The organism is Pseudomonas sp. NPDC087804, from assembly GCF_044742965.1.
Lineage (GTDB): Bacteria > Pseudomonadota > Gammaproteobacteria > Pseudomonadales > Pseudomonadaceae > Aquipseudomonas > Aquipseudomonas rustica.
The window spans coordinates 1-55,555 of record NZ_JBIUVN010000032.1 but is presented as its reverse complement, the minus strand read 5'-3'; the positions used below and the strand labels follow the sequence as shown (position 1 = coordinate 55,555).

Here is a 55,555-nt window from a genome sequence, read left to right as displayed (position 1 = left end):
GGTCTTCCGGATTGATCTGGTGCGCCTGCTCGATCAGCGTTTTCGCTTCAGCGTAGCGGGTCGTGCGGTCGGAGAGGGTGTAACCCAGCGCATTCAGCGCCATGGCGTTGTCCGGATCACGCTTGATGATCAGGCGCAGGTCTTTTTCCATCTGCCCGAGGTCATTGCGTTTTTCCGCGAGCATGGCGCGGGTGTAGAGCAAATTCAGGTCGTCCGGGTATTGCAGCAACGCTTGCTGCAAGACTTTCCAGGCCTTGTCGTCCTGTTTATTGGCCGACAGGGTTTCCGCTTCGATCAGATACAACTGGATCGCGTAATCCGGCTCTTCGTCACGCTGCGCCGCCAGTTTGCTTTGCGCTTCAGCGGTTTTGCCGTTGTTCATCAGAATATCGGCCTGACGCAACTGCGCCGGCAGATAGTCGTTGCCCGGGCCGACCTGGGCGTACTCGATGAGCGCGCCTTGCGGATCGTTACGCTCTTCGGCGATGCGGCCGAGGTTCAGGTGGGCCGAATCGACGTGGCTTTCACGGGCGATCAAGTCTTCCAGATAGCCCTTGGCCTCGTCCCAGGCCTTGGCTTCGAGGCACACCAGCGCCAGCGAGTAACGCAGTTCGTCGTCTTCCGGGTATTGCTGAACGAGGCTGGAGAATTCGACTTTGGCGTCGTCCATCCGGTCTTGCTCAACCAGCATGCGCGCGTAAGTCAGGCGCAGGCGTTTGTCGTCCGGGTATTTCTTGATGTTTTTTCGCAGCAGCGGCAGCGCTTCGTCGCCACGGTTCATCACTTGCAGGAGGCGTGCGCGCAGCAGAATCGGGGCGATCTCGCCTTCTTCCGGCGGATGGTCTTCGAGCAGGGTCAGGGCCGCTTTATTGTCGCCGTCCTGTTGCAACAGCAGGGCTTTGCCGAAAATCAGCTGACTGTTGTTCGGGTGGCGTTGCAATAAACGGTCAAAACTTTTCATCAGACCGTTGCGGGTTTCTTGATCAGTGTCAGCCGCCGACAGGGCGAGGAAGTCGAAATGGGTGTCGCCCTTGCCCTGCAGGACTTTCTCCATATAGACCATAGAGTCGTCGTAACGCCCGGCGCGCGCCAGTTGCACGGCGGCGGCGCGTTGCGCTTCGAGGTCTTCCGGAGCGTTTTTCGCCCAGATCAGCGCGGTATCGAGGGCCGGTTGATCGGCGCCCAGATATTCGGCGATGCGGAACGCACGCTCGGAAACACCCGGATCTTGCGTATTGATCGCCTGAGTCACGTAGTTATCCAGCGCAATATCGAAGCGATTGCGCTGGCCGGCGAGTTCGGCGCTCAACAGGCTGAAGACGGTTTCCTCGCTGAACGAGCTGTAAACCTTGGGCTTTTCAGGCGCGGGCGTGGTGTCTTCGACCGGCGGCGTACCGTCCGGCGACACGGGTGCCAAGGCCTGGCAGCCGCTGAGGAAGACAAAAGCGAGGAGCAACGCGGAAGATCTATTCATATAGGAAGAGGACGACTAACCTGCGGTCGGATCATCATGACACAAGCCTTCGGCCAAACATAACCGCTCAGGCAATTTACGGCTTATCGCCCTGTAGGAGCTGCCGCAGGCTGTGATCTTTTGACGTTGTTTGAGACGCGGAGCGTCCCGGGCTGCATTCCCACGCCGAGCGTGGGAACGATCAATCAAAAGATCGCAGCCTGCGGCAGCTCCTGCAAGGAGCCAAATTGTGCCCATTATAGGGACTGACCATTGGGACAATAGTCAGCGGTAGTTGTTCTGAATCTGACGAAGTAGGACAATTGCCGGCTTCACGTCACCACCAGCGACTTTGAATGGCCTTCCTTGCACTCGGTATCAACCACAAGACTGCTTCAGTAGACGTCCGCGAGCGCGTGGCTTTTACGCCTGAGCAACTGGTGGAGGCCTTGCAGCAGCTTTGCCGACTGACCGACAGCCGCGAAGCCGCGATCCTCTCCACCTGCAATCGCAGTGAGCTTTATATAGAACAGGATCAGCTTTCTGCCGATGTCGTCTTGCGCTGGCTGGCTGATTACCATCATTTAAGCCTCGATGAGCTGCGCGCGAGTGCTTATGTGCATGAAGATGATGCGGCAGTTCGTCACATGATGCGCGTCGCCTCCGGGCTCGACTCGCTGGTGTTGGGCGAACCGCAGATTCTCGGCCAAATGAAATCGGCCTACGCCGTGGCCCGTGAGGCTGGCACCATCGGCCCGTTGCTGGGGCGATTGTTTCAGGCGACGTTCAATGCCGCCAAGCAGGTGCGTACCGACACGGCGATTGGCGAAAACCCGGTATCGGTGGCGTTTGCTGCCGTCAGTCTGGCCAAACAGATTTTCAGTGATTTGCAACGCAGCCAGGCCTTGCTGATCGGCGCCGGCGAGACCATCACGCTGGTCGCCCGCCATTTGCACGAGCTGGGCGTCAAGCGCATCGTCGTCGCCAATCGCACGCTCGAACGTGCCAGTCTGCTCGCCGAACAATTCGGCGCCCATGCAGTGCTGCTCTCGGACATCCCGGCAGAACTGGTGCGCAGCGACATCGTCATCAGTTCGACCGCCAGTCAGTTGCCGATTCTCGGCAAAGGCGCGGTGGAAAGCGCTCTGAAGCTGCGCAAGCACAAACCGATCTTCATGGTCGACATCGCGGTTCCCCGGGATATCGAACCGGAAGTCGGCGAACTGGACGATGTTTACCTGTATAGCGTCGACGATCTCCACGAAGTGGTCGCCGAAAACCTCAAGAGCCGTCAGGGTGCAGCGCAAGCGGCTGAAGAGATGGTTTCGGTCGGCGCCGACGATTTCATGGTGCGCCTGCGCGAACTCGCGGCGGTTGATGTGCTCAAGGCCTATCGTCAACAGAGCGAACGCCTGCGTGACGAAGAGCTGCAAAAAGCCCTGCGTCTGCTGGCCAATGGCGGCAACGCCGAAGACGTGCTCGGGCAACTGGCCCGTGGTCTGACCAATAAACTGTTGCATGCGCCCAGCGTGCAACTGAAAAAGCTTTCTGCCGAAGGCCGCCTCGATGCGCTGGCCATGGCCCAGGAACTCTTTGCCCTCGAGGGCTCACCGGATAGCTTTTCGGATAAAAAACCGCAATGAAAGCGTCACTGCACAATAAGCTGGACATCCTCCAGGATCGTTTCGAGGAACTGACCGCGCTGCTCGGCGACGGCGAAGTCATTGCCGATCAGAGCAAATTCCGCGCCTATTCCAAGGAATACGCCGAAATCGAGCCGGTCGTACAAGGCTATAAAAAGCTCCTCAGCGTACAAAGCGATCTTGAAAGCGCGCAGGCGCTGCTCAAGGACAACGACCCGGACATGCGTGAAATGGCCGTGGAAGAAGTCCGCGAAGCCAAGGAATCGCTGATCACCCTGGAAGCCGATCTGCAACGCATGTTGCTGCCGAAGGATCCGAATGACGGCCGCAACGTCTTCCTCGAAATTCGCGCCGGCACCGGTGGCGACGAGGCGGCGATCTTCTCCGGCGATCTGTTCCGCATGTACTCGCGTTATGCCGAACGCCGTGGCTGGCGCGTAGAAATCCTCTCGGAAAACGAAGGCGAACACGGCGGCTATAAAGAAGTCATCGCGCGCATCGAAGGCGACAACGTTTACGGCAAACTGAAATTCGAATCCGGCGCGCACCGCGTACAGCGTGTACCCGCCACCGAATCCCAGGGCCGTATCCACACCTCCGCGTGCACCGTGGCGGTATTGCCCGAGCCGGACGAGCGCGAAGCGATCGAGATCAACCCGGCGGATTTACGCGTCGACACGTTCCGCTCCTCCGGGGCCGGCGGTCAGCACGTCAACACCACCGACTCGGCGATCCGCATCACGCACATTCCGACCGGCACCGTCGTCGAGTGTCAGGAAGAGCGTTCCCAGCACAAGAACCGTGCGCGGGCGATGGCCTGGCTGTCGGCGAAACTCAACGATCAGCAAACCGCAGCGGCGGCGAATGCCATCGCCAGCGAGCGCAAATTGCTGGTCGGTTCCGGCGATCGCTCTGAACGCATTCGCACCTACAACTTTGCTCAGGGCCGGGTTACCGACCATCGCGTCAACCTGACCTTGTATTCCCTTGATGAAATTCTCGCCGGTGGCGTTGATGCGGTGATCGAGCCGTTGCTGGCCGAATACCAGGCTGATCAACTCGCAGCGATAGGTGAATAAATGACCATCATTGCCAGCCTGTTGCGCGCCGCCGAACTGCCGGACTCGCCCACTGCGCGTCTGGACGCCGAATTGCTTCTGGCCGCTGCACTGGGCAAGTCGCGCAGTTTTCTGCACACCTGGCCCGAGCGCATCGTGCCGAGTGACGCGGCGCTGACCTTTGCCGAGTATCTGCAACGTCGCCGTGGCGGTGAGCCGGTGGCCTACATTCTTGGTCAGCAGGGTTTCTGGAAACTCGATCTGGAAGTCGCGCCGCACACGCTGATCCCGCGTCCGGACACTGAATTGCTGGTGGAAGCGGCGCTGGAATTGCTGCCCGCGACGCCGGCTAAAGTGCTCGACCTCGGCACTGGCAGCGGCGCGATTGCCTTGGCCTTGGCCAGCGAGCGTGCGGCGTGGAAAGTCACGGCGGTGGATCGCGTGCTCGAAGCCGTGGCACTGGCCGAACGCAATCGTCAGCGCCTGCATTTGAACAACGCCACGGTGCTGAGCAGCCATTGGTTCAGCTCGCTGGCCGGTCAGCGTTTTCAGTTGATCATCAGCAACCCGCCGTATATTGCGGCGGCCGATCCGCATCTGGTCGAAGGCGATGTGCGCTTCGAACCGGCCAGCGCCTTGGTCGCCGGTGAAGACGGCCTCGATGATCTGCGCTTGATCGTCGAACAGGCCCCGGAGTATCTGGAGGCCGGTGGCTGGCTGATGCTCGAACATGGCTATGATCAAGCCGAAGCCGTGCGCGATTTGTTGCTGACGCGCGGTTTTGAAGAAGTCCACAGCCGCACCGATCTGGGCGGTCATCAACGCATCAGTCTGGGACGCCTGCCGTGCTGAATGATCAGGAATTGCTGCGCTACAGCCGGCAGATTCTGCTGCAACACATCGACATCGATGGCCAGTTGAAGCTCAAGGACAGTCGCGTGCTGATCGTCGGCCTCGGTGGTCTCGGCGCGCCGGTCGCCTTGTATCTGGCGGCGGCGGGTGTCGGTGAGTTGCATCTGGCGGATTTCGACACGGTCGATCTGACCAACCTGCAACGCCAGATCATTCATGACACCGACAGCGTCGGCATGAGCAAGGTCGATTCGGCGCTCAAGCGTCTGAGTGCGATCAATCCGGAGATCCAGTTGATCGCCCATCGGCAGGCGCTGGACGAGGATTCTCTCGCGGCGGCCGTCTCGGCAGTGGATCTGGTGCTCGATTGTTCCGATAACTTTTCTACGCGCGAGGCGGTCAACGCCGCGTGTGTGGCGGCGCGCAAACCGCTGGTCAGCGGCGCGGCGATTCGCCTTGAAGGGCAGTTGTCGGTGTTCGACCCGCGCCGCGATGAGAGCCCTTGCTACCACTGCTTGTACGGCCACGGCAGCGAAGCCGAACTGACCTGCAGCGAAGCGGGTGTTGTCGGGCCGTTGGTGGGGCTGGTAGGCAGTCTGCAAGCGCTTGAAGCGTTGAAAGTGCTGGTTGGTTTCGGCGAGCCGCTGGTGGGCCGTTTGTTGCTGATCGATGCGCTGGGCTCGCGTTTCCGTGAGCTGCGGGTCAAGCGTGATCCGGGTTGCAGTGTCTGTGGCTCGCGCCATGCGTGAAGCGCCGATCGGCGTGTTCGATTCCGGTGTCGGCGGTCTGTCGGTACTGGCAGAAATCCAGCAGTTGTTGCCCAACGAATCGCTGCTCTATGTCGCCGATTGCGGGCACATTCCCTACGGCGAGAAAACCCCGGAATTTATCCGCCAGCGTTGCAGCGTGATGGCCGGGTTTTTCCGCGAGCAGGGCGCCAAGGCGTTGGTGTTGGCTTGCAACACGGCGACCGTCGCCGGGGTTGCCGATTTGCGTCGTGATTACCCGGACTGGCCGATTGTCGGCATGGAACCCGCGGTGAAACCGGCGGCGGCTGCGACCCGTAGCGGTGTGGTCGGCGTGCTCGCCACTACGGGCACTTTGCAGAGTGCCAAGTTCGCGGCATTACTTGATCGCTTCGCCACCGATGTACGGGTGATTACCCAGCCTTGTCCCGGGCTGGTCGAGCTGATTGAAAGCGGTGACCTGCACAGCGACACATTGCGCGCGTTGTTGAAAAGTTATGTCGATCCGTTGCTGGCCAACGGTTGCGACACGATCATTCTTGGTTGCACGCACTATCCCTTCCTCAAGCCGATGCTCAAATCGATGATCCCGGCGGACATCAGTTTGATCGACACCGGCGCCGCTGTGGCGCGGCAACTTCAACGGCTGCTGGCCGAGCGCGATTTGCTGGCTGAGGGGCCGAACCGATCGGTCAGATTCTGGACCAGCGCGGATCTGCAGTCCTTCAAAAATGTCTTGCCGTTGCTGGGGCAAACCGCGAGTGATGTGCAAAACTTCGGTTTGTGAAAAAAACGTGAAATAAGCTGAAATTCGTCTGAACTTCTATTCAGGCGCAGACTTCTATAGCGTTGTGTTAACCAGAAAACCAAACGATCGTTCCGGAAAAGGAAGTTTCAAAGTGAAGCGACTATTCTGCTTGGCCGCGATTGCGGCCGCACTAATGGGGCAAAGCATTACTGCACAAGCGGCAGGTGTTGAATTTGCGGTGGGGGCCACCAGCGATTCGACCATGACCTACCGCCTGGGGATGAATTTTGATTGGGATCAGAGCTGGCTGCAGAGCGACGTTGGTCGCCTGACCGGTTACTGGAGCGGCGCCTACACCTATTGGGAAGGTGATAAAACCTCCAGCAACAACAGTCTGTCGTTCTCGCCGGTATTTGTTTACGAGTTTGCCGGCCAGTCGGTCAAACCGTATGTAGAGGCGGGCATCGGCGTTGCCGCGTTCTCCAACACCAAGTACGAATCCAACAACATTGGCGGCTCGCTCCAGTTCGAAGACCGTATCGGTTTTGGTCTGCGTTTCAATGGCGGGCATGAAGTCGGGATCCGTGCGACGCACTACTCCAACGCCGGCCTGGCCAGCAGTAACGACGGCGTAGAAAGCTACGCGCTGCACTACACAATGCCGTTGTAAGCAAGATCAAAAGATCGCAGCCTTCGGCAGCTCCTACAGGTGAAAAACAATCCCATGTAGGAGCTGCCGAAGGCTGCGATCTTTTGTTTTTTGGATCAGCGGTACGCCGTGGTGATGCCTTGGCGTTCTTCGAGGCACTCGGGGGCGCCCATTTCGAATTCGCGGCAGATCAGCGGGCGTTTTTCGTAGATCGTGCACATCATCGTGTCGCGATCCAGCGCCGCGCACCAGCCGTCGTCCAGGCGCAGCATCACTTCACCGCCCCACTCATCGGTATCGATAAAGCGATCAGGCACGCCGGTATCGGTGATCAGCATCACTTCGAGCTGGCAGCAGCACGCCGCGCAGGTCGAGCAGGTGACTGCAGGCTCGGTGATTTGCTGGTGGGGAATGGTTTTCATGGCGGCAGTGTAAGGCAGTCGCTGCGGTGCGTGTGAATGGTCTGACAGACGCTCAACCCGCCAACCGCCGCGCCATGGTGTGCAAAAGCGGAAACAACAGTGCCCAGAGCAGGCCGATGCCAATCAGCGTCGGTAATTCGCCGTAGGGAAATTGCACCCCGGCGAGTCGTCCACCGCCGTAATACGACAACGCGCCACCCACCGCGCCCAATCCACTCGCCAGCCACCAGGGCCGTGCACTCCATTGCAGACAGTGCCGCAACGTGGTCGCAAGCAACGCCCACAGCAGCATCAGCCACAGCGGAATCAGCGGCGATTGATCCTGAAATTCAAACACGCCGGCGCCGCGCAAAACGCTGTCCACCGCTGTACCGACAATCACCACACTCAAAATCAAACGCCCTTCAGCCGCCCAACTGCTGATCCAGCGCAGATGAATCACCAGCACTGCCAGCGCTAGCAACAACCACAAACTGTTGCCGCCGATTACACAGGTCAGCCAGCCAATCTGGAACAACACGGCATTGGCGACACGCTCAAGCATCGAAGCGGCCAAGCAATGGCGCAGTCATCGCCGCGGGTTTGGCCAGCAGCAATTGCGCGGTGCCGATGGTGCGTTCGAGGAAACCACCTTCGCAGTAGCACAGGTAAAACTCCCACAGCCGCAGGAAATAATCGTCATAACCCAGCTCGGTCAAACGGCCATGGGCGCGGCGGAAGTTCTCGTGCCACAGGCGCAGGGTCTTGGCGTAATGCAGGCCGAAATCCTCCATGTGCAGCAGGTTCATGTCGGTGTCGCGGCTGACCACTTCGAGCATCTTCTGCACACAGGGCAGGGCGCCGCCGGGGAAGATGTAGCGCTGAATGAAGTCGACGCCGCGTTTGGCCTGCTCGTAGCGTTGCTCACGAATGGTGATCGCTTGGATCAGCATCAAACCGTTGCTCTTGAGCAAGTGCGCGCACTGTTTGAAATAGGTCGGCAGGAAGCGATGGCCGACCGCTTCAATCATCTCGATCGACACCAGTTTGTCGTACTCGCCAGTGAGGTCGCGGTAGTCCTCCAGCAGCAACGTCACTTGATCCTGCAAACCAAGTTGTTCGATGCGCTGGGCGGTGAAGGCGTACTGCTCTTTCGACAGCGTCGTGGTGGTCACGCGGCAACCGTAATTCTGTGCGGCGTAAAGCGCCATGCTGCCCCAACCAGTGCCAATCTCGAGCAAATGGTCGCTGGGCTTGAGCGCGAGCTTCTGGCAGATGCGCTCCAGTTTGTTCAGTTGCGCCTGCTCCAGCGTGTCTTCCGGGGTAAGAAACTGCGCCGCCGAATACATCATGGTCGGGTCGAGAAACTGTTCGAACAGATCGTTGCCGAGGTCGTAATGCGCCGCGATGTTCTTCTGCGAACCCTTGCGTGTATTGCGATTGAGCCAGTGCAGACCCTGCACCAACGGCCGACTGATGCGGGCCAGTCCGCCCTCCATCGCATCGAGCACTTCAAGGTTGCTGACGAACACACGCACCACCGCCGTCAGATCCGGCGAACTCCAGTAACCGTGGATAAACGCCTCGCCCGCGCCGATCGAACCGTTGCTGGCAACCATGCCCCACAGGGCCGAATCCAGCACATGGATTTCCCCAAGCAAGGCACTGCCCGGCGTGCCAAACATCAAGCGTTCGCCATCCTCGACCACCAGCAGTTGCCCGTGTTTGAGCTGACCCAATTGACGCAATACGCCACGGCGCAGCAACGAACCGGTCAAACCGTTGGTGCTGAGCCGACTGACCGACAGGCTAGAGGATTTCATGGCGGTGCTCCTTGGGAGGCACAGTGGCGGTTTGAAAGCTGCCGTCAGCAGCCTGATGAGCAAAGATCGGTACGCGTTTAAGCAACAGCCGCAGCGCTTGCCAGTAAATGGCCAACGCGGTTTTCGCGGTCATCCACGGGAAGCGTTTCAGGTAGCGATGCAGGCTGTGACGGTCGAGGGCTTCGCGTTGCAGATTGAGCGTCGCGTCGAACAGTTTTTCCTCGCCCTGCCAGTCGGCCATGTGTACGCCGAGGTTTTTCGCGGCGGGGCTGAAGCTCATGCGGTATTCGAGATCACGCGGCAGAAACGGCGAAACGTGAAAGGCCTTGGCCACGGCAAAATGCTGGTGGAAATCCTGCAGATTGCTCGGCGCACGGGCCGGCAACACATAGTGATAACGCTCGCGCCACGGCGTGTTGGTGACTTCGCAGACAATCGCAGCCAGTTGCCCGTCGGCTTCGTGGCAATAAAAGAAACTCACCGGATTGAACGACAAACCCCAGCTGCGCGCCTGGGTCAGCAGACAGATCGCGCCTTGCGGTTCGTGACCGATGGCGGCGCCGACCTGTTGGCGCACCGCATCAATCAAACGCACACCGCGACTGGTGAAGGATTTGAGGTAGTCAGTCTCGCGAAAGGAGAACGGCGCAAAACGGCTGCGACCTGCCAGCGGCGACAGCGCGAGCACGGCGTCCTGCTCGCTGAGATCGAGATAGAGCAAGCCGATCTTGTAGCGAAATTGATGCTTGCGCGGCGAGAAGCGCCGATGGCCGATCCATCCGCTGTAAAGGGCGCTGTTCATAAGGTTTCCCCGAACGCCGAGGCCACGCGCAACGCACTGACCACACCGTCTTCATGGAAACCGTTGGCCCAGTAAGCGCCGCAATAATGCGTATGTTGCGCACCGTCCAATTCCGCCCAGCGATTCTGCGCCGTTACCGCCGCTAGGCTGTATTGCGGATGAGCGTAGGTGTATCTGGCGAGCACTTTGAACGGACTGATGCCGGCACTCTGGTTGAGGCTGACGCAGAACGTGGTGTCGCTCTGAATGCCTTGCAGAATGTTCATGTCGTAAGTGACGGCGGCGTGAGTGTGGCCGGCGCCGCTGAGCCGATAATTCCAGCTGGCCCAGGCCAGTTTGCGAGTCGGCAGCAAACGCGTGTCGGTGTGCAGCACCACTTCATTGTCGGCGTAGGGCAGGGCGCCGAGGATCTCGCGTTCGGCATCGCTCGGCTCGGCGAGCAATTGCAGGGCCTGATCGCTGTGACAGGCGAACACCACTTTGTCGAACTGCTCGCTGCCCGCCGCGCTGTGGATAACTACGCCGTGCTCGTCACGATCAACCCGCGTTACCGGGCAATTGAGGCGGATCTTGTCTTTGAACGCGGCGGTCAGCGGCGCAATGTAAGCGCTGGAACCGCCCTCGATCACCCGCCATTGCGGACGATTGCTCACCGACAACAGCCCGTGATTCTTGAAGAAGCGCACAAAGAATTGCAGCGGAAAATTGAGCATCTCGGCCATCGGCATCGACCAGATCGCCGCGCCCATCGGCACGATGTAATGCAGGATAAAACGCTCGCCGTAGTTGCCTGCTTTCAGGTAATCGTTGAGGGTCATGTCGCTGGAAATGCGCAGCTCGGCGAGGTCGCGCTGGGCTTCTTTATTGAAGCGCAGAATGTCGCGCAACATGCCCCAGAACCCCGGCGACAACAGATTGCTACGCTGGGCGAACAGGCTGTTGAGATTGTTGCCGTTGTACTCCAGACCGGTGTCCGGGTCGCTCACCGAAAAACTCATTTCGGTGGCTTTGAACGGCACGCCGAGCTGGCCGAGCAAGCGGATGAAATTCGGGTACGTCCAGTCGTTGAACACGATAAACCCGGTGTCCACCGCGTACTGCTGGCCGTCGACCGTCACTTCGACCGTATGCGTGTGGCCACCGACCCAGTCGCTGGCCTCGAACACGTGCACGTCATGTCGGCGATTGAGCAGGTGGGCGCAGGTGAGCCCGGCGATCCCGCTGCCGACGATGGCGATTTTCATGCTGGATCTCGCAGCGGCGGCGATTTACGCACCATGCGCTTGCCGATCGCCAGTTGCAGGCTGGCGGGCAATTTCGACAGCGGCCACAGCGCCGCCATGAACAGCGCCGGAAAGGCGATTTCCAGTGGCCGATCCTTGAGCTTGGCGAAGATGTGCCGCGCGGCTTTATCCACAGGCCAACTGAGCGGCATCGGGAAATCGTTCTTCGCGGTCAGCGGCGTTTCGACGAAACCGGGGCTGACGATGGTGACTTCGATGCCTTCATCCGCCAGATCGATGCGCAGCGATTCGAACAGATAACGCAGTCCGGCCTTCGACGCGCCATAGGCTTCGGCCCGAGGCAGCGGCAGGTACGTCACCGAACTGGCGACGCCGATCAGATGCGGCGCGGTGCCTTTGCGCAACAGCGGCAGGGCGGCTTCGATGCAGTAGCTGCTGGCGAGCAGATTGGTGCGCACCACGTGCTCGATGATCGACGCATCGAACTGCTTGGCGTCGACATATTCACAGGTGCCGGCGTTGAGAATCACCGAATCCAGCGAACCCCAGACTTCAGCGATCTGCTCACCGATTTCGCGCACGGTCTGACTGTTGGTCAAATCCCCCGGCACCACTAAAACCTGGCCCGAATAGCGTTGCGACAAGACTTTCAGTGCCGCGACCGAGCGCGAGCTGACCGCCAGGTGCGCGCCGCTTTTCAGAATTTCTTCAGCGAGCGCCGCGCCGATGCCACTGCTGGCCCCGGTCAACCAATAGCGCCGTGGAGGTGTACGACTCATCCCATTCTCCTTTTTAGCCAGGCGATGACCCGGCCCAATACGGGTAAATGTTCATACAACAGCGCCCCGGCATCGAAGTAATCCCGGTGGCGATAAACCTTGTCGCGCCAGAGCAGATGCGAGCAGCCGCTGACGCGAATCACCTGACCACTCGCCAGGCGCGGATGGCGGTAACTCATGACCCAGCGCAGATAGCCTTCGCCGTCGCTGATCTGATCGAAGCCATGAAAATCAAACCGCAGCTCGCTGACGTTGGCGTACAGCTCGCTGAAATAATCGTGCAGTTGCTTGAGCCCCTGCACTTCGTGCAACGGGTCGGTGAAATGAATGTCATCGCTGTACAGCTCGCCCAGCCGGTGCAGGTTGTCTTTGTTCAACTCGCAAAATTGTTGGGCGAAGCGGCGCAGGAATTCACTCATCACTGCCCTCCATTGCCGTGCGCGATGGCAGGCGCTTGAACGCGGCCAGTGCGCGCTCACGGGAGGCGCTGAGATTGACGATTGGCGACGGATAATCGGCGACGCCAAACAGTCCGCCAAGGTTGGCCGGGTTGTGGATTTCCTTTTTGTTCAGCCCGGCGAGTTCCGGCAGCCAGTGCTTGATGAACAGGCCTTCGCTGTCGAATTTTTCCGACTGGCTCAACGGATTGAAAATGCGGAAGTACGGCGCGGAGTCGGTGCCGGTCGAGGAGCTCCATTGCCAGCCACCGTTGTTCGCCGCCAGATCGCCGTCGATCAGATGACGCATGAAAAAGCGCTCGCCTTCACGCCAATCGATCAACAGGTTCTTGGTCAGGAACATCGCCACGACCATGCGCAGACGGTTGTGCATCCAGCCGGTTTCGAGCAATTGGCGCATCGCCGCGTCGATGATCGGCAGGCCGGTGCGCGCCTCTTGCCAGGCCTTGAGTTCCTCCGGTGCATCACGCCAGGCCAATGCCTCGGTTTCCGGGCGGAAAGCACGGTGACGCGAGACCCGTGGATAGCCAACCAGAATGTGTTTATAGAACTCGCGCCAGAGCAGTTCGTTGATCCAGGTGACAGCGCCGACGTTGCCGCTTTCGAATTCGCCCTGATTGCTTTGCAGCGCGGCGTGCAGGCATTGGCGCGGTGAGATCACGCCAGCGGCGAGGTACGCCGAGAGCTGACTGGTGCCGGGTTTGGCCGGGAAGTCGCGTTCGCTTTTGTAGTATTCGATCTGCGCGTCGGTGAAGGTGTCCAAGCGGCGGCGCGCTTCTTCTTCGCCGGCCGGCCACAAGGCTTGCAAGGATTCGCTCGGGGTGGCGAAGCCTTTGACCGAGTCAGGAATCGGGTCGCTGTCGACCTTGAGTGTTGCCTGTTTGCCGGGCGCCTTGACCAGCGCCGGCATGGAGCGGTGCAGGCGTTCGTAGCAGACCTTTCTGAACTGGCTGAACACCTTGAAATAGGTGTCGGTTTTGGTCAGCACGGTGCCGGGTTTGAACAGCAGTTGATCGAGGTAGCTGTGAAACTCGATGCCTTCGGCCTGCAGGCTTTCCGCCACGGCGGCATCGCGACGACTTTCGTGGACGCCGTATTCTTCGTTGACGTGAACCGCTTCGACCTTCAGTTCGCGGCACAGCTTGAGCAGCTCCGCTGGAGCCTGATCCCAATGATTGGCAGTGCGGATCAACAAGGGGATGTTCAGCTCGCCGAGGCTGTTGCTCAGTTCTTTGAGATTGCGTAACCAGAAGTCGACCTTGCACGCGGCATCGTCGTGTTCCAGCCACTGCTGCGGGCTCAACAGGTACACGGCCACGGTCGGGCCGCGGGCTGCGGCGGCCGCGAGGGCAGTGTTGTCGTGTTGGCGCAAGTCGCTGCGCAGCCAGATCAATTGCATGACATTAAACCCATCATTAAATCAGTCCACGCTGAACGAGTACCTGGTGCGCTGACAGCGCATCTTCAGCCAGGTACACATCAGCGATCTCGGAAGTTCTTACGGACAACTCGGCGTGGTGGATGCATACCGTTGGTCCGACAATCATTTTTGGGCAACTGACTCCGTTCAGTAGCTTGGGCAGGTGGGCAAGGTTCATGGCCTTGCTTGAATAGAGCAGCACGCCACGGGCTTGCAGGTGTTCAACGGCCAGCGCCAGTTCGCCGGCCGGTAACGGCCAGTCAAACACTTGCACCGGGCAATCGGCGCTGCTGATCAGCCACGCGCATAGCCACAGATGAGGTTCCAGTGGCAGGTCGGAGTGGTTGATCAACAGCAGGGGCGCGGCGTGTAACTGACGATTGTTATGGTAGATGCGCGCACCGAATTTGCTGCGTAGCCAGGAAAAAAAGAACGTGCGCTCCATCTGCGCACCGAATTGGCCCTGCCAGCGTTGTTCGAGTTCGGCCAGCAGCGGCATCAACAACTGCTCACACAAGGTGCGCGGCGGGTACAGCGCCATCGCTTGGTTGACGCTGTCGTCGAGGTTGCGCTCGTTGAGCTGGGTGACGGCGGCGAGCAACGTTTGACGCAGGCGTTGCCAATCGTTTTCCACCGGTTCGCTGAAGGCTTGCGGGGTGTCGAGCAGCGGCTTGACCTGGCTGACTGCAACGCCACGGTTGAGCCAGGTCAGGATCGCCAGAATTCGTTGCACATGTTCAGCCGAATACAGCCGATGGCCCTTGGGTGTGCGTTGCGGCACGATCAGCCCGTAGCGACGTTCCCACGCGCGCAAGGTGATCGCGTTGACGCCGGTTTGCCGCGCGACTTCGCGGATCGGCAACCAGCCTTCATCAAGGGCTTTCTTGAAATCGGCGCCGAGGTCTTCCCGGGCGCTGGAGTCGAGTTTGTCGTTCATCAGATGGCGTTTCGCAGGCTGAGGTTTTCCGGGTGCGGTTGCAGGTAAACCTGTTGCGCGATGTACGGATCGGGGTGTTGGCGAAAGTGATGCTTGAGCAGCGTCAACGGCACCACCAGCGGCACGATGCCGAGGCGGTATTGGTCGATGACGTGCACCATTTCCTGTTTGTCTTCGGCGCTGATTACTTGTTTCAGATAACCGCTGATGTGCAGCAGCACGTTGCAGTGCGTGCCGCGCGTGGCGCATTTTTTCAGCGCGGCCATCAGTTCGCTGAAGTAGCGCGGGCCGAGTTCGGCGGGATCGGTGTGCGCCATGTTGCCCAGCAGTTTGCCCAACGCTTTGTATTGCAGCGGGTTGTGGGCCATCAGCAAGTATTTGTAGCGCGAGTGAAATTCGGTGAGGGCGCGGCGGCTCAGGCCATCGGCGAGTACCTGCTGCCAGGCGCTGTAGGCAAACACGCGGGTGATGAAGTTTTCCCGCAGCACCGGGTCGTTGAGACGCCCGGCTTCTTCCACGGGCAAATCCGGGTGTTGCGCGCAGAAGGCTTGGGCGTAAATGCCACGCCCGCCGCCATTCACCGGAGCGCCGTTGGCGTGATAGACCTTGACCCGCTCCAGCCCGCAGGACGGCGATTGCTGCATAAAGATGTAGCCGCAGATGTCATCAAGTTCAGCGGCCATTTTCTCGCCGTATTCGGCCAGTGGCTGGGTGACGTTGATCGCCGGATTGACTGTGCCGATGGCTTGCGGATGTTCAGGATCACCGACGAGGCGGATTGGCTCGCGGGGAATGCCGAGGCCGATAGCGACTTCCGGGCAAACCGGGGCGAATTCGAAATATTCAGTGAGGGTGCGGCTGCACAGGCGCGATTCCTTGTGGCCACCGTTGTAGCGCACCTCGGCACCCAACAGGCAGGCACTGATGGCGATCTTCGGTTTGGCGGCGGGCAGGGCAAGCATAGGCACCTCGAATCTAAACCTGTACAGAGTGCAATCTCTGTACAACATTGCGTTAGCATAGATTCAAAGGTGTACAAGTCAAATTGTTTGTATAACTTTCTGTAGGAGCTGCCGAAGGCTGCGATCTTTTGATGTTGTTTTTAAAAGCAAGATCAACAGATCGCAGCCTTCGGCAGCTCCTACATGAGCCAACCGATTTTCCAGTCAGTGCTGTTTTGGAGCGTCTGCCAATCGAGGCGTTCGGCGCGTTTGGTCAGCACGGCCTGCAATTCAACTTCCAGCACCGTGCCTTCCTCATCGCGGAACAATTCGGTCACCAGAAAATGCTTTTCGCGATTCTGCGGGTGGGCTGCTGTCCATTTCGACAGCAGCAACTTGCGCGGGTTGATGCGGTTCATTGCAGGTGTTCGTGCAAGCGGCGTGCAGCCTCCTGACCACTCAGCCATGCACCCTCCACACGCCCCGACAGGCACCAGTCGCCGCAGGCATACAAGCCCAGATCGGCGTCGGCCAGCGTGCCCCATTCATGCCCGGTTGCCGGGCGTGCATAGAGCCAGCGATGGGCGAGGCTGAAGCTCGGCGCCGGCATCGCGCTGTGCAGCAATTCAGCGAATGCACCGTGCAGATGCTCGATCACCGCTTCCTTGGACAAGTCGATGTGTTGCCGACTCCATGCGCTGGTCGCGTGCAGCACCCACGTGTCGAGGGTGTTGTCGCGCCCGGGTTTACTGCGGTTGCGCGCCAGCCAGTCGAGCGGGCTGTCCTGCACGAAGCAGCCTTCGATTGGCGTATCCAAAGGCGTGTCAAAGGCGAGGGCAACGGCCCACGTCGGATCCATCTTCACCCCGGCAGCGGCGCCGGCGAGCTTCGGTGCTGCGGCCAATAATGCCGTGGCTTGCGGCGCCGGCGTGGCGATCACCACGTGGCTGAAGGGGCCGTGGGTGAAGCCTTCGGCGTCCTGCAAATGCCAGTGCTCTTCACCGCGAAAAACTTCGGTGATGCGGCAGGCGAAGTGCACTTCCAGACCGTCGAGCAAACCACGGGTGATGGCGCTCATGCGCGGCGCGCCGACCCAGCGTGTCTGCTCGTCCGGCGACAGGTTCAGTTGCCCGCCCTGATAGGTGTAGAGCTGCGGCGTCCACTCGGCGACCCAGCCCTGGCTTTGCCAACGTTGTACTTCGGTGACGAAGCGCCGGTCGCGGGCGGTGAAATATTGCGCGCCCATGTCCAGCGAACCGGCGTCGCTGCGTTTGCTCGACATGCGCCCGCCACTGCCGCGGCTTTTATCGAACAGTTGCACGGTATGCCCGGTCTCTGTCAGAGCCTGGGCGGCGGAGAGCCCGGCGATGCCGGTGCCGATGATTGCGATAGGTACAGTCATAGGGGCCTCGTTTACCTTTCTGTACAGACTACGCCGTGATTGAAACCTGTACAATTTTGTTTTCTGGTATAACTTCTAGCGTTCTCGTTCTGACAGCTTGGCCTATGGTTAAACAATAGAGCCTGCCCGATAGAAAAGATCCCTGCTTTTAAAAATAGACTAGTGATCCGGGTTAAACGCCACGCGAGGAAGATGTCATGCACATATTGCTGACCGGCGGTACTGGTTTGATCGGCCGACAACTCTGCCGACACTGGTCCGCGCAGGGTCATCGTCTGACGGTATGGAGCCGCACGCCGGAAAAAGTCGCGAAGATTTGCGGCGCACAGGTGCGCGGCATCGCTCGTCTCGAAGACGTGGGTGATGAGCCGTTAGACGCGATCATCAACCTCGCTGGCGCGCCGATTGCCGATCGGCCGTGGACGCATCGGCGCAAGGCGTTGCTGTGGAGCAGTCGCATCACGCTGACGGAAACCTTGCTGGCGTGGCTCGAAACTCGCGCGCAGAAACCGGCGCTGTTGATTTCCGGCTCGGCGATCGGCTGGTACGGCGATGGCGGCGAACGTGAGCTGACGGAAGAATCGCCGCCGGTGATCGACGATTTCGCCAGTCAGCTGTGCATCGCTTGGGAAGAAACCGCGCAACGTGCCGAAGCGCTGGGTATTCGCGTGGTGCTGGTGCGAACCGGTCTGGTGCTGTCGGCCGAGGGCGGCTTTTTGTCGCGGCTGCTGTTTCCGTTCAAGCTTGGGCTGGGCGGGCCTTTGGGCAACGGTCGGCAATGGATGCCGTGGATTCATATCGATGATCAAATCGCGCTGATTGATTTTCTTCTGCACCGCGAGCAGGCCAGTGGTCCTTATAATGCGTGCGCGCCGCAACCTGTGCGCAATCGCGAATTTGCCAAAACCCTGGGCAGCGAATTGCACCGCCCGGCGTTTATGCCGATGCCGACCCTGGCACTGAAGGTCGGTCTCGGCGAGATGTCTTTGTTGTTGCTCGGCGGCCAAAAGGCTACGCCGGCACGCTTGCTGGAAGCGGGTTTCACTTTCCAGTTCACGGAATTACGCGCGGCTTTGGATGATCTCTCCAGCCGCCTCTGAAATAGGACGTTGCATGACCGATCACGCCTTGCTTCTGGTCAACCTGGGCTCCCCGGCCTCCACTTCGGTGGCCGATGTGCGCAGTTACCTCAATCAGTTTTTGATGGATCCGTACGTGATCGACCTGCCATGGCCGCTGCGGCGTTTGCTGGTGTCGCTGATCCTGATCAAACGCCCGGAGCAGTCAGCCCATGCCTACGCGTCGATCTGGTGGGAGGAGGGCTCGCCACTGGTGGTGCTCAGCCAACGTCTGCAACAGCAGATGAAGGCGCAGTGGACGCAAGGGCCGGTCGAACTGGCGATGCGCTACGGCGAGCCGTCGATTGCAACCTGCTTGCTGAAACTGGTCGCGGCGGGGCACAAACGCATCACGCTGGCGCCGCTGTATCCGCAGTTCGCCGACAGCACCACGACCACCGTGATCGAAGAAGCCAAACGGGTGATTCGTGAGAAGAAGTTGAATGTGCAATTGTCGGTGCTGCAACCGTTCTACGATCAACCGGAATACCTCGACGCGCTGGTTGAAAGTGCCAAGCCGCATCTGCTGCAGGATTACGATCACTTGCTGCTGAGCTTTCATGGCTTGCCGGAGCGGCACCTGACCAAGCTCGACCCGACGGGCAGTCATTGTTTCAAGAACGAAGACTGCTGCAAGAACGCTTCGCCGGCGGTATTGGCCACCTGTTATCGCGCGCAATGCCTGCGCACCGCCGCGCTGTTTGCCGAGCGCATGGGATTGGCGGACGGCAAGTGGTCGGTGTCGTTTCAGTCGCGGTTGGGCAAGGCAAAGTGGATCGAGCCGTACACCGAAGCGCGGCTGGATGAATTGGGTAAAAGCGGCGTGAAGAAGTTGCTGGTGATGTGCCCGGCGTTTGTCGCCGACTGCATCGAAACGCTGGAAGAGATTGGCGATCGCGGCAAGGAACAGTTCCGCGAAGCGGGAGGCGAGGAGTTGATTCTTGTGCCGTGCCTGAACGACGACCCGCAATGGGCGAAGGCGTTGGCGACCCTCTGTGAAAGAGCACCGTTGGCCCTTTAAAAGCTTCGCGGGCAAGCCTTGCTCCTACAGAGACCGATGTAGGAGCAAGGCTTGCCCGCGAAGGCTGACTGTCAGGCGGTGAAGATCTAAAAGTTTAGATCAGCGGCTCATCCGCCTTCTTGTTCTTCCAGCCGTCATTGCCCGGCAGGATCAGGTTCAGCGCAATCGCCACCACCGCGCACAGCGCGATGCCTTTGAGGCCGAAGTCGTCCGGGCCAGTGCCAGTACCGACCAGCACACCGCCAATCCCGAACACCAACGTCACCGAGACAATCACCAGATTGCGTGCTTCGCCCAAATCGATCTTGTGACGGATCAGGGTGTTCATGCCCACCGCCGCGATCGAACCGAACAACAGGCACAGAATCCCGCCCATCACCGGCACCGGAATGCTTTGCAGCAGCGCGCCGAACTTGCCGATGAACGCCAGGGTGATGGCGAAAACCGCCGCCCAGGTCATGATTTTCGGGTTGTAGTTCTTGGTCAGCATCACCGCGCCAGTCACTTCGGCGTAGGTGGTATTCGGCGGACCGCCAAACAGACCGGCGGCGGTGGTGGCAATGCCGTCACCTAGCAAGGTGCGATGCAGGCCCGGCTTCTTCAGATAGTCGCGACCGGTCACGCTACCCACAGCAATCACGCCGCCGATGTGTTCGATGGCCGGGGCCAAGGCCACCGGAACGATGAACAGAATCGCCTGCCAGTTGAACTCCGGCGCGGTGAAGTGCGGAATCGCAAACCATGGCGCAGCGGCAATCTTCGCGGTGTCGACCACGCCGAAATAGAACGACATGGCAAAACCGACCAGCACACCGGAAATGATCGGCACCAGGCGGAAGATGCCTTTACCGAACACCGCCACGATCAACGTGGTCAGCAGCGCTGGCATCGAGATCAGCATCGCGGTCTGGTAGTGGATCAGTTCGGAACCGTCGCCAGCCTTGCCCATTGCCATGTTCGCGGCAATCGGCGCCATGGCCAGGCCGATGGAGATGATCACCGGGCCAATCACTACCGGCGGCAGCAAACGGTCAATGAAGCCGGTGCCTTTGATCTTCACGGCCAGGCCCAGGAAGGTGTAGACGAAACCGGCTGCCATCACGCCGCCCATGGTCGCGGCGAGGCCGAACTGGCCCTTGGCGAGAATGATCGGAGTGATGAAAGCGAAGCTCGACGCCAGGAACACCGGCACCTGACGCCCGGTGACGATCTGGAACAGGATCGTCCCTAAACCCGCGGTAAACAGTGCCACGTTCGGGTCGAGGCCCGTGATCAGCGGCATCAGCACCAAAGCGCCGAAAGCCACGAACAGCATCTGGGCGCCGGACAGCACCGTGCGCCAGAGCGGATCGTTGAACTCTTGCTGCATGGTTACGCGTCCTTCTGCTTGGTGCCGAAGATCTTGTCACCGGCGTCGCCAAGCCCAGGGATGATGTAACCGTGTTCGTTCAAACGCTCATCGATGGACGCGGTGTAGATGGTCACGTCCGGGTGAGCCTTCTCGACGGCAGCAATGCCTTCCGGCGCAGCAACCAGCACCATCGCGCGGATGTCTTTGCAGCCGGCCTTTTTCAACAGGTCGATGGTCGCAACCATCGAGCTGCCAGTGGCGAGCATCGGGTCGATGATCATCGCCAACCGTTCGTCGATTTCCGGAACCAGTTTTTCCAGATAGGTGTGCGCTTGCAGGGTTTCTTCGTTGCGGGCTACACCCACGGCGGAAACCTTGGCACCCGGGATCAGGCTCAACACGCCTTCAAGCATGCCGATGCCGGCGCGCAGGATCGGCACGACGGTGATCTTCTTGCCGGCGATCTTCTCGACCGACACGGTGCCGCACCAGCCTGCAATATCGTAGGACTCCAGCGGCAAATCTTTTGTAGCTTCATAGGTCAACAGGGCGCCGACTTCCTGAGCAAGCTCACGGAAGTTCTTGGTGCTGATATCGGCGCGGCGCATCAGGCCGAGTTTATGACGGATCAGCGGATGGCGGATCTCGAGGATGGGCATGGAAAAACTCCGGCGGCGGGCAAAAAAACCGGCCTAGGTTAATCTATCCGAGGGTGATGTCCTATAGGACATACAGTACGTTAGTCCACAAATGCTTGATTCGACCTCGCGGGATGCGTACCTTTGCCCGCTTTTCCGAAATCGAACCCCCTGGAGAGCGCCATGTCCGCTGATCTCGAGCATATCCGTCAAGTCATGCGAGAGGCTGACTGCCTGTACACCGAGTCTGAAGTCGAGGCGGCCATCGCCCGTGTCGGTGCACAAATCAACGAACAACTGGCTGACAGCAACCCTGTGGTGTTCTGCGTGATGAACGGCGGCCTGATCTTTTCCGGCAAATTGCTGACGCATCTGCACTTCCCGCTTGAAGCCTCCTACCTGCACGCAACCCGTTATCGCAACGAAACCAGCGGCGGCGACCTGTTCTGGAAAGCCAAGCCGGAAGTCTCGTTCATCGACCGCGACGTGCTGATCATCGACGACATCCTCGACGAAGGACACACCCTCGGCGCGATCATCGACTTCTGCAAACACGCCGGCGCGCGCAAAGTGCACACCGCGGTCCTAATCGACAAGGATCACGACCGCAAAGCACGTCCTGACCTGAAAGCCGATTTCGTCGGCCTGCCGTGCATCGACCGCTACATCTTCGGTTACGGCATGGACTACAAAGGTTACTGGCGCAACGCCAACGGGATTTTTGCCGTTAAAGGCATGTAAGCAAGATCAAAAGATCGCAGCCTTCGGCAGCTCCTACAGGTTCAATGTAGGAGCTGCGGAACGCTGCGATCTTTTGCTTTTAATCCCATGCTAGAGTGCTCGGCCCCGCCCTCCGGAGCCTGTCATGAGCCTCTTGATCCGCAGCCTCGCCGCGCTTTTCCTGATATTCAGCCTGCCTCTGTCCGCCGCGCCGATGCACAGTCAATTCCTGCCGCCGGACGATCTGACCGTGCGCGATGCCGAGCCCGAGCAACAGCAACTCATGCAGGTCATCGACTATTCCGTGGTGGTGGGCGCGCAACGTCAATCCAATCAGCAACCGATTCCGGTCACGTCTCCGCTGCTGATCCGCCTCAAGGGCAAATCCCTGAACAAGGGTGCGACGATCACGCAGGTGCTGGTCAATTTTGACGGCGAAAGCAAAAGCCTGAAAAAGCCGATCTACGACGACAAAAGCAAAACCCTGACGTTGTTTTATCCACAGGCCCAATACCGCGTGATCATCGATCTGCTGCGCAATGACACCGTGTATGTGCAGTTCCTCAGTTACGCCAACGGCCATATCTGGGCCGATTTGCACACCGGCAGCACGCGTTCGCGTTGAGCCCGGCGGCAGGGCAGGGGTAAACTGCCCGCCCCGTGTAATGTCTGCGAGCTGGAGTCGGCAATGCGTAAAGATAAGAAACAAGTGATTGGTGACGAGATCGGCGATGAGCAGATCAAGCTGTTCCTCGATTTTGAACCGGTCGACGCCACTTCGCCGTCGCTGCACAAACTGATCAAGGCCTACCGTGGCTTGCGTATCGACGACTTCGAACGCTTCCTGGGTTTCTTCGTTGAGGCCGGTTATGACGTTGATGGCAAGGACGAGCAGGGCAAGACCTTTGTTGAGCTGATCGCCGATCAGCGTAATGCCCCGGACTACATCGAACTGATCGAAAAGTCCCGCGGTTAAGGTCAAAAGATCGCAGCCTGCGGCAGCTCCTACATGGGATTTATGGTGACTGTGTAGGAGCTGCCGAAGGCTGCGATCTTTTGCTTTTCAAGGCCATAAAAAAACGCCCCGATCGGGGCGTTTTTTATGCCGCAAGATCAAGCGTAGCTTGGTGTCTCGCTGCTTTCTTCAACCAGTTCCAGCGCGATGTTGTTCTGCGTGTTGATCTTGCGATACAGCGCAGCATCGGTTTCCAGCACCTTTTCACGGGCCGGGAAGATCTCGGCCAGTTTCGCCGCCCACTCACCCTTGGCCTGATTCGGGAAGCACTTCTCGATCAGTTCCAGCATGATCGAAACGGTCACCGAAGCGCCTGGCGAAGCGCCGAGCAGCGCGGCCAGCGAACCGTCCTTGGCCGACACCAGTTCGGTACCGAATTGCAGGATGCCGCCCTTTTTCGGGTCTTTCTTGATAATCTGCACCCGTTGGCCAGCCACTTCCAGACGCCAGTCTTCGGCTTTCGCTTGCGGGTAGAAACGGCGCAGGGAATCCAGACGCTGCTCCATCGATTGCATCACTTCGCTGACCAGGTACTTGGTCAGATCCATGTTGTTTTTCGCCACGGCCAGCATCGGCCCGATGTTGCCGGCGCGTACTGACAGCGGCAGGTCCATGAAGGAGCCGTGCTTGAGGAACTTGGTGGTGAAACCGGCGTATGGCCCGAACAGCAGGGATTTCTTGCCGTCGACCACGCGGGTGTCCAGGTGCGGCACCGACATCGGTGGCGAACCCACAGCGGCCTGGCTGTAAACCTTGGCCTGATGCTGTTTGACCACTTCCGGATTATCGCAACGCAGCCACTGGCCGCTGATCGGGAAGCCGCCGAAGCCTTTGCTTTCTTCGATGCCCGAAGCCTGCAGCAACGGCAACGCCGCGCCACCTGCACCGAGGAAGACGAATTTGGCATCGACTTCACGGGTGTTGCCGTTGTTGACGTCTTTGATGCTGACGGTCCAGCCGCTGCCGTTACGCTTGAGACCGGTCACGCGCTTGCAGTATTTGACCTGAGTGTCGGGAGCGCTGGTCAGGTGCTTGAGCAACTGATTGGTCAGCGCGCCGAAGTTGACGTCGGTGCCGTTCATCACGCGGGTGGCAGCGAGGACTTCGTCCGGCGAGCGGCCCGGCATCATCAGCGGCATCCACTCGGCCATTTTGGCCTTGTCTTCGGTGTATTCCATGTCGGCGAAGGCGTGGTGCTTGTGCAGCACGTCAAAGCGTTCTTTGAGGAACGACATGCCGGAATCACCCTGCACGAAGCTCAGGTGCGGTACCGGGCTGATGAACGATTTGCACGAGCCGAAGGTGCCTTTCTTGGTCAGGTACGACCAGAACTGCTTCGACACCTCGAACTGGGTGTTGATGTGCACGGCTTTCTTGATGTCGACGGTGCCATCGGCGGCCTGCGGCGTGTAATTCAGCTCGCAAAGACCAGCGTGACCGGTACCGGCGTTGTTCCACGGGTTGGAACTCTCCGCAGCACCGGAATCCATCAGCTCGACGACTTCCAGCTTGATCGCGGGGTCGAGCTCTTTGAGCAATACGGCGAGGGTGGCACTCATGATGCCGGCCCCAACCAATACTACGTCGACTGCTTCGTTATGCGCCATTTAACGCGTCTCCAAAATCTGCAGCACCAAATTGTCGGCATGGCTGCCAGGCGTTCCGGGACAGATCAATTGTGTCCAGGCTATCCGTGGTCAGGTTCGCCATGTCCGAATCTTCGCAATTTTTCGCAACTTCGACGGATGCATGTGGCCTGGCTTTCAAGAGCTCCATGAACTCATTTCAGCACGCAGCTGGCAATTCGACTTATGGTCGAGACATCCGTTTTTGTGCAACCAAATCCGTAGCGGACAGGCTTCAGGCTCCGATATTCGAGGTATACCCGGTCCTGTGTCGTTGGGCTGTTCCAGACGCTAATGGTGCATGTTCAGACGCAAAACTATTCATTTGCTCGCCACACTCTTGTGAAGTTGTGAAAACCCGTTTTTTTCACGCTCTTTTGAAGACGTGAACCTCAAAAAAGGGCTGTCTTGGCTTGGCACCTTGCCCGAGGGCAAAAACAACGCGGCGGCCGAGCGTCATGACAGCTCTGCAGATTCGCGAAAAGCGGGGTTTTTGCCGGAAGAACAGGCAAGCGCGCCAACTTCACTCGATCTGTGTGGGCGGCTCTCTGTGGGCGATTTTGATGTCGATGCGATGCGCATTGACGCTGTTGCGGGGCCCGATCAGGAGACGTCCTTATAATCGGGGGGAGATTGTATCGAAGAAATGCGGGGAGTTGGTCGTGTTTAATGACTTTTATTAGGCATCCGGTCAGATGCTCAACATCGCCTGAGCGCGTGCACGAGGCTGCGGCGCTATGACGCGGGCGCTGGCGGGCAATGGGTGGTGCAACCAGTTGAGACGAATTTCTTCGATTTCCACCCAACCGTCACCCATCGGTTGCAGGCTGCACTGCTTGAATGCCTGACAATGGCCGTTGCGGTCGAGCAGGGCAAAGCTGCGGTGCAACGGGCGTGGCGCAAACAACGAGATCAAATAACGCATGGCCGATTACCTTGCTGGAGGACTTGTTTGAAGGTTGCCAGCAGGGCGTGACGTCAACATGTACGGCAGATGACAGCGGCGTGACAGGAACCGGCCTGCCACGGCTGTGTCAGACATTTCAGTATTCACCGTGTGACGCTGGTGACCCGCAGTGGCCCACCGCTATACTGCCGGCCTGTTTGTGCCTGATTCTGGAGAGAAGAGCATGTTGCAACGCCTGTTGTTCGGTTTGATCACTGTGGCCGGTTTGACCCTGGCCGGCTGCGCCCACAGCCCGCAACAACTGAATCCGGAGCCGAAGCTGACCACGCAGTTGCCTGCGGTCGGCCGTGGTCAACCCGTTGTCGTGCGTGTGGTTGACGGGCGTCCGTCGCCAACCCTCGGCACCCGTGGCGGCCTGTACCCGGAAACCAGCGCCATCACCGTGCAGCGCGAGCAGATCCTGCCGAAGCTGCAAGCTCAGGCTGAAGCCGCCGTGCGTCTGCTCGGTTTCACCCCGACCAACAATGCACCGAACGCGCCTCAGTTGACCGTGACCCTGGCCGAGCTGAAATACCAGTCGCCGAAAGAAGGCATGTACGTGACGGAAGCCACCATCGGCGCGACCTTCCGCTCCGACGTGCAGAACGCCAACCGCCGTTACAGCGGCCGTTACGGCGCGTCGCTGGATCAGCGTTTCGGCATGGCGCCGAACCAGGAAACCAACACCAAACTGGTCAGCGACGTGTTGAGCGATGCGCTGACGCGTCTGTTCAAGGATCCGACCGTGGGTCAGGTGCTCGCTGAGTAAGCTTTCAGCGGATGTGAAAAAGCCCGGGGCCAGTGATGACCCCGGGCTTTTTCATTCAGATCGATTCCCTGTAGGAGCTGCCGAAGGCTGCGATCTTTTGATGTTGGTTTTAAGATCAAAAGATCGCAGCCTTCGGCAGCTCCTACACGGGGAGTTTTATTCAGGCAGCCTGCGAGTAAAAGTCGAGCACGCTAACCCCCGTCAACAAATCCGTCTCCGGCAAATCCGCATGCTGATGCCCGCCCAGCGCGCAATACACCAGCCAGTGGCGATCCTGAACATTGAAGGCAAGGCTGCCAACGAGGCTTTGCTGTTCGTCGGTCGGGGTGATGAGGTAGAGGCGATCCTGGTTTTCGGCGTGCAACATGACGCGTTCCCTGTCGGTTTCGAGGCGCGCATCTTGGTTTATCCACATGACGATGCCGTGACACAGGACAGCCATCGGTCGATTGTTACGTTATTTGTCGTAAAGGCTGGGGCAGGGGGCCAAGGTTTGGTTAGAATCCGCGCCGCGGTCGTCGGTCTGGCGCCTGCCACACCGGTTTAGATAGAGGTCTGTGATGTCGCTGCACTTGATGACGCTGTTTACCGCCCATCCCGCCAAATTGATCAACCTGCTGGCGCTGCTGTTAGCGTTCCCCGGCAGTTGGCTGCTGCACGCAACCCGCCGCCGCGAACAGCGCGCGATGGCCAGCATCGCCGCCCAGCGCAACGCGCAGCCGAACGCCGAGCCCATTCTTGATTGGGCAACCTTGCGCATGAACCGGTTTTTCTATCGATTTGGTTTTGCTTGCCTGGGGCTGGCACTGATCGTCTCGTGGATCAGCACGCGTTACTAAAAGCAAAAGATCGCAGCCTTCGGCAACTCCTACATGAATCCACTGTAGGAGCTGCCGAAGGCTGCGATCTTTTGATCTTGCTCTGAAAATTTAAAGCGGCAACCCGGCCTTAACGCGGTATTGGTTACGCACTGGCGTCGCATATTGCAGCACCAGATACGGACGATGCTCTGCAGGGCACGCATCCAGCCGGCTCTGCCATTCTTCCTGCGCCTTGGCCAGTTCATCCGCCGCAAACACCTCGGCAGCCTTCGGCACATTCAACTGCGGATCCGCATCAGCCCACTGCGCGTACGCCAAGTAATGCACCGGGAATAACCGGTAGCCGCCGAGAATCTGCTTGTCCATCTCGACCGCCAATTGCTTGGTGTCTTCGAACAGCTCGGTGATCGGCGCAGCAAAGTTCACGTGCACGCGGCCCTTGTAGCCGGTGATGCCCTTGGCAATGCTCACGTCGTCCTCGCCCGGCGCTTTCGCGTAGGTGCCGGAGGTGGCGCGGATGTACAGCTCGCGGGCCTTGGCCTGGTCGCACGGGTCGTATTCGTAACTGATCGACACCGGGGTGACGTTCAGTGAGCGAATGACTTCGCCGAACGGCTCGTCCTTGCGGCTCATGTGGAACATCTTGAGGATCGCCGACTCGGTGCGATCATCGCCATCCTTCGCCCGACCTTCAGCCTGCGCGATCCAGATCGACGCGCAATCGTTGCGGATCGAGTGATTGATGTACGCCGACAACAGCTGATACGCAGCCATTTTCTCGCGACGGCCGGTGATCGACCGGTGAACGATAAAGCTCTTGTTCAAGCGCATCAGGTCGCTGACAAACGGCTTTTGCAGCAGGTTGTCACCGATGGCGATGCGCGGCGTCGGCAGGCCAGCGTGGTACACGGCGTAGTTGACGAAGGCCGGATCCATCACGATGTCGCGGTGGTTGGCGATGAACAGATAGGCGCTGCCGGACTTGAATTGCTCGACACCGGTGTAGGTCACGCCGTCGGTGGCGCGCTCGATGGTGTGGTCGACGTAGGACTCGACCTTGTCCTGCAACGTCGCCACCGAAGTCACGTCGGCGAACTCACGACGCAGCCGATGGGCTATAAGTGGTTTGAGCATCCAGCCGAAAGCACCGGCAAAACGCGGGAAGCGGAAGTGGGTGAGGATATCTAGAAACGCCTTGTCGCCGAGCAGTCTTGCCAGTACCACAGGTACTTCGCTGTCGTCGTAAGGTCGGATGGCATCGAATTCGCCCATCATGCTCTCTTGTTAGAAACGGCTAGGGTAAGTAAAGGTTTTGATCGAAAACCAACGGGGCACGGTCTGAAAAGTCAGCCAGACAAAAATAGCCCTGCAAATAGACCGGCGATTATACGCACAAGTCACTTGGGAGACCGCGATGCTGGAGAGCGCACTGTACGAATGTCCGTATTGTGGTGAGCAAGTTGAAACGACGGTGGATCTGTCCGGCGGTGATCAGACCTACATTGAGGACTGTCAGGTGTGTTGCCGGCCGATCACGTTCGTCTTGCAGGTACACGGAGAGGATTGGTTTCTGGAAGTCTTCAGCGAAAACGAGTGAGGCGCGCCCATGCAGCGGATCTACGAGCCGGAAAACCTGATGGAAGGCGAAATGCTCAAAGGCATGCTCGCCAGCGAGGGCATTGAGGCGCACTTGATTGGCCGCGATTTGCTCGGCGGCACCGGTGAATTGCCGATCTTCGGCTTGCTCGGGCTGTCGGTCGACAACGACCAGGCCGAATACGCCCGCGAGCTGATCACCGCGTACAATGCCGCGCTGCCGCTGCCCGGCGACGAACCGGAGAGCTTCCCCGGGACGCTGGTCTGTTAGGCTGACGATCGTTTTATTTAGAGTCTTGTTGCCCCATGTGTGGACGTTATGCCCTGTTTCGCTGGAACCGCGATTTCGCGGCCCTGCCAGGTTTTCCCGCCGATCAACAGGCGCAGTGGAACATTTCCCCCAACGATTCGGTGTTGATGCTGCGTGCCGGTGACGCCGGCGAACGCACGCTGGCCCGCGCCCGCTGGGGGCTGACGCCGCCGTGGCTGACCGACCTGTCGAAAACACCGGCGCATGCCCGCGCGGAAACCGTGGCCGAACAGCCGATGTTCCGTGAGGCGCTGCGTCAGCGTCGCTGCCTGCTGCCGGCGAATGGTTTTTACGAATGGCGCGGCACTCAGCGCAAACGCCCGTACTGGCTGACGCCGGGGGAGGGCGCCTCGCTGTTTTTCGCGGCGATCTGGGAGGCGTATCCGGTGCAGGAACAGATCTGGTTGAGTACGGCGGTGATTACGCAGTCGGCGTCGAGTCAGCGCCGGCCGTTGATTCTGGATGAGGCAGGGCAGGCGGCGTGGCTGGATCCCGAGACGCCGTTGCATGTGTTGCAGGCGTTGCTGGCCAGTGAGCCGGCGGTGTTGCGGGAGCGGGTGTTGGCGAATCTGATCAATGATCCGAAGCTCAATGGGCCGGAGTGTTTGACGCCGGGTTGAGTTGTCTGGTCTATCAAGAGCCCCTCACCCTAACCCTCTCCCAGAGGGAGAGGGGACTGATCGAGGTGTCTTGCTTCATACATCGACCTGAGAAATCGAGTCGATTATGGATTCAAAGCAGATCGTTCAGGTCGGCGAACTTCTTGAATATCCCCCAATCAGTCCCCTCTCCCTCCGGGAGAGGGTTAGGGTGAGGGGCTTTTGAACTGTGGGACATGTCTGAAAGTCACTGCAACACGTCCGTTGTATCTGGCGTCGATACAATTACCCGCCTAGGATACCCGGCAGGTTTTCAGGGAGCTTTTGAATGAACAAGACATTGGTTGTAAGTGCACTGAGCGCAGCGTTGTTGCTGGCCGGTTGTCAGTCGGTCAACACCACCAGCGGCGGCGCCGTGGGTGTAGAGCGCAAGCAGTACATGTTCAGCATGCTGTCCTCGCAAGAGGTCGACCAGATGTATGCCCAGTCGTATCAGAAGACCGTCGGCGAAGCGTCCACCAAAGGTGTGCTGGACAAGACCAGCAGCGACGCCAAACGCGTTCAGGCGATCGCCGACCGTTTGATCGCTCAGGCGCCGAACTTCCGCCCCGATGCGGCGCAATGGAAATGGGAAGTCAATCTGATCAAGAGTGACGAGCTCAACGCCAACTGTGGTCCTGGCGGCAAGATCATTTTCTACACCGGACTGATCGACAGCCTGAAACTCACCGACGATGAAATCGCTGCTGTCATGGGCCATGAGATTGCCCACGCCTTGCGCGAGCACGGTCGTGAAGCGATGTCCAAGGCGTACGGGATTGAAATGGCCAAGCAGGGCGCGGGTGCGTTGCTCGGTCTGGGGCAGGACAGCCTGGCGCTGGCCGACACCGTGGCCAACTACGGCATGACGTTGCCGAACAGCCGCGCCAACGAAAACGAAGCCGACCTGATTGGTCTGGAACTGGCCGCCCGCGCCGGTTACAACCCGAATGCCGCGATCACCCTGTGGGACAAGATGAGCAAGGCCTCGGAAGGTTCACCACCGGAGTTCATGAGCACTCACCCGGCATCGGCTAGCCGGATTGCTTCGTTGCAGGCAGCGATTCCGAAGGTCATGCCGCTATACGAACAAGCCCCGAAATCCTAAGAGTCGAAGGACACAACGATTCTTCAGGTTGGGAGGGCTGTTGTGGCGAGGGGATTTATCCCCGATGGGCTGCGAAGCAGCCCCAAAACCTGCAAATGCGTTATGTCTGACACTCTGAGGCAGCAGGTTTGGGGGCGCTTCGCGCCCCATCGGGGATAAATCCCCTCGCCACAGGTGTTGGGTAGTTCAGTAGATCGGGTTAAACCCAACCACTGCTCTGCATCGCTTTGTACACCGCGACAATTGCCAGAATCATGAACGCCGAAGCCGCGAGGCGACGGATCAGGGTCAGTGGCAATTTGTCGGCGGCAAAGTTACCGGCCAATACCACCGGCACGTTGGCAATCAACATGCCCGCCGTCGTTCCGATAATCACCAGCCACAAGTCAGGGTATTGCGCGGCGAGCATCACCGTCGCGACCTGAGTCTTGTCACCCATTTCAGCCAGGAAGAACGCAATCAGCGTGGTCAGGAACGGCCCGAACTTGCGTGCCGTGCTGCTTTCATCGTCGTCCATTTTGTCCGGCACCAACGTCCACAGCGCCGTGGCCGTGAAGCTCGCGGCGAGGATCCAGTGCAGCGTCGCATTCGAGAAGAAACTGCCGAACCAGGCGCCGACCGCACCGGCTGCTGCGTGGTTGGCCAGGGTCGCGGCGACAATACCGGCAATGATCGGCCAGGGTTTGCGGAAGCGAGCGGCGAGAATCAGCGCGAGCAGTTGCGTCTTGTCGCCGATTTCGGCCAAGGCAACGATTGCGGTGGGAACGAGTAACGAGTCCAGCATCAGGATTTTCCTAAGGGGCGGGTCGACACGGCTATGACACGTACAGCCTTCCCGCCCCGGGTAAGGTGTGCGTGTCATAGGTCTTGTCAAACCCTGCGATCCGTCTGATGCGGACGCTTGGGTCGCATACGCCATGATCTGAGGATCAAGTATGTTGACGTATGCCGGACGAGCTTGGCGCTCGTGGGAGACTACTCCCCTAGGACGGAGCGGATTCTGCCTAGGCAAATCCGATTGAGCAAGCCTCTTTTTTGAAAGAAGTTCTAGCCGCGCTTGGCCCGGTAAATCCGGAAGCCATTGCCTTCGGCCTTGATCGCGCACACGCCCAGATGCTCTTCGATCAGCGGCTGATACTTGAGGAAGCTGTTCGCGACCAAGCGCAGTTCGCCACCGTTTTTCAGATGTTTGGCCGCTTTTCGCAGCAAGTTCTCGGTGGCGAAGTAATCAGTGTGCACGCCGACATGGAACGGCGGATTGCTCAAAATTGCGCTCAAACCCATCGGTGCCGCATCGATGCCATCGCCTGTCAGCACCTCGGCCTCCAGACCGTTAGCGGCCAATGTCAGACGACTGCTGGCAGCGGCAAACGCGTCGACATCAAGCAGCGTCACCTGATTGTGCGGATAGCGACGCTTCACCGCCGCGCCCAACACACCCGCGCCACAACCGAAGTCGAGCAGATGGCCGCTCGGCAATTTGTCCAGATGTTCCAGCAGCAGGGCGCTGCCGCGATCAAGACGACCGTGGCTGAACACGCCCGGCAGGCTGATCACTTTCAGCGGGCCTTCGGCCAGCGGCAATTCATAAGTCTGCGCGAGGCTTTCCAGCGATTTCGTTTCTGGCGCGTTGGCCACGGTGACTTGCCAGAGCTGGCAGTGACGCGCGCTGTCGAGTTTGCGCGGCTTGCCGAACGGATTGAGCTGTTTCGACGCACCTTCGATGCCGCTGCGTTTTTCCCCGACCAGAAACACTTCTCGACCGGCCAGACGCGAGGCCACGGCGTTGAGGATGTAATCGGTCAGATCCTTGGACTTGGGCAAGAACACCACAGCGCTATCAAACTCACGCTCCGGAACATTCACGCCGAAATGGCTGCGACCTTCGAAGCGAGCGTCCAGCGCCGCTTGATCGCCGGCATGCCAGCACCAGCCGAAGGCGTTGGACAAGCGCCCGAGCAGATCGTCGGCGGGCAACCCGGCCAACAACAACGAACCTTGAAACAACTCGGGCTGACGAAGCAGTACTTCACTGCGCGGATCCATAACTGCTCCTCAAAAAAAAGTGCCGCAGTTTATCAACTGACGACCCGCAGCGCCTTACCGCTGAAGAACGCCTGAGCGTTTTCGGTCAATTGACCGACGATGCGCTGCCGCGCTTCAACACTGCCCCAAGCGTTATGCGGCGTGACGATCAGACGTGGAATGTCGGCGGCCAGCAGCGGATTGCCTTGAGTCGGCGGCTCGACGCTCAAGACATCGGTGGCCGCGCCGCCGAGGTGACCATTACGCAGCGCATCGGCCAACGCCTGTTCATCGATCAAACCGCCACGCGCGGTGTTGATCACGAAGGCGCCGGGTTTTATCGACGCCAGTTCGCGGGCACCGATGAAGTGGCGGGTGTACTCGTTGAGCGGGCAGTGCAGGGTGAGGGCGTCGATTTGCGGCAGCAGTTCCTCCAGCGGCAGACGATCCGGGCGGGCAGGGCGCCCGGGGATCTGTCCGAGCAAAACGCGCATGCCGAAGGCTTCGGCCAGTCGCGCCACCGCGCCACCGAGTTCGCCGTGACCGAGCAAACCCAGGGTTTTGCCTTCCAGTTCAACAATCGGATAGTCGAGCAGGCAGAACTGTTTCGCCTGCTGCCAGCGACCTTCGCCGACGGCTTTCTGATAATCGGCCAGACGCGTGGCGAGGTTGAGCAGCAGCATGATCGTGTGTTGCGCCACCGACGGCGTGCCGTAACCCTGACAGTTGCACACGGTGATGCCGTGAGCGCGGGCGGCGGCGAGGTCGACGTTGTTGGTGCCGGTGGCGGTGATCAGGATCAGTTTCAGATCGGGGTTGGCGGCCATCGCGGCGGCGTCGATCAAAATCTTGTTGGAAATGGCCACGGTGGCGCCTTGCAGGCGTTCGCTGACTTGCTCGGGCAGGGTCTGGGCGAAGAGTTGCAGATCGCTGAAACACTCGCGCAACGGGCTGAGGTCGAGGTCGCCAAGGTCGAGCGACGGGTGATCAAGGAATACGGCGCGGCGCGTGTTCGTCATCAACTGTACCTTTTAGGCTTTGAGCGTTGGGCGTAATCTGCCGAGCCTACCAGATGAAACAATTGGTTACTCAGACCCCGCCGCGGATACATATGTCTGTGGCGAGGGGATTTATCCCCGTTGGGTTGCGAAGCAGCCCTAAAAACATTCACCTCGGTGTATCTGCTCAATCGCGTTCGCCGGGTTTACGACTGCTGCGCAGCCGAACGGGGATAAATCCCCTCGCCACAAGTACTGCGTTTCCTACAGATCTTTATTGACCAAGCTGCCCCAGAGGAGCCCCCATGTACTGGACCGAGTTCTTGACCGTTGCACTGATCCACCTGCTGGCCGTCGCCAGCCCCGGCCCGGACTTTGCCGTGGTGGTGCGCGAAAGCGTGACCCACGGGCGTCGCGCCGGAACCTGGACGGCACTCGGTGTCGGTACGGCGATTTTCCTCCACGTCGGTTATTCGTTGCTCGGCATCGGCCTGATCGTGTCGCAATCGATCGTGCTGTTCAACGCGTTGAAATGGGCGGCGGCGGCTTATCTGCTGTACATCGGCTTCAAGGCCTTGCGCGCGCAACCAGCGAAAACCGTCACCGACGATCTGCACAAAGAAGCCGGCGTACGCACGGCTCGCGGCGCGTTCACTTCGGGCTTCGTGACCAATGGCCTCAACCCGAAAGCCACGCTGTTCTTCCTGTCGCTGTTCACCGTGGTGATCAACCCGCACACGCCGCTGTCGGTGCAGGCCGGTTACGGGATTTATCTGGCGGTCGCGACGGCCGTGTGGTTTTGCCTGGTGGCGATGCTGTTCAGCCAACAACGTGTACGCGCCGGTTTTGCCCGCATGGGCCACTGGTTTGACCGCACCATGGGCGCGGTGCTGATTGCTCTCGGCGTGAAAATCGCGTTTACCGAGATGCATTGATTCCAGAACCGCGACTTAAACCTGTGGGAGCGAGCCTGCTCGCGAAGGCGTTGGGACAGTCGACATTATTGGTGGCTGAAAGACCGCTTTCGCGAGCAGGCTCGCGCCCACAGGGTCTTACACAAGCTCGCTGAGCTTGCTCAGGTTGTTGAGGTAATCACGGGGATTTTCCCCAAGTAAACGGCGAAACATCGCGCTGAACGCCCGCGCGCTGCCGTAACCCAGATCCCGCGCCACACGCTGCACGCTGTCCCCGGCGAGCAGACGTGGCAGGGCTTCCATCAGGCGCAGTTGCTGGCGCCAGGCGTTGAAACTCATCTGCAACTGTTGCTGAAACAGCCGTGCCAACGTCCGTGAGCTGGCGCCGACCTGCTGCGCCCAGTCTTCCAGGGTATTGGCATGATCGGGGGTGTGCAGCAGTGCCAGACAGATGTTTTGCAGACGCCGGTCGCTGGGCATCGGAATGTGCAGCGGCAGGTTTTCCAGACTGGCGAGTTCTTCCAGCATCAACTGCTGAATCAGCGGGTTGTCGGCGTGCGGCGGCCCTTGCACGGCACGCAGAATCAGCTCGCGCAGCAACGGTGTCACCGCCAATACGCAGCACTGTTGCAGGCTGGCGGGCGACAGCTCAGGTGCGATGAACAGCGAGCGCATCTGCACGTCACCGCTCATGAAAATCTCGTGCGCTATCTCGGGTGGAATCCACACCGCGCGACTCGGCGGAATCACCCACGCACCCGATTCCGTGACTACGCGCATGATGCCGCTGACCGCGTACAACAACTGCGCCTCGCGATGCAGGTGGAGCGGCTGGTGGGCGCCGTCCAGATAATCCCGGGGGTAGGCGCTCACCGGGCCGTGTTCGAAATGGCTGATCAACATGTCTGATTCGATGACTTGCTTGGCAGGAATGCGCTTTACCGCCAACCTAGCATAGACGGCACACAACAACGTAAAGCGTGCCGCCATGAATCAATCCCGCAATGTCATTCGCTACATCAACGCCGCCCATGTGATCGATCACATGTTCATGCTGATTTTTCCCGCCGCCGTGCTCGGTATGACCCAGGCTTTCGGCCTCGATTACGCCACGCTGATCGGCCTGTCGTTGGGAGGATTCATCGCCTTCGGCGCCTGTTCGCTGCCCGCCGGCTGGCTCGGCGATCACTGGAGTCGGCGGCAGATGATGCTAGTGTTTTTCTTCGGTATCGGCGCTTCGGCGATCTTCACCGGGCTGAGCAACAGCCCGAGCATGCTGGTGATTGGCCTGACCCTGATCGGTATTTTTGCGGCGATTTATCACCCAGTCGGCACAGCAATGCTGGTGGCCTACGCACAAAATCGTGGCCGCGAAATTGGCATCAACGGCATGTGGGGCAATCTGGGCGTGGCGTTTTCGGCGCTGATCACCGGCTTGCTGGTGGCGCAGTTCGGCTGGCGCTCGGCGTTTCTGATACCGGGCGCAGTGGCGATTGTGCTGGGTTTTGGCTTCGCCTTGCAGGTGCGTGAGGAACCGATTCCGAAGCGCCCGCACACGCCACTCAAAGGCGCCGCCGGTCAGCGCATCTCGATGGTGATGGTTTTCGGCGTGCTGGCGTTGGCCACGGCCACCGGCGGCGTGGTGTTCAACGCCACCACCATGACCTATCCGAAGCTGTTTCAGGAACGTTTGCATGAGCTGTTCGCCTCGCCGCAAACCCTCGGCGTGGTGGTCAGTCTGGCCTATGCCTTCGGTGCGATTGCGCAATTGAGCATTGGACGTGTGTTGCATCGTCTCAGCCTGAAATGGCCGTTTGTTGTCCTGACGTTGTGCCAGGCACCGCTGCTGTTTGCGTTGGCCTATGCCGACGGCTGGGCGGTGATCGCCCTCGGTGCAGCGTTCATGTTTGTGGTGTTTGGTCAGGTAACAGTCAATGATGCGATGGTCGCCAACTTCGTCGCCCCGCAGTGGCAATCACGGGTGTTCGCCCTGCGTTACTGCTTATCGTTCGGCGCCAGTGCGACGGCGATTCCGCTGATTTCCTATGTTGAACCGCGCCATGGTTTTGTAGGCCTGTACTTGATTCTCGCGGGTTTCGGCGCGTTGACCTTCCTTGCAGCAGTCGTATTCCCACGGACACCTTCCGAGGAGGCTGTAGGGCAAACGGCCTGACCTGGGACGAAAGTCGGCAAATGCTGGCGCAAAGCTAGCATTTGTACGGCTCTGCAAATCATTCCTTTGGCTGATTTGGCTGGCGTATAAGGGTTCTAGAGTACAAATCTCTATGCCAACACCGTGCAGCCAGAAAAGGGATTCATATGTTGCAGACTCGCGTCATTCCCCCGGCCGATGGGGCCTACCAGTATCCATTGCTGATCAAACGGCTGCTGATGTCCGGCGCCCGTTACGAGAAAACCCGCGAGATCATCTACCGTGACCAGATTCGCTACAGCTACCCGACCCTGATCGAGCGAGTTGCGCGGCTGGCCAACGTGCTGACGGCGGCCGGTGTGAAGGCCGGTGACACCGTCGCGGTGATGGATTGGGACAGCCATCGTTACCTGGAATGCATGTTCGCGATTCCGATGATCGGCGCGGTGATCCACACGATCAACGTGCGCCTGTCGCCGGAACAGATTCTCTACACCATGAACCACGCCGAAGACCGTTTTGTGCTGGTCAACAGCGAGTTCGTCGGCCTCTATCAAGCGATCGCGCCGCACCTGACCACGGTCGAGAAGACCTTGCTGCTGACTGATCTGCCGGAAAAAACCGCCGACTTGCCGAATCTGGTCGGCGAGTACGAGCAACTGCTGGCGGCTGCGAGCCCGCAGTACGATTTCCAGGATTTCGACGAAAATTCCGTCGCGACCACGTTCTACACCACCGGCACCACCGGCAACCCGAAAGGCGTGTATTTCACCCATCGGCAACTGGTGCTGCACACCATGGGCGTGTCGACGATCATGGGTTCCATCGACAGCGTGCGCCTGCTCGGCACCAACGATGTGTACATGCCGATCACGCCGATGTTCCACGTCCACGCCTGGGGCCTGCCTTATGTGGCGACGATGCTGGGGCTGAAACAGGTTTATCCGGGGCGCTACGATCCCGAGTATCTCGTTGAGTTGTGGCGCAAGGAGAAGGTCACGTTCTCCCATTGCGTGCCGACCATTCTGCAAATGCTGCTCAACGCCAAAGGCGCGCAGGGCACCGATTTTGGCGGCTGGAAGATCGTCATCGGCGGCAGTGCGCTCAATCGCTCGCTGTACGAAACCGCCAAGGCGCGCGGCATTCAACTGACGGCCGCCTACGGCATGTCGGAAACCGGTCCGCTGGTTTCCTGCGCACACCTCAATGATGAATTGATGGCCGGCAGCGAAGACGAGCGCACCACTTACCGGATCAAGGCCGGTGTGCCGGGGCCGCTGGTAGAAGCGGCGATTGTCGACGCCGAAGGCAATTTCCTTCCGGCTGACGGCGAGACCCAGGGCGAACTGGTGCTGCGTGCGCCATGGCTCACCGAAGGTTATTTCAACGAGCCACAAAAGGGCGCTGAGCTCTGGGCCGGCGGCTGGCTGCACACCGGCGACGTCGCCACACTCGACAGCATGGGCGTGATCGACATCCGCGACCGCATCAAGGACGTGATCAAGACCGGTGGCGAATGGATTTCCTCGCTGGATCTCGAAGATTTGATCAGCCGTCACGTCGCGGTACGCGAAGTAGCAGTGGTCGGCATCGCTGATCCGCAGTGGGGCGAGCGCCCGTTTGCACTGCTGGTGATCCGCGAAGGGCACGTGATCGGGGCCCGTGAGCTCAAGGAACACCTCAAGCCGTTCGTGGAGTTGGGCCACCTGAGCAAGTGGGCGATCCCGAGTCAGATCGCCCTTGTTACCGAAATTCCCAAGACCAGCGTCGGCAAGCTCGACAAGAAGCGCATCCGCCTCGACATCACCGAATGGCAGGCCAACAACAGCACCTTCCTCTCAACACTTTGAGTGTCTTCTGGCGCGCCGAAAACGGCGCGCCAGCCCCACCAAGCAAGCGCTTGGCTTGTGAAATCAAAAAAATCAGCCATCCTTGCCGTGCCGACGAGTGTCGGACTGGCGAAAGGACTGTTCCAGAGTGGTTGCTCACTGCAAATCACACTTTAGAGGGATCAAGCAGTACCCCCTGCTGGATATAGTCCGTTCAAGGATTTTTAAGAACGGAGCACACGCACAGATTGGGGCGAGCAACTTTGGAGTGATTTCGGGCAGCCTTGGCGCCCGGCCCTCCACAGCGTTTTTAAAAGTACTCACTGCCATAACAATAATGCACATGGAGTAGCGTCGATGACCTCAGTAAACCAGTTCTGGCGCCGGGCAAAACTGCCTCTGGCGGTCAGTCTTGCCTCTTCGCTCGCCGGGCCCGCATTCGGCGTCAGTTTCAACGTCGGTGAAATCGAGGGTCAGTTCGACTCGTCCCTGTCGCTCGGTGCCAGTTGGTCTACTCAGAGCCCGAACAAGAACCTCATCGGCGTCAACAACGGCGGCCACGGCCTGTCGCAGACTTCCGATGACGGTCACGCCAACTTCAAAAGCGGCGAAACCTTCTCGAAAATCTTCAAGGGCATCCATGACCTTGAACTGAAGTACGGCGACACCGGCGTGTTCGTCCGTGGCAAATACTGGTACGACTTCGAACTCAAAGACGAAAGCCGTGAGTTCAAGGACATCAGCGACAACAACCGCAAGGAAGGCGCGAAGTCCTCCGGCGGGCAGATCCTCGACGCCTTCGTCTACCACAACTACTCGATCGCCGATCAGCCCGGCTCCGTGCGTCTGGGCAAGCAGGTGGTGAGCTGGGGTGAAAGTACCTTCATCGGCGGCGGCATCAACTCGATCAACCCGATCGACGTGTCCGCGTTCCGCCGTCCGGGTGCCGAAATCAAGGAAGGCCTGATTCCGGTCAACATGTTCTACGTCTCGCAGAGCCTGACCGAGAACCTCTCGGCTGAAGCGTTCTATCAGCTGGAATGGGATCAGACCGTTGTCGACAACTGCGGCACGTTCTTCTCGCAACCCGACATCATTGCCGATGGCTGCGACAACAACCTGCGCGTACTGAACAAGCGTTCGCAGATTCCGGCGGTTGCCTTGGGGCCATTGGCCGGGGCTGGCGTGGACGTCAACGAGGAAGGCGTTCTGGTACGCCGTGGCGGCGACCGTGATGCGCGCGACAGCGGCCAGTGGGGCGCGTCCTTCAAGTACATGTACGACCCGATCGATACCGAGTTCGGCGCCTACTTCATGAACTACCACAGCCGTGCGCCGATCTTCAGCGCCACGGGTGCGCCACAGTCGGTGTACAACACCGCGGCATCGTTGCCAGGCCCGTTCGCGGCACTCGCGCCGCTGTTGGTCGCGGGTAACTCGGAGTATTTCGTTGAATACCCGGAAGACATCCGTCTCTATGGCCTGAGCTTCTCCACCACTCTGCCTACCGGTACCGCGTGGAGCGGTGAGATCAGCTACCGTCCGAATGCACCGGTACAACTGAACTCCACCGACATCCTGTTCGCCGGTGTACGTCCGCTGGGCGGCGCACTGACCAACGCTTCTCTGCTCAACGGCGTTCCGGGTCAGGATCTGCATGGCTATCGCCGCAAGGAAGTGACGCAGTTCCAGACCACCCTGACGCACTTCTTCGATCAGGTCATGGGCGCCAGCCGTCTGACCGTCGTGGGTGAAGTCGGCGTGACCCACGTTGGCGGTCTGGAAAGCACTTCTGATGTTCGTTATGGCCGTGATCCGGTCTACGGCCCGGGTGAGCTGCCAGCGACTGGCGGCATCGACACCTGCGCCAACATCCTCAACGCCAGCACCATCAACGGTGCCGGCCCGGGTTCGCCGCAGAACAACCGCAGCCGCAACTGCACCAACGAAGGCTTCACCACTGCGACGTCGTGGGGCTATCGCGGCCGTGCCATCTGGGAATACAACGACGTATTCGCCGGTGTGAACCTCAAGCCGAACGTGGCTTGGCAGCACGACGTCAGCGGCTACTCGCCAGGCCCTGGCGGTAACTTCGAGGAAGGTCGCAAAGCGGTCAGCCTCGGTGTCGACGCTGAATACCAGAACACCTACACCGCCAGCCTGGCTTACACCAACTTCTTTGACGGCAAGTACACCACTGTGGACGACCGCGACTTCGTTGCGCTCAGCTTCGGCGTGAACTTCTAAGCACTGCATTTTCAGGACGAACGAATTTATGAAAATAACAAAGAGTCTGTTCCACGCGGGTGTTCTGGGTCTGTCGTTGCTGGCGACCGGTGTGATGGCGGCCGTCCCGGCTGCCGAAGCCGACAAACTGGGCAAAAGCCTGACGCCGATGGGCGCGGAAATGGCCGGTAACGCTGACGGTTCGATCCCGGCGTGGAAGCCGTTGCCGAAAAATGCCGGCAGCGTCGATGCGCGCGGTTTCCTGTCCAATCCTTATGCCAGTGAGCAACCGCTGTTCACCATCACCGCCAAGGATGTCGACAAGTACAAGGACAAACTGGCGCCGGGGCAGTACGCGATGTTCAAGCGCTACCCGGACACCTTCAAGATGCCGGTGTACCCGTCCCACCGTGGCGCGACTGTGCCGGATGACGTGTTCGCCGCCATCAAGAAAAACGCCACCAACACCAATCTGGTGTCCGGCGGCAACGGTCTGGAAAACTTCGAAACCGCGGTACCGTTCCCGATTCCGAAAAGCGGTGTGGAAGTCATCTGGAACCACATCACCCGCTATCGCGGCGGCAGCGTGACCCGTCTGGTAACCCAGGCCACGCCGCAACCGAACGGCTCGTACAGCCTGGTGTACTTCCAGGATCAGTTCGTGTTCCGCGACAAGATGAAGGACTACGACCCGAAAAACCCGGGCAACATCCTGTTCTACTTCAAGCAGAAAGTGACCGCGCCTGCGCGTCTGGCCGGTGGTGTGCTGTTGGTGCACGAAACCCTCGACCAGGTTAAAGAGCCACGTTCGGCGTGGGTCTACAACGCCGGTCAGCGTCGTGTGCGCCGTGCGCCACAAGTGTCCTATGACGGCCCGGGTACTGCGGCAGATGGCCTGCGTACCTCCGACAACCTCGACATGTTCAACGGTGCGCCGGATCGTTACGACTGGAAACTCGAAGGCAAGAAAGAGATGTACATCGCTTCCGACAGCTACAAGCTCGACGATCCGAAGCTGAAGTATTCCGACATCATCAAGGCCGGTCACATCAACCAGGATCTGGCGCGTTACGAGTTGCGTCGCGTCTGGCACGTGGTGGCGACCCTGAAGGAAGGTCAGCGCCACATCTACGCCAAACGTGACTTCTACATCGACGAAGACACCTGGCAAGCAGCGGTCATCGACCATTATGACGGTCGTGGCCAACTGTGGCGCGTAGCCGAGGCGCATGCCGAGGACTACTACGACAAGCAAGTGCCGTGGTACGCCCTGGAAACCCTCTACGACCTGCAGTCCGGCCGTTACCTGGCACTGGGCATGAAGAACGAAGAGAAGCAGGCGTATGACTTCGGCTTCACCGCTACTACCAGCGACTTCACTCCGGCCGCTCTGCGTCAGGATGGTGTTCGCTAAACCGCAGTAAACCCGAGGCCGCATCCTCGTAAAAACGCCCCGACTGGTTCGGGGCGTTTTTTTTTGCGCTTTTCGCGGCGCCTCTGAATTGCTTTTGTAGGAGCTGCCGAAGGCTGCGATCTTTTGATCTTTTGTTTGGGCCGTGGGTTTTGGGGGCATATCCGTTGCTGCGGTTGGGGCTTCTGGCGGTTTCGCTCTTACAGCGAGTCCCTTTTTCAAACGCCAAAAAGGAAGCAAAAGGCTTTGCCCCCGGCGTACGGCACTTCGCTTAGGCTCAGTGTTCCCTCGCTACGGTGTTCATCCGGGGGCATCGCCTACGGTTTGCTTCGCTGCACCTCCTCTCGATGTGTGCGGCTGCGCCGCGCGGCGCTGCGCGCCTGCCCCGGATGAACACCTACGCTCGGCCTGCCGATGGGGGCGAAAATCTGAAGCCAAATCAAAAGCCACAGCAGATCAAAAGATCGCAGCCTTCGGCAGCTCCTACAGGTCGAAATGCGGGGCGAATGGCGCATTCTGGAAAGACTTTTGTAGCCATTTGTAGCAGCAACCTTCATTACCGGTACGTTTAAGGCTAGTCTGCGGACATCTGCAACGCCGCCAATAGCCATTCAAACAAGAGCCGGCCATGACTGATCTGTCCCCACTTCCGGGTCCTGCAAGCGTTGCCGTCGCGGCACTGGACGGGCGTTTCTTCCGTCCACCGTTGCCCGACGGCTACGTCTTGCGACCACGTCTGTGCGAACGCCTGCAAGCCGGGCTCGGCGGGCGATTGTTGCTGGTCAGCGCACCGGCCGGGTTCGGCAAGAGTTCGCTGGCGGTGGAGTTCTGTCAGAGCCTGCCGGCGCACTGGCAAAGTCTGTGGCTGGGCCTGAGCCCGCGAGACAGCGACCCCGGGCGCTTTCTCGAACGTTTGCTCGAAGGCCTGCAGGACTACTTTCCCCAAGTGGGCAGCCGCGCATTGGGGCTGCTGAAAATGCGTCAGCGCCATCAGCCGTTTGCCTTTGAAGAATGGCTCGACGGCCTGCTTGACGAGTTGGCGCTGCACCTCGATACCGCGACGCCGCTGCTGCTGGTGCTCGACGATTACCATCTCGCCCAAGGCCCGGTGCTCGACCGTTGCCTGCAATTTTTCCTCAATCATTTGCCCGACGGCTTGCTGGTGATGGTCACCAGTCGCCAGCGGCCGGACTGGCATCTGGCGCGTTTGCGCCTGTCCCGTCAGTTGCTTGAACTGCATGAACAGGATCTGCGCCTGACCCACGACGAAGCCCTGACTTTGCTCGATCGCCACAGCAGCTCATTGCGCGGCGAAGCACTGGAGAGTCTGATTCAACGCAGCGAAGGCTGGGTTGCCGGGTTGCGTTTCTGGTTGCTCGCAGTGGCCGAAGCCGGCAACGATACCGCGTTACCGCAAGCGCTGAACGGCGGGGAAGGGCTGATCCGCGATTATCTGCTCGAAGAAGTCATCGATTGCCTGCCGGCCGAAGTGCAGGCCTTTCTCTACGACACCGCGCCGCAAGAACGTTTTTGCAGCGAGCTGTGCGACGCCGTGCGCGAAGCCCATGACAGCGCCGAGATTCTGCGTTTTCTGCAGGCGCATCAGGTGTTTCTGGTGCCGCTGGACGAGCACGGTCACTGGTATCGCTATCACCATTTGTTCTCCGATCTGTTGCGCAGTCGGCCGATAGCACACGCCATGGTGCCGACCGCGACGCTGCATCTGCGCGCCTGTCGCTGGTTCAATGCTCAGGGCTTGCTCGATGAAGCGGTGGAGCAGGCGTTGCGCGCCGGCCATCTCGATGTCGCGGCGAATCTGGTACAGAACCTCTCCGAAGAACAACTGCTGGCCGAACAGAACGTCGGCATGTTGCTGCGCTGGAAAATGGACTTGCCCGACAGCCTGCTGATCAGCACGCCGCGCCTGATCGTGCTGTACAGCTGGGCATTGGGGCTGGCCTGTCAGCTCGATGCTGCCGAAGAACTTTCCAGTCATTTGAGCCGCTTCCTGCCGGCGCCCTCAGCCACCGCGCAAAAGTCGATGCTGGCGCAATGGCTGGCGCTGAGCGGGATCATCGCCCGTGGGCGCGGCCATCGTGAACTGACCCTGAAATATTGCAGCGAAGCGCTGGAGAGCCTGCCGGCCAAGCGCTATGGCCAGCGTCTGATGTGCTTGTCGACGCTGTCCAATCTGGCAATTGCCGACGGTGATCTGTGGCGCGCCCGTGGACTTAACCGTGAATCGCTGGAGCTGGCGCAGCGTGTCGGCAATCCGTTATTCGAAGCCTTGGCGCATTACGATCGCGCTCGCGTGTTGCAGGCGCGTGGCGAAATTCTGCGGGCACTGGATGAAGTGCATCAAGGGTTGGAGCGCTTGCGCGGTCTGTCGCCGCAACGCCTGTACGCGGTGCGCGCACGGCTGACGTTATACGAAGGTTTTCTGTTAGCGATGCGCTTGCAGCCGCAAGTCGCCCGCACGCGGTTGTTGGCCGGTATCGGCGAGGCGCGCGCCTGTCGCGACATCAGCGTATTGATCGGCCATTGCGTGATAGCGCGGCTGGACGGTGCCACCGGCGAATTCGCCAAAGCCTTCGCTGAACTCTCCGAAGCCGAACGGCTGATGCACATCTGGGACGTGCCGCCGATCTACTATCTGGCGATGATCACCCTGGTCAAATGCGAGCTGTGGCTGGCGCAGGGCCGCACCGATCTCGCCGAGGCCTGGCTGGCGCGACTGGGCCAGACTTACACCGGTGAACGCGCCGCCGCGCCACCGGAGTTTCATCCACAACTGCCGTTACACGTTGAATTGCAGCAGGCGTTGCTCGACCTGATTCAGGGCCAGCCGATGCTCGCCGAAGGGCGCTTGAACGTGTTGCACGAGAACGGTCAGCAAACCGGGCGACAGTTGCTCAGTGTGATGGCGCTGACGCAGAAAGTGGCGTTGCTGCTGGCCGGTGGACGCGAGCCGGAAGCGCGCAAGGCTTTGAGTCAGGCGCTGGATGCCGCGGCTGGTGGCGTGCTGCAGCCTTTCGATGCATTGATCAAAGGACACACCGACTGGCTGCGCGCCCAATTGGCGCCGATCGCGTCGACCCTTGTCGGTCAGCAGTTACTGGGGCATATGCCGCATGTTGCTGTCCGTGCCGTGGCCGAATGCTCAGCAGCAGAACAACTCAGCAGCCGCGAACTGGCCGTGCTGCGCCTGATCGCCCAAGGCTGTTCAAATCAGGAAATCAGCGAGCAGTTATTTATCTCGCTGCACACCGTGAAAACACACGCCAGCCACATCAACAGCAAACTGGGTGTTGAGCGGCGCACGCAAGCGGTGGCGCGGGCGAAGGAGTTGGGGTTAAGGGTCTAGCGACGGTAACATCCGGCATCGGCCGTTTTCGAGCCATTGCTCAGGATTTCCCATGACCGTTCCAGCCCCAGCGCTCATCCGCGAAACCTTCCCCGTCGGTCCTTTGCAGTGCAACTGCACGATCATCGGCGATCCGATCACCAAGAAAGCCATCGTCGTCGATCCGGGCGGCAATCCCGATCTGATCATGGCGCGCCTCGATGCGCATGGTCTGAAAGTGGTCAGCATCATCCACACCCACGCGCACCTCGATCACTTCCTCGCTTCGGGGCAGATGAAAGAGAAAACCGGCGCGACTCTGCATTTGCACAAAGAAGATCAGTTCCTCTGGGACAACCTCGAGATGCAATGCCAGATGTTCGGCGTGCCGTACACGCCGGTACCGTCGCCAGATCGCTGGTTGAGCGACGACGAAGAACTCGCCTGCGGCTGCGGCGTGGCGTTGCATACGCCGGGGCATACGCCCGGTTCCATGAGCTTTTGGTTTTCCGAGGCTAAGCTGTTGATTGCCGGCGACACGCTGTTTCGTCGTGGCGTAGGGCGCACGGATTTGTGGGGCGGCGATCAGGCGACCATCGTGCGGTCGATCAAGCAGCGGCTATACACGCTGGACGAGGACGCGACTGTCGTGACCGGGCATGGCCCGGACACGCGTCTGGGGGATGAGATGCGCGAAAACCCGTTTGTGCGGGCCTAAATATTTTGTCACGGGTCTGCTGCGGAATTTTTGTGCATTGTCATGATCCAACGCCCGCACGGGCGATTGCCAATGGCCGTTGCACCACAGAATGCAAAAGTAGGAGCTCTTCATGTTCACCACGCGTCGTTTGATTATTGTCGCTACTGCCGTGGCCTTGCTGTCCGGCTGCGCCTCGCCTAACCCGTATGACAATCAGGGCCAGGCCGACAGTGGCTCCCAAGGAATGAGCAAAACCGCCAAATACGGTGGCCTCGGTGCACTCGCCGGCGCACTGGCCGGTGCCGCCATCGGCCACGACAACCGTGGCAAGGGCGCGCTGATCGGCGCGGCCGTGGTCGGTGCTTCTGCCGCCGGTTACGGTTACTACGCTGACCAGCAAGAGAAGAAGCTGCGCGCGAGCATGGCCAACACTGGCGTTGAAGTGCAGCGTCAGGGCGATCAGATCAAACTGATCATGCCGGGCAACATCACGTTCGCCACCGATTCGGCGAACATCGCTTCCAGCTTCTATCAGCCACTGAACAACCTCGCGAACTCGCTGAAGGAGTTCAGCCAGAACCAGATCGAGATCGTCGGCTACACCGACAGCACCGGCAGCCGCCAGCACAATATGGATCTGTCGCAGCGTCGTGCGCAGAGCGTGGCGACTTACCTGACCTCGCAAGGTGTCAGCGGTGCCAACCTGTCGGCGCGCGGTGCCGGCCCGGATAATCCGATTGCCAGCAACGGTGACGTCAATGGCCGTGCGCAGAACCGTCGGGTTGAAGTCAACCTGAAGGCGATTCCGGGTCAGCAGTACGGTGCGCCGCAGCAACAGCAGCCGGGCACGGTTCAGCAGTATCCGTAAGCGATTGCCTGAATGAAGAAATGCCCGATCCGGTGATCGGGCATTTTTTTGCGCGCGGCCCTGTAGGAGCTGCGGCACGCTGCGATTTTTTGATCTTGAAACATGAACATCAAAAGATCGCAGCCTCGTTGCACTCGACAGCTCCTACAGGTTTTATGGTCGCTGCCACTTCCCCAGACACAAAAAAGCCCCCGAACACTTCACTGTCCGGAGGCTTTTGCTTTGCAGCGAAGACTGCTTACTTCTTCAAACCATAGTGCTCATCAAGCATGCCCGGCGCGTTCGGGGTTTTTGGTGCGTAGTCACGCGGCGGTTCTTGATTGTTGTGCGGTGGCGTCAGGCGCTCGCGCGGTGCCTGCGCTGCGTCGGCGTGCAGGGCGGCCATCAGGCGCTGGCGGGTTTGCTCGTCCAGGGCCAGACGGTTGGCGCCCTCGGCGAGGTGATCCTGCACTTCCTGATAGCTCTGGGTCAGTTTCTTGACCAGCATCGCGGTGCTGTTGAAGTGGGTGACCACCTCGTTTTGATAACTGTCGAAGCGCTCCTGGATATCATCCAGTTGACGCTGCGTACGGCTCGGCGCGGCGTTCGGCGCAACGCGCGCGATCAGGAATCCAATGGCGACACCCACAACCAGGGCAAGAGTCGGTAACAACCAAACTAAGAGCGAGTGTTCCACGAGTCCTTCCTCTATAAACGGCTTTGCTTTACGTTAACGGCTCGAACCTGCGCTGTATACCGCGATTCACTCGCAATAGATTGGCACAGACAATTTGCTAGACGAGTCGACCCGATTCGAGGTCACGGAGTTCCTTCCTTGCTGATGCGTGAAACCCCTGTAGTGATTGCCGGCCCAGTCGGCCAAATCGAAGCCTTGTACCTCGATAACGAGCAGCCGCGCGGCATCGCGCTGATCTGCCACCCGAACCCGGTGCAGGGCGGCACCATGCTCAACAAAGTCGTCTCGACCCTGCAGCGCACCGCGCGCGACGCCGGCCTGATTACCTTGCGCTTCAACTATCGCGGCGTCGGCGCCAGCGAAGGTTCGCACGACATGGGCACCGGTGAAGTTGATGATGCCCAGGCGGCTGCGGCATGGCTGCGCGAAAAACACCCGAACCTGCCGCTGACCCTGTTCGGTTTCTCCTTTGGCGGATTTGTTGCAGCAAGTCTCGGCGGTCGTCTTGAAGCCCAAGGCGTGCAGCTCAAGCACCTGTTCATGGTCGCCCCGGCGGTCATGCGTCTTGGCGAGCAGGATCAACTGCCGCAGCAGGGCGAACTCACCGTGATCCAGCCGGAAACCGACGAAGTCATCGATCCGCAATTGGTTTACGACTGGTCGGAACAACTCCAGCGCCCCCATGAGCTGCTGAAAGTGGCAGAATGCGGACACTTTTTTCATGGCAAGCTGACCGATCTCAAGGATCTGATCCTGCCGCGTCTCTCGAATTGATTGCAGTCTGACAAGCGATTACCCATGACGAACCGTACCCGAATCCTCACCGGCATCACCACCACCGGCACGCCGCACCTGGGCAACTATGCCGGCGCCATCCGCCCGGCGATCCTTGCCAGCCGCGACAGCAATGCCGATTCGTTCTACTTCCTGGCCGACTACCACGCCCTGATCAAATGCGATGACCCGCTGCGCATCCAGCGCTCGCGTCTGGAAATCGCCGCGACCTGGCTGGCCGGTGGCCTCGATGTCGACCGCGTGACCTTCTACCGCCAGTCCGACATCCCGGAAATCCCTGAGCTGACCTGGCTGCTGACCTGCGTCGCCGCCAAGGGCCTGCTCAACCGTGCGCACGCCTACAAGGCGTCGGTGGACAAGAACGTTGAAACCGGTGAAGACCCGGACGCCGGCATCACCATGGGCCTCTACAGCTACCCGGTGCTGATGGCGGCGGACATCCTGATGTTCAACGCGCACAAGGTGCCGGTCGGTCGTGACCAGATCCAGCACGTTGAGATGGCCCGCGACATCGGCCAGCGTTTCAACCACTTGTTCGGTCAGGGCAAAGAATTCTTCACCATGCCCGAAGCGCTGATCGAAGAAAGCGTGGCGACGTTGCCGGGCCTCGACGGTCGCAAGATGTCGAAAAGCTACGACAACACCATCCCGTTGTTTTCCAGCGCCAAAGAGATGAAGGACGCGATCTCGCGGATCGTCACCGACTCCAAAGCGCCAGGCGAAGCGAAAGATCCGGACAATTCGCACTTGTTTACACTGTTCCAGGCCTTCGCCACACCGGCGCAGGCTGACGAATTCCGCAGTGAACTGCTCGGTGGTCTGGGTTGGGGCGAGGCGAAGAGCCGTCTGTTCCAGTTGCTCGACAACGATCTCGGCGAAGCGCGCGAGAAGTATCACCAGTTGATCGAACGTCCGGCGGATCTGGAAGATATCCTGCAGATCGGTGCCAAGAAGGCCCGTGCTGTGGCGACGCCGTTCCTCAACGAATTGCGCGAAGCCGTTGGCCTGCGTTCGTTCGTCAATCAGGTTCAGGTTGCCGCAACCACCAAGAAGAAAGCCGCGAAAGCCGCGCGTTTCGTCAGCTTCCGTGAAGACGACGGCAGCTTCCGTTTCCGTCTGCTGGCGGCCGATGGCGAGCAATTGCTGCTGTCGCGTAACTTCGCTGACGGCAAAGCCGCAGGTCAGGTGACCAAGCAACTGCAATCGGGTCAGGCGCTGGACGTACGCAGCGAAGACCTGAGCTTCAGCGTCTGGCTCGAAGGCGAGTGCGTGGGCGACAGCCCGGCGTTTGCCGACGCGGCGGCTCGCGATGCGGCCATCGAGGCGCTGCGCGTCGCGCTGACCCCGGTTCAAGACTAATCGGCGGCACGGCCCGACCAAGGGCCGATTGCCATTCCCCCGGGCCATCGCTACAGTGACGGCCCGTTTTTGTTGCCTTGCTAACGAATTATGACGCCCCTAGAACGATACCAAGCTGATCTGAAACGCCCGGACTTCTTCCATGATGCCGCGCAGGAAACTGCTGTGCGTCATTTGCAGCGTCTGTACGACGATCTGATCGCGGCTGATCAGAACAAGCCAGGCCTGCTGAGCAAACTGTTTGGCAAAAAGGATCAGACGCCGGTCAAGGGCCTGTATTTCTGGGGCGGCGTAGGTCGCGGCAAAACTTACCTGGTCGACACCTTCTTCGAAGCGCTGCCGTTCAAGGAAAAGACCCGCACTCACTTCCACCGCTTCATGAAGCGCGTGCACGAAGAGATGAAAACCCTCGGCGGCGAGAAAAACCCGCTGACCATCATCGCCAAGCGTTTCTCCGACGAGTCGCGAGTGATCTGCTTCGATGAGTTCTTCGTTTCCGACATCACCGACGCGATGATCCTCGGCACGTTGATGGAAGAGCTGTTCAAGAACGGCGTGACCCTGGTCGCGACGTCGAACATCGTCCCGGACGGTCTGTACAAGGACGGTCTGCAACGCGCGCGGTTCCTGCCGGCCATTGCGCTGATCAAGCAGAACACCGAGATCGTCAACGTCGACAGCGGCGTCGACTATCGTCTGCGTCACCTCGAACAAGCGGAGCTGTTCCACTTCCCGCTCGACGAAGCGTCCCACGAAAGCCTGCGCAAGAGCTTCCGCGCGCTGACGCCGGAATGCACCGCTGCGGTCGAGAACGACGTGTTGATGATCGAAAACCGCGAGATCCGCGCATTGCGTACTTGCGACGACGTGGCCTGGTTCGACTTCCGCGAACTGTGCGACGGCCCGCGTAGCCAGAACGACTACATCGAACTGGGCAAGATCTTCCACGCCGTGCTGCTCAGCGGTGTCGAGCAGATGAGCGTCACCACCGACGACATCGCTCGCCGCTTCATCAACATGGTCGACGAGTTCTACGACCGTAACGTCAAGCTGATCATTTCCGCTGAAGTCGAGCTGAAGGATCTGTACACCGGCGGCCGCTTGAATTTCGAATTCCAGCGCACGCTGAGCCGTCTGCTGGAAATGCAATCGCACGAATTCCTGTCGCGGGCGCACAAGCCTTAAGCGGATTTCGGCAGATAAAAAGGGCCTGCAATTGCAGGCCCTTTTTTTATCTCGAATTCACCGGCCCGCGCACACTGATCGTTCCCACGCTCCGCGTGGGAATGCATACCGTGACGCTCTGCGTCACATTCCGGGGCGGACGCAGAGCGTCCATTGGCAGCATTCCCACGCAGAGCGTGGGAACGATCATGGGGGAGGGTTAGGCAGCTTGCTGAAACTGCTGCCGATACTGGTTTGGCGACAGTTCAGTGTGCTGACGGAACAACCGCGCAAAGAAGCTCGCATCGTCGTAACCGACCTCATAACTGATGGTCTTGATGCTCTTGCGGCTGCCCGACAACAAGCCCTTCGCCGTCTCGATGCGCAGCCGCTGCAGGTAATGCAACGGCTTGTCGCCAGTCGCAGTCTGAAAACGGCGCATGAAATTGCGAATGCTCATGCCATGCTCGCGCGCCACATCTTCGAAGCGGAATTTGTCGGCGAAGTGCTCTTCAAGCCAATGCTGAATCTGCAGGATGATCACGTCCTGGTGCAGCTTCTGCCCGCCAAAACCAATGCGCCCTGGCGAATAATTGCGCTGCACTTCGTAAAGAATATCGCGGGCCACAGCCTGCGCGACGTTGGCTCCACAGAAGCGCTCGATCAAGTAGATGTAAAGGTCACAGGCCGAAGTGGTGCCGCCGGCGCAATACAGGTTGTCGGCGTCGGTCAGGTGCTTGTCCTGGTTTAGGTGCACCTTGGGGAAGCGTTCGGTGAAGGCGTTGAAGAAGCGCCAGTACGTGGTCGCCTCCTTGCCATTCAGCAGCCCGGCTTCGGCCAGCCAGAACACCCCGGTGGCTTCGCCGCAGAGCACAGCGCCGCGAGCATGTTGCTCACGCAGCCACGGCATGATTTGCGGGTAACGGGTGCACAGGGTTTCGAAGTCGTCCCAGAACGCCGGGAGGATGATGATATCGGTGTTTTCCAGACCACCGTCGACGGGGATCACCACATCGCTGAAGCTTGTTACCGGTTTGCCGTCGGGGCTGACGATGCGCGTTTCAAACGCCGGTGTCAGGCCGTGGCCCAGTTGTTTGCCGTAGCGCAGGCTCGCCACATGGAAAAAATCCTTGGCTTGCATGAGGGTGAAGGCGAAAACCCGGTCGATAGCCAGGATGCTGACGCGCCGCAAGGGCGTGGAGACTTGCTTGGACATAATTCAACTTTTGTTTTGTTTTTATAAGGGAAAGTGGTCACCAGACGGCTGGATCGTCTTATTTTTTGTCGGATGTGTCCAGTGTCCTGTGTCGGAGGGGAGGCTTAGTCTCTGAGGGTCATCTCCCTCCAACAAGAAAGAAAGGTGCCGCATGATCCCCAGAACCTTGTTCAGCTCCGAGCACGAATTATTCCGCGACAGCGTACGAACCTTCCTCGAAAAAGAGGCCGTGCCGTTCCATGCGCAGTGGGAGAAACAAGGCCACATCGACCGCAAGCTGTGGAACAAGGCCGGGGAGGCGGGGATGCTCTGCTCGCATTTGCCGGAAGAATACGGCGGGCTGGGGGCGGACTTTCTCTATAGCGCCGTGGTGATCGAGGAGGTCGGCCGGCTGGGCCTGACCGGCATCGGTTTCTCGCTGCATTCGGATATCGTCGCGCCGTACATCCTGCATTACGGCAGTGAAGCGCTGAAACACAAATACCTGCCGAAACTGGTCTCCGGCGAGATGGTCACCGCCATCGCCATGACCGAACCTGGCGCGGGCTCCGACCTGCAAGGCGTGAAAACCACCGCCGTGCTCGACGGTGATGAATACGTGATCAATGGCTCGAAAACCTTCATCACCAACGGCTTCCTCGCGGATCTGGTGATCGTCGTTGCCAAGACCGATCCCAAGGCCGGCGCCAAGGGCACCAGCCTGTTTCTGGTCGAAGCGAATACGCCGGGTTTCGAGAAGGGCAAACGCCTCGAGAAGGTAGGGATGAAGGCGCAGGACACGTCGGAATTGTTCTTCCAGGACGTACGCGTGCCGAAAGAAAATCTGCTGGGGCAGGCCGGGGCAGGGTTTGCTTATCTGATGCAGGAGTTGCCGCAGGAACGCCTGACGGTGGCGATTGGCGGTCTGGCCTCGGCCGAAGCAGCGTTGCAATGGACGCTGGATTACACCCGTGATCGCAAGGCGTTCGGCAAGGCGATTGCCGATTTCCAGAACACTCGCTTCAAACTGGCAGAGATGGCCACTGAAATTCAGATCGGCCGAGTGTTTGTCGACAAATGTCTGGAACTGCATCTGCAAGGCAAGCTGGATGTGCCGACGGCGGCGATGGCCAAATACTGGGGCACCGACCTGCAATGCAAGGTGCTCGACGAATGCGTGCAACTGCATGGCGGCTACGGCTTTATGTGGGAATACCCGGTGGCCCGCGCGTGGGCGGATGCGCGCGTGCAGCGGATTTATGCCGGTACCAATGAAATCATGAAAGAGATCATTGCGCGGTCGCTCTGATGATCGTTCCCACGCTCTGCGTGGGAATGCCGCCGGGGACGCTCTGCGTTCCGCTGTGGATGCGACGCGGAGCGTCGCGGGATGCATTCCCACGCGGAGCGTGGGAACGATCAGACTGGCCTCTTCGCGAGCAGGCTCGCTCCCACAGGTGATCACCGTACCTGTGGGAGCGAGCCTGCTCGCGAAACTTTTAGCGGCTGATCAGGGTGCCGGGTTCGGATGATCCTTGTGAATCGCCTCAATCCCTTCCAGCACTTCATCGGAAAGCTTCAGATCGAAACTGGCGATGTTGCTGTCCAGTTGCTCAAGCGTTGTCGCGCCAATGATGTTGCTGGTGACGAACGGTTGCTGGGTCACGAACGCCAGCGCCATCTGCGCCGGATCCAGACCGTGCTCACGGGCGAGGGCGACGTAACGGCTGCACGCTGCTTCCGATTGCGCATTGAAATAGCGGCTGAAGCGGCTATAGAGGCTCAGACGGCCTTTCGGCGGACGTGCGCCACCTTCGTACTTGCCCGACAGGAAACCAAACGCCAGCGGCGAATAGGCGAGCAGGCCGCACTGTTCGCGGATGGCGATTTCCGCCAGACCCACTTCAAAGCTGCGGTTGAGCAGGTTGTACGGGTTCTGGATCGACACCGCACGCGGCCAGCCACGGGCTTCGGCCAGTGCGAGAAAACGCATGGTGCCCCACGGCGTTTCGTTGGACAGACCGATGTGGCGAATCTTGCCGGCCTTCACTTGCTCGTCGAGCGCTTCGAGGGTGTCTTCCAGCGGCGTCAAATTGGCTTCGGTCTTGTGCTTGTAGCCCAGCTGTCCGAAAAAGTTGGTGCTGCGCTCTGGCCAGTGCAATTGGTACAGATCGATGTAATCGGTCTGCAGGCGCTCGAGGCTGGCATCCACCGCGGCGGTGATGTGCTGGCGGTTGTGACGCAGGTTTTTATCGCGGATGTAGTCGATGGTGTTGCCCGGGCCGGCGATCTTGCTGGCGAGGATCCAGTCGGCACGATCGCCGCGACTTTTGAAATAATTGCCGATGTAACGCTCGGTGGTGGCGTAGGTTTCGGCTTTCGGTGGCACCGGGTACATCTCGGCGGTGTCGATGAAATTGATCCCGGCTTCCTTGGCGCGTTCGATCTGGGCGAAGGCTTCAGCTTCAGTGTTTTGCTCGCCCCAGGTCATGGTGCCGAGGCAGATTGCGCTCACGTTCAGGTCGGTACGGCCTAGCTGGCGATAGTCCATCGGGTACTCCTTGGGCAAAACAATCATAAAAGCAGGTTGAATTATTTTTCGCAATCTGCATAATTGCCGACCTCTTTCTGCAGTGGAAGTGATGCGCCGCCGCCGAAGAATCTTGCCGTTGAACGGACGCGCCGACCCGAGCCCCCGAAAGCGTCTGTATCCGGCTGCCTTTGACTTGTCAAAGTACGCACTATTCAGTAAGATCCGCCGTCTAATTTACAGGGCGGCCCGGGAGGCTATATAGAATGAGACCTTTTACGGGTAAGCCAGATTGAGGTAAGCGGGAGTGGGGTGTGGGCGCGGCTGCGGGTCAGAGC

The 55,555-nt window shown here is 59.6% G+C and carries 56 protein-coding genes and 1 riboswitch (1 of these 57 cut by a window edge); of the genes, 30 read left to right on the top strand and 26 right to left on the bottom strand.

What is annotated here, in order from left to right:
• On the bottom strand, window positions 1–1,474 hold the 5' portion of the coding sequence (locus tag ACIOMO_RS24945; protein WP_159814616.1) for a tetratricopeptide repeat protein. Its footprint begins 251 nt before the window's first position; 1,474 of the gene's 1,725 nt are visible here — the first part of the coding sequence; its start codon is at window positions 1,472–1,474; its stop codon lies beyond the left edge, outside the window.
• A 335-nt stretch (window positions 1,475–1,809) separates the two neighbouring features.
• On the opposite strand from ACIOMO_RS24945, the gene hemA reads away from it, so the two are divergent.
• The 6 genes from hemA to ACIOMO_RS24915 all read left to right on the top strand — a co-directional run bounded on the left by hemA (window position 1,810) and on the right by ACIOMO_RS24915 (window position 7,170).
• Window positions 1,810–3,096 carry a glutamyl-tRNA reductase gene (hemA, locus tag ACIOMO_RS24940; RefSeq protein ID WP_053123763.1) on the top strand — a complete coding sequence of 429 codons (1,287 nt, stop codon included), beginning with the start codon at window positions 1,810–1,812 and terminating at the stop codon, window positions 3,094–3,096.
• Window positions 3,093–4,175: a peptide chain release factor 1 gene (gene prfA / locus ACIOMO_RS24935; protein WP_053123761.1), complete on the top strand. Its 1,083-nt coding sequence runs from the start codon at window positions 3,093–3,095 to the stop codon at window positions 4,173–4,175. The genes hemA and prfA overlap by 4 nt, the downstream gene beginning before the upstream one ends.
• Window positions 4,176–5,006 (top strand): peptide chain release factor N(5)-glutamine methyltransferase, encoded by an 831-nt coding sequence (gene prmC / locus ACIOMO_RS24930; protein ID WP_212545509.1) that lies wholly within the window; start codon window positions 4,176–4,178, stop codon window positions 5,004–5,006.
• Window positions 5,000–5,755 carry a molybdopterin-synthase adenylyltransferase MoeB gene (locus ACIOMO_RS24925; protein ID WP_401244130.1) on the top strand — a complete coding sequence of 252 codons (756 nt, stop codon included), beginning with the start codon at window positions 5,000–5,002 and terminating at the stop codon, window positions 5,753–5,755. The genes prmC and ACIOMO_RS24925 overlap by 7 nt, the downstream gene beginning before the upstream one ends.
• Window positions 5,748–6,539, top strand: a complete 792-nt coding sequence (gene murI, locus ACIOMO_RS24920; RefSeq protein ID WP_401244128.1) for a glutamate racemase — start codon at window positions 5,748–5,750, stop codon at window positions 6,537–6,539. The genes ACIOMO_RS24925 and murI overlap by 8 nt, the downstream gene beginning before the upstream one ends.
• Before the next feature lie 112 nt (window positions 6,540–6,651).
• A complete protein-coding gene (locus ACIOMO_RS24915) occupies window positions 6,652–7,170 on the top strand; it encodes an acyloxyacyl hydrolase (protein WP_053123753.1) in 519 nt (172 codons plus the stop codon).
• Between the two features lie 95 nt (window positions 7,171–7,265).
• Here the strand turns inward: ACIOMO_RS24915 and ACIOMO_RS24910 are convergent, their stop codons facing one another.
• The 12 genes from ACIOMO_RS24910 to ACIOMO_RS24855 form a co-directional block, all read right to left on the bottom strand.
• On the bottom strand, window positions 7,266–7,571 hold the full coding sequence (locus tag ACIOMO_RS24910; RefSeq protein ID WP_053123751.1) for a YkgJ family cysteine cluster protein: 306 nt from the start codon (window positions 7,569–7,571) through the stop codon (window positions 7,266–7,268).
• Between the two features lie 52 nt (window positions 7,572–7,623).
• Window positions 7,624–8,115, bottom strand: a complete 492-nt coding sequence (locus ACIOMO_RS24905; protein WP_401244125.1) for a DUF2878 domain-containing protein — start codon at window positions 8,113–8,115, stop codon at window positions 7,624–7,626.
• Window positions 8,108–9,373 carry a cyclopropane-fatty-acyl-phospholipid synthase family protein gene (locus tag ACIOMO_RS24900; RefSeq protein WP_053123746.1) on the bottom strand — a complete coding sequence of 422 codons (1,266 nt, stop codon included), beginning with the start codon at window positions 9,371–9,373 and terminating at the stop codon, window positions 8,108–8,110. Before ACIOMO_RS24900 ends, ACIOMO_RS24905 begins: the two co-directional genes overlap by 8 nt.
• Window positions 9,360–10,175, bottom strand: coding sequence for a DUF1365 domain-containing protein (locus ACIOMO_RS24895; protein WP_401244123.1), 816 nt, complete (start codon window positions 10,173–10,175; stop codon window positions 9,360–9,362). The genes ACIOMO_RS24900 and ACIOMO_RS24895 overlap by 14 nt, the downstream gene beginning before the upstream one ends.
• Complete coding sequence (locus ACIOMO_RS24890) at window positions 10,172–11,419, bottom strand: NAD(P)/FAD-dependent oxidoreductase (RefSeq protein WP_401244121.1); 1,248 nt, start codon at window positions 11,417–11,419, stop codon at window positions 10,172–10,174. The genes ACIOMO_RS24895 and ACIOMO_RS24890 overlap by 4 nt, the downstream gene beginning before the upstream one ends.
• Entirely contained in the window at window positions 11,416–12,198 is a 783-nt protein-coding gene (locus tag ACIOMO_RS24885; protein ID WP_401244119.1) for an SDR family NAD(P)-dependent oxidoreductase, read from the bottom strand. The genes ACIOMO_RS24890 and ACIOMO_RS24885 overlap by 4 nt, the downstream gene beginning before the upstream one ends.
• Entirely contained in the window at window positions 12,195–12,617 is a 423-nt protein-coding gene (locus ACIOMO_RS24880) for a nuclear transport factor 2 family protein (protein WP_053123738.1), read from the bottom strand. Before ACIOMO_RS24880 ends, ACIOMO_RS24885 begins: the two co-directional genes overlap by 4 nt.
• On the bottom strand, window positions 12,610–14,055 hold the full coding sequence (phrB, locus tag ACIOMO_RS24875) for a deoxyribodipyrimidine photo-lyase (RefSeq protein WP_401244117.1): 1,446 nt from the start codon (window positions 14,053–14,055) through the stop codon (window positions 12,610–12,612). Before phrB ends, ACIOMO_RS24880 begins: the two co-directional genes overlap by 8 nt.
• Window positions 14,056–14,071: 16 nt before the next feature.
• On the bottom strand, window positions 14,072–15,013 hold the full coding sequence (locus tag ACIOMO_RS24870) for a MerR family transcriptional regulator (RefSeq protein ID WP_401244115.1): 942 nt from the start codon (window positions 15,011–15,013) through the stop codon (window positions 14,072–14,074).
• Complete coding sequence (locus tag ACIOMO_RS24865; protein ID WP_053123733.1) at window positions 15,013–15,975, bottom strand: DUF523 and DUF1722 domain-containing protein; 963 nt, start codon at window positions 15,973–15,975, stop codon at window positions 15,013–15,015. The genes ACIOMO_RS24870 and ACIOMO_RS24865 overlap by 1 nt, the downstream gene beginning before the upstream one ends.
• A 179-nt stretch (window positions 15,976–16,154) precedes the next feature.
• Window positions 16,155–16,373 (bottom strand): TIGR02450 family Trp-rich protein, encoded by a 219-nt coding sequence (locus tag ACIOMO_RS24860; RefSeq protein WP_053123731.1) that lies wholly within the window; start codon window positions 16,371–16,373, stop codon window positions 16,155–16,157.
• The gene (locus tag ACIOMO_RS24855) at window positions 16,370–17,356 is read right to left on the bottom strand and encodes an NAD(P)/FAD-dependent oxidoreductase (RefSeq protein ID WP_053123729.1); all 987 of its coding nucleotides are present in this window, start codon (window positions 17,354–17,356) and stop codon (window positions 16,370–16,372) included. The genes ACIOMO_RS24860 and ACIOMO_RS24855 overlap by 4 nt, the downstream gene beginning before the upstream one ends.
• Before the next feature lie 197 nt (window positions 17,357–17,553).
• Here ACIOMO_RS24855 and ACIOMO_RS24850 point away from each other — a divergent pair, with 197 nt between their 5' ends.
• Both ACIOMO_RS24850 and hemH read left to right on the top strand, forming a co-directional pair.
• Entirely contained in the window at window positions 17,554–18,456 is a 903-nt protein-coding gene (locus ACIOMO_RS24850) for a TIGR01777 family oxidoreductase (protein ID WP_401244112.1), read from the top strand.
• A 13-nt stretch (window positions 18,457–18,469) separates the two neighbouring features.
• Window positions 18,470–19,495: a ferrochelatase gene (gene hemH, locus ACIOMO_RS24845; protein WP_401244110.1), complete on the top strand. Its 1,026-nt coding sequence runs from the start codon at window positions 18,470–18,472 to the stop codon at window positions 19,493–19,495.
• Between the two features lie 94 nt (window positions 19,496–19,589).
• On the opposite strand, the gene ACIOMO_RS24840 is transcribed toward hemH, so the two are convergent.
• Window positions 19,590–20,864: a uracil-xanthine permease family protein gene (locus ACIOMO_RS24840; protein WP_008086144.1), complete on the bottom strand. Its 1,275-nt coding sequence runs from the start codon at window positions 20,862–20,864 to the stop codon at window positions 19,590–19,592.
• A 2-nt stretch (window positions 20,865–20,866) separates the two neighbouring features.
• Entirely contained in the window at window positions 20,867–21,505 is a 639-nt protein-coding gene (gene upp, locus ACIOMO_RS24835; protein WP_007912842.1) for a uracil phosphoribosyltransferase, read from the bottom strand.
• 162 nt (window positions 21,506–21,667) lie between these two features.
• On the opposite strand from upp, the gene ACIOMO_RS24830 reads away from it, so the two are divergent.
• From ACIOMO_RS24830 to ACIOMO_RS24820, 3 genes are all read left to right on the top strand, one after another.
• Complete coding sequence (locus ACIOMO_RS24830; protein ID WP_401244107.1) at window positions 21,668–22,225, top strand: hypoxanthine-guanine phosphoribosyltransferase; 558 nt, start codon at window positions 21,668–21,670, stop codon at window positions 22,223–22,225.
• Between the two features lie 124 nt (window positions 22,226–22,349).
• A complete protein-coding gene (locus tag ACIOMO_RS24825) occupies window positions 22,350–22,829 on the top strand; it encodes a hypothetical protein (protein ID WP_212545523.1) in 480 nt (159 codons plus the stop codon).
• Between the two features lie 63 nt (window positions 22,830–22,892).
• Window positions 22,893–23,180 carry a PA4642 family protein gene (locus ACIOMO_RS24820; protein ID WP_053123715.1) on the top strand — a complete coding sequence of 96 codons (288 nt, stop codon included), beginning with the start codon at window positions 22,893–22,895 and terminating at the stop codon, window positions 23,178–23,180.
• Between the two features lie 137 nt (window positions 23,181–23,317).
• Here ACIOMO_RS24820 and mqo read toward each other — a convergent pair whose 3' ends face one another.
• A complete protein-coding gene (gene mqo / locus ACIOMO_RS24815; protein ID WP_401244104.1) occupies window positions 23,318–24,826 on the bottom strand; it encodes a malate dehydrogenase (quinone) in 1,509 nt (502 codons plus the stop codon).
• A gap of 403 nt (window positions 24,827–25,229) precedes the next feature.
• Here mqo and ACIOMO_RS24810 point away from each other — a divergent pair, with 403 nt between their 5' ends.
• On the top strand, window positions 25,230–25,466 hold the full coding sequence (locus ACIOMO_RS24810; RefSeq protein WP_156316182.1) for a hypothetical protein: 237 nt from the start codon (window positions 25,230–25,232) through the stop codon (window positions 25,464–25,466).
• A 69-nt stretch (window positions 25,467–25,535) separates the two neighbouring features.
• Here ACIOMO_RS24810 and ACIOMO_RS24805 read toward each other — a convergent pair whose 3' ends face one another.
• On the bottom strand, window positions 25,536–25,769 hold the full coding sequence (locus tag ACIOMO_RS24805) for a hypothetical protein (protein ID WP_053123709.1): 234 nt from the start codon (window positions 25,767–25,769) through the stop codon (window positions 25,536–25,538).
• A gap of 205 nt (window positions 25,770–25,974) precedes the next feature.
• On the opposite strand from ACIOMO_RS24805, the gene ACIOMO_RS24800 reads away from it, so the two are divergent.
• The gene (locus tag ACIOMO_RS24800) at window positions 25,975–26,559 is read left to right on the top strand and encodes a YajG family lipoprotein (RefSeq protein WP_008086137.1); all 585 of its coding nucleotides are present in this window, start codon (window positions 25,975–25,977) and stop codon (window positions 26,557–26,559) included.
• Window positions 26,560–26,719: 160 nt separating this feature from the next.
• Here the strand turns inward: ACIOMO_RS24800 and ACIOMO_RS24795 are convergent, their stop codons facing one another.
• Entirely contained in the window at window positions 26,720–26,926 is a 207-nt protein-coding gene (locus ACIOMO_RS24795) for a hypothetical protein (protein WP_027612213.1), read from the bottom strand.
• Between the two features lie 193 nt (window positions 26,927–27,119).
• Here ACIOMO_RS24795 and ACIOMO_RS24790 point away from each other — a divergent pair, with 193 nt between their 5' ends.
• Window positions 27,120–27,398 carry a hypothetical protein gene (locus ACIOMO_RS24790; RefSeq protein WP_053123707.1) on the top strand — a complete coding sequence of 93 codons (279 nt, stop codon included), beginning with the start codon at window positions 27,120–27,122 and terminating at the stop codon, window positions 27,396–27,398.
• Between the two features lie 90 nt (window positions 27,399–27,488).
• Here ACIOMO_RS24790 and ACIOMO_RS24785 read toward each other — a convergent pair whose 3' ends face one another.
• A complete protein-coding gene (locus ACIOMO_RS24785) occupies window positions 27,489–28,652 on the bottom strand; it encodes a 1-acyl-sn-glycerol-3-phosphate acyltransferase (RefSeq protein WP_212548762.1) in 1,164 nt (387 codons plus the stop codon).
• A gap of 142 nt (window positions 28,653–28,794) precedes the next feature.
• Here ACIOMO_RS24785 and ACIOMO_RS24780 point away from each other — a divergent pair, with 142 nt between their 5' ends.
• The 4 genes from ACIOMO_RS24780 (at window position 28,795) to ACIOMO_RS24765 (ending at window position 31,032) form a co-directional block, all read left to right on the top strand.
• Window positions 28,795–28,977 carry a CPXCG motif-containing cysteine-rich protein gene (locus ACIOMO_RS24780; RefSeq protein ID WP_053123703.1) on the top strand — a complete coding sequence of 61 codons (183 nt, stop codon included), beginning with the start codon at window positions 28,795–28,797 and terminating at the stop codon, window positions 28,975–28,977.
• Window positions 28,978–28,986: 9 nt separating this feature from the next.
• Complete coding sequence (locus ACIOMO_RS24775) at window positions 28,987–29,247, top strand: putative signal transducing protein (protein ID WP_007912819.1); 261 nt, start codon at window positions 28,987–28,989, stop codon at window positions 29,245–29,247.
• Between the two features lie 35 nt (window positions 29,248–29,282).
• The gene (locus ACIOMO_RS24770) at window positions 29,283–29,906 is read left to right on the top strand and encodes an SOS response-associated peptidase (protein ID WP_400755004.1); all 624 of its coding nucleotides are present in this window, start codon (window positions 29,283–29,285) and stop codon (window positions 29,904–29,906) included.
• A gap of 307 nt (window positions 29,907–30,213) precedes the next feature.
• On the top strand, window positions 30,214–31,032 hold the full coding sequence (locus tag ACIOMO_RS24765; RefSeq protein WP_053123698.1) for a M48 family metallopeptidase: 819 nt from the start codon (window positions 30,214–30,216) through the stop codon (window positions 31,030–31,032).
• A 199-nt stretch (window positions 31,033–31,231) separates the two neighbouring features.
• Here the strand turns inward: ACIOMO_RS24765 and ACIOMO_RS24760 are convergent, their stop codons facing one another.
• The 3 genes from ACIOMO_RS24760 to ACIOMO_RS24750 form a co-directional block, all read right to left on the bottom strand.
• Entirely contained in the window at window positions 31,232–31,816 is a 585-nt protein-coding gene (locus tag ACIOMO_RS24760) for a TMEM165/GDT1 family protein (RefSeq protein WP_053123696.1), read from the bottom strand.
• A gap of 89 nt (window positions 31,817–31,905) precedes the next feature.
• Window positions 31,906–32,028: riboswitch (yybP-ykoY riboswitch) on the bottom strand.
• Window positions 32,029–32,079: 51 nt separating this feature from the next.
• The gene (locus tag ACIOMO_RS24755; protein WP_401244100.1) at window positions 32,080–33,078 is read right to left on the bottom strand and encodes a methyltransferase; all 999 of its coding nucleotides are present in this window, start codon (window positions 33,076–33,078) and stop codon (window positions 32,080–32,082) included.
• A 32-nt stretch (window positions 33,079–33,110) separates the two neighbouring features.
• Window positions 33,111–34,076, bottom strand: coding sequence for a 2-hydroxyacid dehydrogenase (locus ACIOMO_RS24750; protein ID WP_401244098.1), 966 nt, complete (start codon window positions 34,074–34,076; stop codon window positions 33,111–33,113).
• A gap of 284 nt (window positions 34,077–34,360) precedes the next feature.
• Here ACIOMO_RS24750 and ACIOMO_RS24745 point away from each other — a divergent pair, with 284 nt between their 5' ends.
• The gene (locus ACIOMO_RS24745) at window positions 34,361–34,990 is read left to right on the top strand and encodes a LysE family translocator (RefSeq protein ID WP_053123690.1); all 630 of its coding nucleotides are present in this window, start codon (window positions 34,361–34,363) and stop codon (window positions 34,988–34,990) included.
• 117 nt (window positions 34,991–35,107) lie between these two features.
• Here ACIOMO_RS24745 and ACIOMO_RS24740 read toward each other — a convergent pair whose 3' ends face one another.
• The gene (locus ACIOMO_RS24740) at window positions 35,108–35,872 is read right to left on the bottom strand and encodes an AraC family transcriptional regulator (RefSeq protein WP_401244136.1); all 765 of its coding nucleotides are present in this window, start codon (window positions 35,870–35,872) and stop codon (window positions 35,108–35,110) included.
• Window positions 35,873–35,957: 85 nt separating this feature from the next.
• Between ACIOMO_RS24740 and ACIOMO_RS24735 the strand changes: the two genes are divergently transcribed.
• The 7 genes from ACIOMO_RS24735 to ACIOMO_RS24705 all read left to right on the top strand — a co-directional run bounded on the left by ACIOMO_RS24735 (window position 35,958) and on the right by ACIOMO_RS24705 (window position 47,498).
• Window positions 35,958–37,142 carry an MFS transporter gene (locus ACIOMO_RS24735; protein ID WP_053123686.1) on the top strand — a complete coding sequence of 395 codons (1,185 nt, stop codon included), beginning with the start codon at window positions 35,958–35,960 and terminating at the stop codon, window positions 37,140–37,142.
• A gap of 146 nt (window positions 37,143–37,288) precedes the next feature.
• The gene (locus ACIOMO_RS24730) at window positions 37,289–38,971 is read left to right on the top strand and encodes a fatty acid--CoA ligase (protein WP_159814639.1); all 1,683 of its coding nucleotides are present in this window, start codon (window positions 37,289–37,291) and stop codon (window positions 38,969–38,971) included.
• A gap of 336 nt (window positions 38,972–39,307) precedes the next feature.
• The gene (locus ACIOMO_RS24725) at window positions 39,308–41,197 is read left to right on the top strand and encodes a DUF1302 domain-containing protein (protein WP_053123682.1); all 1,890 of its coding nucleotides are present in this window, start codon (window positions 39,308–39,310) and stop codon (window positions 41,195–41,197) included.
• Window positions 41,198–41,225: 28 nt separating this feature from the next.
• Window positions 41,226–42,590, top strand: coding sequence for a DUF1329 domain-containing protein (locus ACIOMO_RS24720; RefSeq protein WP_053123680.1), 1,365 nt, complete (start codon window positions 41,226–41,228; stop codon window positions 42,588–42,590).
• 625 nt (window positions 42,591–43,215) lie between these two features.
• Entirely contained in the window at window positions 43,216–45,951 is a 2,736-nt protein-coding gene (locus ACIOMO_RS24715; RefSeq protein WP_401244095.1) for a LuxR C-terminal-related transcriptional regulator, read from the top strand.
• Window positions 45,952–46,003: 52 nt separating this feature from the next.
• Complete coding sequence (locus tag ACIOMO_RS24710; RefSeq protein ID WP_053123676.1) at window positions 46,004–46,648, top strand: MBL fold metallo-hydrolase; 645 nt, start codon at window positions 46,004–46,006, stop codon at window positions 46,646–46,648.
• Window positions 46,649–46,760: 112 nt separating this feature from the next.
• Window positions 46,761–47,498, top strand: coding sequence for an OmpA family protein (locus ACIOMO_RS24705; RefSeq protein WP_053123674.1), 738 nt, complete (start codon window positions 46,761–46,763; stop codon window positions 47,496–47,498).
• Window positions 47,499–47,736: 238 nt separating this feature from the next.
• Here ACIOMO_RS24705 and ACIOMO_RS24700 read toward each other — a convergent pair whose 3' ends face one another.
• Window positions 47,737–48,174 carry a YhcB family protein gene (locus ACIOMO_RS24700; protein WP_053123671.1) on the bottom strand — a complete coding sequence of 146 codons (438 nt, stop codon included), beginning with the start codon at window positions 48,172–48,174 and terminating at the stop codon, window positions 47,737–47,739.
• A 144-nt stretch (window positions 48,175–48,318) separates the two neighbouring features.
• On the opposite strand from ACIOMO_RS24700, the gene ACIOMO_RS24695 reads away from it, so the two are divergent.
• From ACIOMO_RS24695 to zapE, 3 genes are all read left to right on the top strand, one after another.
• Window positions 48,319–48,948, top strand: a complete 630-nt coding sequence (locus ACIOMO_RS24695; protein WP_212548768.1) for an alpha/beta hydrolase — start codon at window positions 48,319–48,321, stop codon at window positions 48,946–48,948.
• Between the two features lie 24 nt (window positions 48,949–48,972).
• Window positions 48,973–50,328 carry a tryptophan--tRNA ligase gene (locus ACIOMO_RS24690; RefSeq protein ID WP_212545534.1) on the top strand — a complete coding sequence of 452 codons (1,356 nt, stop codon included), beginning with the start codon at window positions 48,973–48,975 and terminating at the stop codon, window positions 50,326–50,328.
• Between the two features lie 90 nt (window positions 50,329–50,418).
• Window positions 50,419–51,513, top strand: coding sequence for a cell division protein ZapE (gene zapE / locus ACIOMO_RS24685; RefSeq protein WP_053123668.1), 1,095 nt, complete (start codon window positions 50,419–50,421; stop codon window positions 51,511–51,513).
• Window positions 51,514–51,712: 199 nt separating this feature from the next.
• On the opposite strand, the gene ACIOMO_RS24680 is transcribed toward zapE, so the two are convergent.
• Window positions 51,713–52,609, bottom strand: coding sequence for a GlxA family transcriptional regulator (locus ACIOMO_RS24680; RefSeq protein WP_172680158.1), 897 nt, complete (start codon window positions 52,607–52,609; stop codon window positions 51,713–51,715).
• A gap of 250 nt (window positions 52,610–52,859) precedes the next feature.
• On the opposite strand from ACIOMO_RS24680, the gene ACIOMO_RS24675 reads away from it, so the two are divergent.
• Window positions 52,860–53,996 (top strand): acyl-CoA dehydrogenase family protein, encoded by a 1,137-nt coding sequence (locus tag ACIOMO_RS24675; protein ID WP_064120486.1) that lies wholly within the window; start codon window positions 52,860–52,862, stop codon window positions 53,994–53,996.
• 201 nt (window positions 53,997–54,197) lie between these two features.
• On the opposite strand, the gene ACIOMO_RS24670 is transcribed toward ACIOMO_RS24675, so the two are convergent.
• Window positions 54,198–55,238, bottom strand: a complete 1,041-nt coding sequence (locus tag ACIOMO_RS24670; protein ID WP_401244090.1) for an NADP(H)-dependent aldo-keto reductase — start codon at window positions 55,236–55,238, stop codon at window positions 54,198–54,200.
• Window positions 55,239–55,555: the final 317 nt, after the last annotated feature.

Coding starts and splice junctions, on each gene's coding strand:
- hemA (WP_053123763.1), top strand. CDS start 1,810: ATGGCCTTCCTTGCACTCGGTATCAACCACAAGACTGCTTCAGTAGAC.
- prfA (WP_053123761.1), top strand. CDS start 3,093: ATGAAAGCGTCACTGCACAATAAGCTGGACATCCTCCAGGATCGTTTC.
- prmC (WP_212545509.1), top strand. CDS start 4,176: ATGACCATCATTGCCAGCCTGTTGCGCGCCGCCGAACTGCCGGACTCG.
- murI (WP_401244128.1), top strand. CDS start 5,748: ATGCGTGAAGCGCCGATCGGCGTGTTCGATTCCGGTGTCGGCGGTCTG.
- ACIOMO_RS24910 (WP_053123751.1), bottom strand. CDS start 7,571: ATGAAAACCATTCCCCACCAGCAAATCACCGAGCCTGCAGTCACCTGC.
- ACIOMO_RS24905 (WP_401244125.1), bottom strand. CDS start 8,115: ATGCTTGAGCGTGTCGCCAATGCCGTGTTGTTCCAGATTGGCTGGCTG.
- ACIOMO_RS24900 (WP_053123746.1), bottom strand. CDS start 9,373: ATGAAATCCTCTAGCCTGTCGGTCAGTCGGCTCAGCACCAACGGTTTG.
- ACIOMO_RS24895 (WP_401244123.1), bottom strand. CDS start 10,175: ATGAACAGCGCCCTTTACAGCGGATGGATCGGCCATCGGCGCTTCTCG.
- ACIOMO_RS24890 (WP_401244121.1), bottom strand. CDS start 11,419: ATGAAAATCGCCATCGTCGGCAGCGGGATCGCCGGGCTCACCTGCGCC.
- ACIOMO_RS24885 (WP_401244119.1), bottom strand. CDS start 12,198: ATGAGTCGTACACCTCCACGGCGCTATTGGTTGACCGGGGCCAGCAGT.
- ACIOMO_RS24880 (WP_053123738.1), bottom strand. CDS start 12,617: ATGAGTGAATTCCTGCGCCGCTTCGCCCAACAATTTTGCGAGTTGAAC.
- phrB (WP_401244117.1), bottom strand. CDS start 14,055: ATGCAATTGATCTGGCTGCGCAGCGACTTGCGCCAACACGACAACACT.
- ACIOMO_RS24870 (WP_401244115.1), bottom strand. CDS start 15,013: ATGAACGACAAACTCGACTCCAGCGCCCGGGAAGACCTCGGCGCCGAT.
- ACIOMO_RS24865 (WP_053123733.1), bottom strand. CDS start 15,975: ATGCTTGCCCTGCCCGCCGCCAAACCGAAGATCGCCATCAGTGCCTGC.
- ACIOMO_RS24860 (WP_053123731.1), bottom strand. CDS start 16,373: ATGAACCGCATCAACCCGCGCAAGTTGCTGCTGTCGAAATGGACAGCA.
- ACIOMO_RS24855 (WP_053123729.1), bottom strand. CDS start 17,356: ATGACTGTACCTATCGCAATCATCGGCACCGGCATCGCCGGGCTCTCC.
- ACIOMO_RS24850 (WP_401244112.1), top strand. CDS start 17,554: ATGCACATATTGCTGACCGGCGGTACTGGTTTGATCGGCCGACAACTC.
- hemH (WP_401244110.1), top strand. CDS start 18,470: ATGACCGATCACGCCTTGCTTCTGGTCAACCTGGGCTCCCCGGCCTCC.
- ACIOMO_RS24840 (WP_008086144.1), bottom strand. CDS start 20,864: ATGCAGCAAGAGTTCAACGATCCGCTCTGGCGCACGGTGCTGTCCGGC.
- upp (WP_007912842.1), bottom strand. CDS start 21,505: ATGCCCATCCTCGAGATCCGCCATCCGCTGATCCGTCATAAACTCGGC.
- ACIOMO_RS24830 (WP_401244107.1), top strand. CDS start 21,668: ATGTCCGCTGATCTCGAGCATATCCGTCAAGTCATGCGAGAGGCTGAC.
- ACIOMO_RS24825 (WP_212545523.1), top strand. CDS start 22,350: ATGAGCCTCTTGATCCGCAGCCTCGCCGCGCTTTTCCTGATATTCAGC.
- ACIOMO_RS24820 (WP_053123715.1), top strand. CDS start 22,893: ATGCGTAAAGATAAGAAACAAGTGATTGGTGACGAGATCGGCGATGAG.
- mqo (WP_401244104.1), bottom strand. CDS start 24,826: ATGGCGCATAACGAAGCAGTCGACGTAGTATTGGTTGGGGCCGGCATC.
- ACIOMO_RS24805 (WP_053123709.1), bottom strand. CDS start 25,769: ATGCGTTATTTGATCTCGTTGTTTGCGCCACGCCCGTTGCACCGCAGC.
- ACIOMO_RS24800 (WP_008086137.1), top strand. CDS start 25,975: ATGTTGCAACGCCTGTTGTTCGGTTTGATCACTGTGGCCGGTTTGACC.
- ACIOMO_RS24795 (WP_027612213.1), bottom strand. CDS start 26,926: ATGTTGCACGCCGAAAACCAGGATCGCCTCTACCTCATCACCCCGACC.
- ACIOMO_RS24790 (WP_053123707.1), top strand. CDS start 27,120: ATGTCGCTGCACTTGATGACGCTGTTTACCGCCCATCCCGCCAAATTG.
- ACIOMO_RS24785 (WP_212548762.1), bottom strand. CDS start 28,652: ATGGGCGAATTCGATGCCATCCGACCTTACGACGACAGCGAAGTACCT.
- ACIOMO_RS24780 (WP_053123703.1), top strand. CDS start 28,795: ATGCTGGAGAGCGCACTGTACGAATGTCCGTATTGTGGTGAGCAAGTT.
- ACIOMO_RS24775 (WP_007912819.1), top strand. CDS start 28,987: ATGCAGCGGATCTACGAGCCGGAAAACCTGATGGAAGGCGAAATGCTC.
- ACIOMO_RS24770 (WP_400755004.1), top strand. CDS start 29,283: ATGTGTGGACGTTATGCCCTGTTTCGCTGGAACCGCGATTTCGCGGCC.
- ACIOMO_RS24765 (WP_053123698.1), top strand. CDS start 30,214: ATGAACAAGACATTGGTTGTAAGTGCACTGAGCGCAGCGTTGTTGCTG.
- ACIOMO_RS24760 (WP_053123696.1), bottom strand. CDS start 31,816: ATGCTGGACTCGTTACTCGTTCCCACCGCAATCGTTGCCTTGGCCGAA.
- ACIOMO_RS24755 (WP_401244100.1), bottom strand. CDS start 33,078: ATGGATCCGCGCAGTGAAGTACTGCTTCGTCAGCCCGAGTTGTTTCAA.
- ACIOMO_RS24750 (WP_401244098.1), bottom strand. CDS start 34,076: ATGACGAACACGCGCCGCGCCGTATTCCTTGATCACCCGTCGCTCGAC.
- ACIOMO_RS24745 (WP_053123690.1), top strand. CDS start 34,361: ATGTACTGGACCGAGTTCTTGACCGTTGCACTGATCCACCTGCTGGCC.
- ACIOMO_RS24740 (WP_401244136.1), bottom strand. CDS start 35,872: ATGTTGATCAGCCATTTCGAACACGGCCCGGTGAGCGCCTACCCCCGG.
- ACIOMO_RS24735 (WP_053123686.1), top strand. CDS start 35,958: ATGAATCAATCCCGCAATGTCATTCGCTACATCAACGCCGCCCATGTG.
- ACIOMO_RS24730 (WP_159814639.1), top strand. CDS start 37,289: ATGTTGCAGACTCGCGTCATTCCCCCGGCCGATGGGGCCTACCAGTAT.
- ACIOMO_RS24725 (WP_053123682.1), top strand. CDS start 39,308: ATGACCTCAGTAAACCAGTTCTGGCGCCGGGCAAAACTGCCTCTGGCG.
- ACIOMO_RS24720 (WP_053123680.1), top strand. CDS start 41,226: ATGAAAATAACAAAGAGTCTGTTCCACGCGGGTGTTCTGGGTCTGTCG.
- ACIOMO_RS24715 (WP_401244095.1), top strand. CDS start 43,216: ATGACTGATCTGTCCCCACTTCCGGGTCCTGCAAGCGTTGCCGTCGCG.
- ACIOMO_RS24710 (WP_053123676.1), top strand. CDS start 46,004: ATGACCGTTCCAGCCCCAGCGCTCATCCGCGAAACCTTCCCCGTCGGT.
- ACIOMO_RS24705 (WP_053123674.1), top strand. CDS start 46,761: ATGTTCACCACGCGTCGTTTGATTATTGTCGCTACTGCCGTGGCCTTG.
- ACIOMO_RS24695 (WP_212548768.1), top strand. CDS start 48,319: ATGCGTGAAACCCCTGTAGTGATTGCCGGCCCAGTCGGCCAAATCGAA.
- ACIOMO_RS24690 (WP_212545534.1), top strand. CDS start 48,973: ATGACGAACCGTACCCGAATCCTCACCGGCATCACCACCACCGGCACG.
- zapE (WP_053123668.1), top strand. CDS start 50,419: ATGACGCCCCTAGAACGATACCAAGCTGATCTGAAACGCCCGGACTTC.
- ACIOMO_RS24675 (WP_064120486.1), top strand. CDS start 52,860: ATGATCCCCAGAACCTTGTTCAGCTCCGAGCACGAATTATTCCGCGAC.
- ACIOMO_RS24670 (WP_401244090.1), bottom strand. CDS start 55,238: ATGGACTATCGCCAGCTAGGCCGTACCGACCTGAACGTGAGCGCAATC.